This window comes from uncultured Streptococcus sp. (assembly GCF_963511325.1).
In the GTDB taxonomy this organism is placed as follows: Bacteria; Bacillota; Bacilli; order Lactobacillales; family Streptococcaceae; genus Streptococcus.
On sequence record NZ_CAUPII010000003.1, the window covers coordinates 57672 to 115342 of the forward strand.

Sequence of the window (57671 nt, forward strand, 5' to 3'; positions counted from 1 at the left end):
TTCCCAAATCTTCTGGAGAAAAGGTTGATAAAGTAATTTCGCCATTTTCAAGAAGGGCAATGCTGGTAGTTCCATTCAAACCAGCTTCATCCAACCCTTCTGGACCAGCTACTACAATGGCACGTTTGCGACCCATGTTTTTCAAAACCTGAGCAGTACTTTCCAGAAGTTCAGGACGACTGATTCCTAGAAGCTGTGTTTCCAAAATCATTGGATGGATGAGTGGTCCTGTCAAATTCATGATAGTTGGAATTCCCAACTCCAAGCGAGCTGGCATAATGTATTTCATAGCTGGGTGCATGTTTTTGGCAAAGAGAAAGACGATTCCTGTTTGGTCAAATACCTTACCCAATTGTGCTGGTTTGAGGTCAATATTGATTCCCAAAGCTTGCAAGACATCTGCTGACCCAGATTTAGAAGAAATAGAGCGATTTCCATGTTTAGCCATGTGGATGCCACCACCTGCCAAGACAAAGGCTGCAGTTGTAGAAATGTTGAAGCTAAATGACTTATCTCCACCTGTACCACAGTTATCCATAGCATCTTGAATGTTTGTTGGAATGTGTTGAGCATGTCCTCTCATAACTTGAGCGAGGGCTGTTCTTTCCTCAGGTGTTTCTCCCTTCATCTTAAGGGCTAATAGTAGTGAAGCGATTTGTGCTTCTGTCACTCGCCCTGTTACGATGCGTTCGATCACATCTGTCATTTCAACACTTGATAAATCTTCAAAGTTCGCTAATTTTTCAATAATTTCTTTCATTTTGTCTTCCTCACTTTACAACTTTCTCGATAAAATTCTGAATAGAAGATAGGCCATCTGGCGTTCCAATACTTTCTGGATGATACTGCAAGCCATAAATCGGCAAGGTTTTGTGTTGAATCCCCATAATGGCTTGGTCATCTGTCGAACGAGCTGTCACTTCAAACTCTTCTGGCATCTCTTCAATTAAAATACTGTGGTAACGCATGACTGGACGATTATCCTCGATTCCTTGATAGAGAACGGATGGAGTCTCAAATCGAATCTGACTCTGCTTGCCATGCATGACTTTTGGAGCCAAGCCCAACTTGCCACCAAAGACTTCTGCGATGGCTTGGTGCCCCAAACAAATCCCTAGAATCGGTTTCTTACCTGCAAAATCACGAATCACTTCTTCCATCTTCCCAGCATCAGCTGGCCAACCTGGACCGGGAGAAAAGACCAGCCCATCTGCCTTTGTAGCTTCTTCATAAAGGTTTGGATCATCATTTCTCAAAACCTGAACTTCTGCGAAATTCCCAATATATTGAGCCAAGTTATAGGTAAATGAATCATAATTATCAATCAATAAAATCATGGTCTTAGTTCTCCCATTCTAGTCATAGATTTAGCTTTGTTAATGGTTTCTTGGTATTCGTTTTGGGCGATAGAATCATAAACAATTCCTGCTCCAGCCTGCACATAGGCTGTTTTATTTTTTAGAATCATGGTTCGAATTGCAATGGCAAAGTCCATATCTCCAGTTGCTGAAAGGTAGCCGATAGCTCCGGCATAAACGCCTCGCTTCTCTGTTTCCAACTCATAGATGCGTTTCATGGCCCGAATCTTAGGGGCCCCCGATACTGTTCCTGCCGGAAGAGTCGCCTTCAAGGCATCCATGGCAGTGAGTTCTGGTAACAAACGTCCTTTAACTACGCTGGTCAAATGCATGACATAGCGGAAAAGTTCCACTTCCATATACTTGGTTACTTGGACACTTGCTGTTTCAGCAATTCTACCGATATCATTGCGTCCTAGGTCCACTAGCATTCGGTGTTCTGCCGTCTCCTTTTCATCAGAAAGTAGATTACTAGCTAATGCTGCATCTTCCTCGTCATTGGCACCTCTAGGTCGTGTCCCTGCGATTGGATTTGTTGTCACGATGCCATTTTTGACGGAAACCAAGCTCTCTGGACTGGCACCGATAATTTGATAATCTCCAAAGTCATAAAAGTAGAGGTAATTTGATGGATTGGTCACTCGGAGATTTCTGTAGAAGTCAAAAGGATTTCCAGTTACTTCTGCTGAGAAACGCTGACTGAGCACGCATTGGAACATGTCTCCATTGCGAATCAAGTTGCGAGCTGTTTCTACCATTTCTTCAAATTTCTGAGGTGCAATATGTGGTCTAAACTGAAGTGGAGAAAGGTCCAAGTCTTCAAATTCATTTGGAGCAGGGATTTTTAACTCCTCTAAAACTTGATCCAAAGCCGCTTCTAGTTCTTCATTGCTTCGATCACTGTAAAGAGCATCCTCGATGATATGAATTTTTTCTTTCTTATGGTCAAATACCATATAACTCTCGTAAACAAAGAAATGCATATCTGGCGTCCCAATCGTATCCTCAGGAAGCTGGCCAATTTCTTCATAGAGAGAAATCATGTCGTAACCAACAAAGCCAATCGCTCCACCACCAAAAGGTAGGTCTGAATGGTGCTGGCTCTTATGAGTTACCTCATAGAGAAAATCCAAGGGGTCACGATCAATCACTTGGCCATTTTGATATAGGACTCCATTCTCAAACTTAATCTCAAAAACTGGATTATAGGCCAAGATAGAAAATCGAGCATTTTCCTTTTCTCTTGGGATACTTTCAAGTATAACCTTGTGTTGTCCATTTAAGCGCATATACGCCAAGATTGGTGATAAAACATCTCCATGAATGATTCGTTCCATTGTAATTTCCCTTTCGATTCTTCTCTTTATAGACTTTTAGTCTTAATTTATTATCTTTCTTCTATTTTCCTTAAATAGTGCGGACGGGAGCAACTTTCTTCGAAATTTCATCCCTAATTTTTGAGCCTTAGGTCTCAAAAATTCCGTTCTAGAGAAGCATCTTTGCTTCTCTAGAATACCACTATGGCGGGAAATATCTTTTAAAAGCTCACTTCGTTCGCAAATTTTTTGTAGCAGTCTATTTAATGATGAAAAATAATTTAAAACTGAATAGCTAGACCCATAATAAATATATAAAAATCCCCACGCAAAATAACTTGCGTGAGGACGAAATTCGCGGTGCCACCTCAATTATAGGATTTCTCCTATCTCTCATTCCTGTCTCAGATAGCTCCTGTAACAGGTTGTGCGATAAAGGGCACTCCCTTGAGAATCATGTTTTCTTCTCTCAATTCAGATGGACCCAACCTTACAGCTTTCTCTGCTTGTTTTCAGCAACCACAAGCTCTCTGTGAGAGAAATCTCTGTATCTTTTCCATCTTTTATTTTTTAGCTTCAAGGTAGTCTGCAATAGCAGCTACGTCCTTGTCTCCACGACCAGAGACATTAATGATGATAATCTCATCTCTACTTAGTTTTGGTGCTCGTTTGACTGCTTCTGCGATAGCATGGGAGCTTTCAATAGCTGGGATAATTCCTTCAGTCTTGCTAAGTAGAAGCAAGGCTTGAACAGCCTCTTCATCAGTCGCTGCAACATACTCTACACGACCAGAGTCTTTAAAGAAGGCGTGTTCTGGTCCAACCCCTGGATAGTCTAAACCAGCAGAGATAGAGTAAACAGGTGCAACATTTCCATCTTCACCAAAGACTGCATAGGTTTTCATTCCATCGACAATTCCTACACTACCCTTGGTCATTGTTGCCGCGTGTTTATCGGTATCTAAACCGTGACCAGCAGCTTCTACCCCAACCAATTTAACTTCTTCATCAGCTACATACTGCGAGAAGGCACCGATGGCATTAGAACCACCACCCACACAGGCAATGACGTAGTCTGGCAAACGTCCTTCTTTTTCCAAGATTTGACGACGTGATTCTTCACTAATAACCTTTTGGAACTCATGAACAATCGTTGGATAAGGGTGAGGTCCCACAGCTGAACCTAGAACATAGAAAGCCTCAAGGTCATTCATCCATGCTCCAAAAGCTGCATCAACCGCATCCTTCAGAGTACGTGTTCCTGTTTCAACTGCGTGAACGGTTGCTCCCATCATCTCCATACGGAAGACATTGAGACGTTGACGTTCCACATCTTCTGCCCCCATGTAGACATCACATGCCATACCAAATTTAGCTGCAGCTGCAGCTGTCGCAACACCGTGCTGACCAGCTCCTGTCTCTGCAATCACACGTTTTTTACCCATGCGTTTAGCAAGAAGGATTTGTCCAAGGACATTGTTAAGTTTGTGTGACCCAAGGTGATTAAGATCTTCACGTTTGAGATAAATCTTAGCCCCACCTAGATAATCCGTCAAACTTTCTGCAAAATAGAGCGGAGTCTCACGACCTGAATAATCTTTCAAGTAATGACGATATTCTGCCAAAAATTCTGGATCGTCCTTGTATTTATCAAAAGTCACTTCCAACTCATCTAATAAAGCCTGAATTGGTTCTGGTACAAATCTACCACCAAATTGTCCAAAATATCCTTTAGTTGTCATAAATTTTTCCTCCTTCTATATGAATCCGGCTTTTTATTTGCTTTTAGTAGTAGGCAAGGTGCTGTAGATAGAACTCAAGTTCATCAAAGCGACTTAACGCCCTAATAAAAGATAAATAAAATGACGGATAGAAAAAGCCCACACACGGAATTTACTTCCATGTGAGGGCGTTTGTAACGCGGTACCACCTCAATTGTAAAGAGAATATCCCCTTTACATCTCTGCCTTGTCTAACAACAAGTTGCACTGTAAGGTGTGCCTACCGAATTTTCATTGTTTCAAATTCACTTTTTCAAATCAGCCCAATTTCACTACTTCCAACCACCTGTTCACAGTAACCACAGGCTTCCTGAAGATTAAAAATAATTACTTTTCTGATTTGTTGAGATAATTATATGTTATTGTTTTTTCTTTGTCAACCGTTTTCACTAATTTTTTACTAATTTTTTTAATTATTTTTGTGAAGCGCCTAGAACTTCTTCAGAAACTCGGATAAAAGTCTCAATGATATAATCTACTTCTTCATCCGTTAATTTGGTGTGAAGCGGTAGTGTAATCTCATTTACAAAGTAGGCATAAGCCTTAGGATAGTTTGCCATATCAAAGCCAAGATTTTTATAGGCTGTCAAAAGAGGAAGCGGTTTGTAGTGAACGTTACTTGCGATTCCAGCTTTGGCCAATTCTTGGATAATTTGATTGCGTTGCTCGAGACTAGCACCTTCTACATGGGTAACGTAAAGGTGACGACAAGATTCAACAGTATCTGTCTCATGCGCCAATGGGTGAATACGAGTTCCTGCAAATCCACGGTCATAGCGAGTCACAATTTCTTTACGACGTTGAAGCAAGCTAGGATAACGGTCCAACTGAACCAGACCAAGTGAAGCCATGATATCTGTCATGTTGCACTTGTAAGCAGGTGTTACGATATCGTATTCCCATGAACCCAGTTGCATCTTGGCAAGAGCATCTTTTGTTTGACCATGAAGGGAAAGAATTTGGAATTCCTTGTACATTTCTTCATCATCAATAGCTGGATTAGCTTTCCAAGTAGCACTTCCTCCTTCAGCAGTTGTAAAGTTCTTGACAGCGTGGAAAGAGAATGACGTAAAGTCTGCAATGGAACCAGCTGGTTGCCCTTTATAGGTTGAACCCAAAGCATGGGCGCTATCTGAGACAACAACGATACGGTTAAAGACCTTTTGCCACTTGCTAGTAGCTGTAAAGAGGTCACGTTTCTTCTCAACAACTTGGAACAAACGGTCATAGTCACAGACAATCCCTGCAAGTTCTACTGGGATGATAACCTTAGTCTTCTCAGTAATCGCTTGTTCAAGCTTGTCATAGTCCATTTCAAAGGTATCACCTTGGATATCAACCATTACTGGTGTAGCACCTACGTGAGTGATAACGCTACATGATGCTGTATAAGTCATAGCTGGAACGATAACTTCATCGCCAGGGCCCACTTCAAGCACGCGCAAGATCAATTCAAGAGCTGCTGTTGCAGAGTTGAGGCAGACTGTCTTAGGTGTCTGAGTATAGACAGATAGACGACGCTCCAATTCTTTTGTCTTTGGACCTGTTGTGATCCAACCAGAACGAAGGGTATCTGCTACCTCAGCAATTTCAGCTTCGGTAATATCGGGTGGTGAAAATGGAATATTGTAATTTGGCATTGATTTACTCCTTTTACTGTATTCACTCTTGTGATTACTTATTTTAAAACTTCAAATACAGTCTGGAACATGATTTTGATATCCCCGAAGAAATTAAAATCACGTAGATAGGCTAGATTATAGTGCATCTTTTCTGGAAGGACTCTTTCCACATAAGCCTGGTCAACAGTCATACCCTTTGCAGTCATTTGACTGATGATGGCATCCTCATCCTTATAGTTAATGCTGGCAAGCGATGTAATCCCCGCAGGTAAGAGCAAGGTAGCCATCATTTCAGGGCTATACTGCTCTGTGTAGCGTGGTACTTCTGGGCGTGTTCCTACAAAGGACATCTCCCCTTTGAGGACATTGACCAATTGCGGCAATTCATCCAAACGAACACGTCGAATGAAATTTCCAACTTTAGTGATACGACTGTCATTTGCAGAAGTTACTAGACTTCCTTTTTTATCAGCATCCGTCACCATGGTCCGGAATTTCCAAATCTTGAAATGACGGTTGTACTGGGTTACCCGCACTTGCTTGTAAATAACTGGACCCTTGCTATCTAGCTTGATCCAGATGCTTAGAATCAGAAATAAGGGGGAGGTCAAGATTAACAAGACTACGGCTAGAAACAAATCTAGACAACGCTTGAAAATCAGTGAGCCTTTTCTTCTAGACACAAGCTGGTAGTATGGTTTTACCTCGCTCAATTGCATTTCTTGAGGTAGATCATCCCATTTCAGCATGCACATTCTCCTCTGTTTTTATTATGTAATCTTTATTAACATTCTACATTATACCACAAAATGAAAGAGGCAGTGCAAGAAATCTGTGTTTTAAAGGAATTCTTCTCTAAGAAAGAGCCCCTGCCTGTAAACTATACATCTTGTGATAGGTTCCACCCAATGCTAGGAGTTCCTCGTGGGTTCCACTTTCGATGATACGTCCCTTATCAAGAACATAGATACAGTTAGCGTCTTGAATGGTAGAAAGGCGATGGGCGATAGCGATGGTTGTCCGACCTTGTCTCATCTTAGCTAGGGAATTTTGGACCAGAGCTTCTGTTTCAGAGTCGATATTGGCTGTCGCTTCATCCAAAATCAGGATTTTAGGTTGACTGGCAACAGTTCTAGCAAAGGCAAGAAGTTGACGTTGACCGGTTGAGAAACTTGAACCACGCTCAGACACAGGAGCATCATAACCTAAAGGAAGATCCTGAATGAAGGAATCTGCATCGACAAATTCTGCTGCAGCCTTGACTTGGTCATCGCTGATATCTTGGTACATGGCGATATTGGACTTGATGGTTCCATGATAGAGGAAGGGGTCCTGTAGAACCAAACCGATGTTTTTTCTCAGCTCATCCTGACTATACTTACGAATATCCACACCATCTAGGAGAACCCGACCTGACTGGAATTCATAAAAGCGCATGAGAACATTGATGATAGAAGATTTTCCCGATCCTGTATGACCGACAAAGGCAATGGTTTCACCTTTATTGACGGTAAAGGAAATATCATCTAGAATTTGGTGTTTCCCATCATAAGAGAAGGACACATGCTCGAATCGGATATTTCCTTCTTGAATCTTGGATTGGCCATTTTCTTGGAACGGTTCATAGTTGGACTCATCGATGAGTGCAAAGACACGACCTGCTGACACCATGGATGTCTGAAGAGTAGAAAAGTTTTGCGTTACCTCGATGAGCGGATCAAAGAGACGGTTGATGTACTGGATAAAGGCATACATAGTTCCTGCCGTTATTCCTAGATAAAGTCCGCGATAGCCAAAGTAAGCCATCAAAACCGCATATCCCAACAGCTTCAACAAACTCATAGCTGGACGTAAAAAGAGAGAATCCAAGGCTACTGAACGGTTAGCGTAGACTAGGTGTTCCTGATTTATCTCATCAAACTCTTCTTGCAGGCGTTTTTCTTGGTTAAAGGCTTGAATAATACGAATTCCTTCGATATTTTCTGCCAGTTTACTGTTAATATCTGACAATAGACTTCTGGTTTTTTCGATGACCTTGACAGATTTTTTACGGTAGAGATTGACCAAAAGGAAAATCAAAGGTAGAAAGAGCAAGACTAAAGCAGTCAGACGATAGTCCAGAACTAACATGGTATAAAGGGTCGTCACGAATATAAAGACTGCCGAGATAAAGCTAGATAAGATTCCCGAAAACATATCACTGATAGTCTCGGTGTCATTTGTCAAACGAGAGACAATAGAGCCTGCAGGCGTTTTATCAAAGTAAGACATGCCTAGCTTCTCCATATTGGCAAAGGCATCACGTCGGATATCTCTAACGATGCTGTAGGACACGCGCGCAAATAGGATGTTCCCCACATATTGGACAATAGTTTGAAGAATGTAGAGACCATAGTAAACCAACAAAACTGTAACAGCAAGCTGATTGAGATTGTTTAGATACTGGTCGATAAAGTGCGAAGCTACTAGGGGGATAATACTCTTAACAACAGTCGTCGCAAGGAGAAAAGCAAGGGCTAAAAAGGTGAGGAGACTATAGGGCTTAAGATAAGACAACAAACGCTTCAATACAGACCATTGTTCTTGTTTATTCCGCATCTTCTTCTCCTTTCATTTCTAACTGTTGAGACTGGTAGGTTTGGGCATACCAACCATCCAAGACTAGTAAGTCTTCATGCCTACCTCGTTCAATGATTCGACCATTTTGCATAACCAAGATCAAATCTGCATGAACAACTGCACTGAGACGATGAGCAGTGATGATGGTCGTTTTATCTTTGCGAGTTTCCTTGAGATTATCGATGATCGCGAACTCTGTCTTAGCATCCACAGCTGACAAGGAATCATCTAAAATCAAGATATCAGGATTTAAAATCATAGCCCGACTCATAGCCAGACGTTGCTTTTGCCCACCAGATAGACTAACACCTTTTTCCCCGATAACTGTATCAAATCCCTCAGGCATGGCTTGAATGTCTTGATAGACTTGAGCCAACTGAGTCGCTTCTTCTACTGCTGAGAATGGTAGGTCGGGATTTCCAAAACAAATATTCTCTATGATAGAACTAGCAAAGAGAAATTGGTCCTGTGGGACGTATCCCATCAAACTTCGTAAGTCAGCTAGTCGATAGTCACGAATGTCATGACCATTCAGATAAATAGCTCCTTGGTCAACGTCATACTCACGTAAGAGCAACTTAATCAAAGCTGTTTTCCCTGAACCAGTCTGTCCAACCAAGCCTAAGGTTTGCCCTTTTTCGAGACTAAAGTGGATATCTCTCAGCGTCTCCTCGTCTTCAAAGGCAAAACGATCAATGGCATAGTCTAAGCGCCCATTTTCAATCCCGTTAAGTGGAGATGCTGGATCTTTGACAGGTGACTCTTGGGACAAAAGACTCTCAATTCGTTGATAAGAAACCTTCCCTCTTTGAGTAATATTAAAGAGGAAACCAATCGCCATCAAAGGCCAGACCAACATATCCAAGTAAGAGATAAAGGTAACCAGATTACCAATGGTTACTTGCCCTGCTTGCACCATAAAGGCACCGACTAAGAGAGTTAAGGCATAGGAAGAACCAACAAAGAGCAGAACCATAGGGTCAAAGAGGCTATCGTATTTCATGGTTTGCAGATTCTTTTGGAAGGTCAAATCATTGACTTCCTGGAAAGAGGCTAATTCATCAGACTGATAACCGAAGGACTTGGTTACCTTGATCCCAGCTACAGATTCTTGAACCTTATTGTTGAGTTCAGAAAAGGCTGCTTGGGATTCTCCGAAAGCCTTATGGGTCTTTCTCCCCAGACGACTAGTCGCATAGGCCATAAATGGCAAGGGCAGAATGGCAACCAAGGTCATCTGCCAAGAAATGCTAAAGAGCATAGTCAAGAGAGTCACCAAGGCTGTGATAGAGGCATCCACTGCCATCATGACACCACCACCTGCTAAACGAGTCAGAGCATTGATATCATTGGTTGCGTGAGCCATCAAATCCCCAGTCCGATAACTCTGATAAAAAGCGGGAGACATCCTTGTAAAATGTTCAAATAGTCTTGAACGCATGATTTGTCCAAGTCGGTAGGAAGTCCCTAGGATATACATACGCCAAACGTAACGCAGATAATACATCCCGAAAGCTGCCAGCAAGAGATAAAAGAGATGAAGCAAGAGCTCATCTTGTGTTAATCGTCCCGAAGTGATGGCATCAATCACGCGCCCCATGACCATAGGTGGGATGAGGTTTAGTACAGAAACCAAAACCAAAGCTACGATTCCAACTAGGTAACGGCGTTTTTCTAATTTAAAAAACCACCAGAGTTTTTGGATGATGGACATAAAATTCCTTTCTAATGACAAATGGAAACCTGAGGCGACTGCCTCAGGTTTTTCCTATTCTTAGGTGATGACACTAACTTAAACTTTGTCATATTCAGCGATAAAGATACTCAAAGGAGTAACATTTCATTTATTTTCAATCCTTTACATAAATCATTCTTTATTATATAGGAATGACCTGGATTTTTCAAACCATACGCTGGGGAATTCCTTCTTTTTCTGGTATAATATTGTCTATAATCTGAATGAAAAGGTAAACATTATGAAATTGATCTCATGGAATATTGATTCCCTCAATGCAGCATTGACAAGTGATTCTGCGCGTGCGAAATTATCACAAGATGTCCTCCAAACCTTGGTAGCCGAAGACGCTGATATTATCGCCATCCAAGAAACCAAGATTTCAGCTAAAGGTCCTACTAAAAAACACCTCGAGGTGTTGGAAGAACTCTTCCCTGGATATGAAAATACTTGGCGTTCCTCTCAAGAACCTGCTCGTAAAGGTTATGCTGGAACTATGTTCCTCTATAAGAAAGAACTGACTCCAACTATCAGCTTTCCGGAAATCGGTGCCCCTTCTACCATGGACTCTGAAGGCCGTATCATCACTTTAGAATTTGATACATTTTTCGTGACTCAAGTTTACACACCAAACGCTGGTGATGGCCTCAAACGCTTGGAAGAACGTCAAGTCTGGGATGTCAAATATGCAGAGTACTTGGCTCAACTAGACAAGCAAAAACCTGTTCTAGCAACCGGAGACTACAACGTTGCCCACAAGGAAATTGACCTTGCCAACCCAGCCAGCAACCGTCGTTCACCAGGTTTCACGGACGAAGAACGTGAAGGATTTACAAACCTTTTAGCCAAAGGATTTACAGATACCTTCCGCCATATCCATGGCGATGTGCCAGAACGCTATACTTGGTGGGCACAACGTAGCAAGACTTCAAAAATCAACAACACAGGCTGGAGAATCGACTACTGGCTCACAAGTAACCGTGTAGCAGACAAGGTTACCAAGTCAGACATGATTGACTCAGGCCCACGCCAAGACCACACACCGATTGTCTTGGAGATTGATTTCTAAGGAGAAAACGAATGGACTATCAAGCTGTCATCCCTGAATTTGTCGTATCGGATATCGAGAAATCGCGTCACTTCTACTGCGACTTATTGGGATTCTCTGTCGAATACGAGCGTCCAGAGGAAAAATTTCTCTTCCTTTCGCTTGAAGACTGCCAACTTATGCTAGAGGAGGGGAGTAAGGAGGAACTAGCTGAACTAACCTACCCATTTGGTCGTGGTGTCAATATCTCCTTTGGCATAAAGGATGTCCCTAGACTCCATCAGAAAGTAATCGAGTCTAACTATCCTATTCATCGTCCTTTAACCAAAAGAGAATTTCGTGTTGGCGACCATTATATCTTTCCTCATGAATTTGCAGTTCTAGACCCAGATGGCTATTTTTTAAGATTTAGCGAGTAGAATAACACTACAGTGGAAAAAGAAATATAAAAAAGAGGCTTGAACCTCTTTTTTTATGTTTCTTATATCCTCACCTGTCTATCTTCAGATCGTTGTCCTGTGACAAACATGGTGAAGGTTGCCTTGCAAACATTTCGACCATCTTGGTTGGTGATATCAACATCGACGACACAAGTGGTGCGTCCATGATGGACACATTCTCCTTTGATAGTGAGAATGTCCCCTAGATTTCCAGCTTTCAAGTAGTTAATGGAAGACTGGAGTGTCACCCCGTCTAATCCTAGCGAAATCACCACAAGACCACTGATTTGGTCACAAAGAGTAAATAGATAGCCTCCATGGGCATTCCCATAATAGTTGAGTGAGGAGTCCACTACTTTTGTCGTCACCACAACGTGACCATCTCTCATTTTTTCAATTTCGTAGTTTTCAAAGGCAGATATAGCGTCAAAGTGAAAATCTTTCATACGTTCCTCCTGATATTTCAAACGACACTATGATACTACTTTTCAAGACTCTACGCAAGAGAGAAGCTCTTATTAGGGCAAAATACCAACCTGCTCCACAAAGCGCATAAAGGCTGCCTGTCCTTCTTCTGTTTGCTTGTAAACCCCTGCATCTTCCAATACCCGAGCAAAGATTTTACCCACAGATTCTTGGACAATTTCGAGAGCTTGGTCTTTATCAGTCAATCCAGGATGATTTTCTTTCAACTCATCTGCCCATTCTTGGTGATAAGTTGCGACTGATACTTCTTCTCCGACTAGATAAGCTGCTACTTGCTCCACTTCTTCCTTCAAGCGTGGTGGCAAGATTGCTAAGCCCATAACCTCAATCAAACCGATATTTTCCTTCTTGATATGTTGGACATCCTTATGAGGATGATAGATACCATCTGGATGCTCTGGAGATGTTTGATTATCCCGCAAGACCAAATCCAACTCAAACTGCCCATCTCTTTTACGCGCAATCGGTGTGATAGTGTGATGCGGTGTTCCATTACTTTCTGCCAAGACATGTACACTTGGATCTGAGTATTGACGCCAAGCCAGTAAGATTTTATCCGCTAGTTCTGTCAAATCTTCTTTAGAATCTGAAGATAGTCGAATCACAGACATAGGCCATTGAACAATCCCTGCTTTGACAGTTTCAAAACCTTCAAAAGTAACGTTTTTCTGAATAGGAGCCACTTCCATTGGAAAAACATGGCGCCCCCCTTGATAATGATCGTGCGTCAGGATGGAACCACCCACGATTGGCAAATCAGCATTCGAACCAGCAAAGTAGCCTGGAAACTGCTCCACAATTGCTAACAAACGTTCAAAACTTTGGCGACTAATGGCCATAGGACGATGCTTGCTATCTAGGAAAATACAGTGCTCATTAAAGTAAGCGTAAGGCGAATATTGGAAGCCCCACTCCTGCCCAGAAATATCAAAACGAATAATTCGGTGATTGCTTCTAGCTGGATGATTGACACGACCATGATAACCTTCATTCTCCATACAGAGCTGACATTTAGGATAGTTACTGGATTTAACCAACTTAGCTGCCGCAATCTCCTTTGGATCCTTTTCAGGCTTAGAGAGATTGATGGTAATCTCCAGTTCACCGTAGTCAGATGGTACACGATAAGCAATATTCTTTGCGATAGCCTTCAGTTTGATGTAGTCATTCTTCTGACTGAGTTGGTAGAAATCCGCAATTGCCTGCTCTGGTGACTGGGCATAGGTATCCCAAAAGTCACGATTAACCTGACTTGGACAAGGCGTTACCAAGTCCATGAGGTCAGCACCGAGAATCTCACGCTCAGCCTGACTATCTTCAATTGTTTCCAATCGAACGGCTTCTTCGACAAGCTGATCTTTTAGTTCAATCAAATCATCCTGGTCAGTCTCAACTTCAAGAACTCCATCTCCCACCAGCGCTAAAACACGATTGGTTAGATAGATTCGATCCAACTCTTCAAAGCTACTTTCTGCAATGACTTTGGTCACAAAATTTTCTATTAAGGTCACTTAATAACCTCCTTTTGACTATTCTAGGATGCGAGTTCCACCTGCCACTTCAGCGATATAGAAGCTTGGAGCGTAGCCAACGATTTCTTCATAGTGCTTGCCTACAGCTTCTTTAAAGGAATCAACAGCATCTTTTTGAACCAAGGCGATCGCACAACCACCAAAGCCAGCTCCTGTCATACGAGCACCAAGAACACCTTCTTGAGCCCAAGCAGTGTGAACAAGGGTATCTAATTCCAAGCCAGTCACTTCATAATCATGCTCAAGAGAAACGTGAGATGCATTCATCAAACGACCAAACTTGTCCAAATCTCCTGCTTGAAGAGCCGCTTGTGCTTTAAGTGTACGTTGGTTTTCAAGAACAGCATGGCGAGCACGTTTCAAACGATTTTCATCTTTGATGAGGTAACTGTATTCATCAAAAGCCCACTCATCCAATTCACCCAAGGTTTGAATGTCCAAAGCCACTTGGAGTTCTTCTACTGCTTTTTCACATTCAGCACGACGTTCATTGTATTTAGAGTCTGCAAGTTCACGGCGTTTGTTGGTATTCATGATAACAACGACATTGTCTTTCAAATCAAGTGGAACCAAGTCGTACTCTAAAGTATTTGTATCAAGGTAAATAGCACGTTGGTCTGCCCCCATACCGATAGCAAATTGGTCCATGATACCAGAATTAACCCCAATAAAATTATTCTCTGTCAATTTCCCGATTTTTACTAAATCTAGACGGTCCAATTTTAGGTCAAAAAGGTATTCTGCAACAACACCAGTCAACAACTCCAAAGAAGCTGAAGATGACAAACCAGCTCCATTTGGGATATTTCCAAATACATAGAAATCAAAACCTTTATCAATCACATGTCCAGCTTCTTGCAAGAAATGAAGAACACCTTTTGGATAGTTAGTCCAGTTGTGCTCTTTCTCAAATTTAAGGTCAGCTAGAGGAACTTCGATAATTCCTTTATCCTCAAAGTTTACTGAGTAGAAACGCAAAACTTGATCATCGCGCTTGCGAGCAGCCCCATAAGTTCCTAGTGAAATAGCTGCTGGGAAAACATGGCCACCGTTGTAGTCAGTATGCTCCCCGATCAAGTTGATACGGCCTGGTGAAAAGAAGGTTTGATCTGCTTCTTGACCAAAAACAGCAAGAAAGTCCTTGCGAAGTGCATCAGCAGTAAGATGTTGTGTCATATGAATTCTCCTTTGACAATTGTTAGGTAAAAAAACTTCACCTGTAATCGTTTTCTTCTATTGTACCTAAGGGTTTTGCTTTGGTCAACATTTTTACCTATATTTTACTAAACTATAGGTAAAAAGCAACAAAAATATGCTATAATAACCTAAAAAGGAGGGGAATTATGGCTACACTCAAAGATATCGCTCAGCTAGCCTCTGTCTCGATCGCAACTGTATCCCGCGTTCTCAACCGCGATCAGAGCCTATCTGTTACAGAAGAAACTCGACATCGTATCTTAACCGTCGCAGAAGAACTAGGGTATACAAAACATCTCAAAACAGGCGAAAGTCATAAACTCAAACAAAAAATTGCTATCATCCAGTGGGTGAGCGAACAAGGAGAATTAGAAGATCTCTACTACTACCAGATCCGTCTTGGAATTGAAAAGAGAGCTCAAGAGTTAGACTATGACATTTTGCGCTATTTTAACGACCAACCTTTCACGCTCAGTGAAGAAGTGATTGGAATCCTTTGTATTGGAAAATTTAGCCAAGCACAGATTGCATCATTTGAGGAATACCACAAACCCCTAGTATTTTTAGACAGTGATACGATTGCTCTTGGTCATACCTGTGTCATTACAGATTTTTATAATGCTGTTAACCAGGTTGTTGATTACTTTACAGATCATGGGCTTAAAAAGATTGGTATCTTATCCGGACTTGAAACGACCACTGACCAAGAGGAAGTCATCGCAGATAAACGCTTAGATTACTTTAAATCCTATACGCAAGAAAAAGGGATTTATAACGAGAAATTCGTTTTCCAAGGTCTATTTACTGCCCAATCTGGATATGACTTAATGAAAGAGGCTATCGAAAAATTAGGAGAGAAGCTTCCACAGGCATTTTTTGCAGCCAGTGATAGCTTGGCCATTGGTGCCCTTCGCGCCCTCCAAGAAGCCAACATCAGCATACCGGAGCGCGTCAGCATTATTTCCTTTAATGATACTATTCTGACCAAGCAAGTGTTCCCACCACTTTCCAGTATCACAGTCTACACCGAAGAAATGGGACGCACAGGAATGGATATTTTGAACAGAGAAGTCCTTCACGGCCGTAAAATTCCAAGCCTTACTATGCTAGGAACCAAACTGACTTTAAGAGAAAGCACCTTGCATTAAGCACAACACTTGAACATAAAAAAAACCTAATAGAGTTTCTCAAATCCTATTAGGTTTTTCTTTTTAATCCATCACAATCATAGATTTAATGGTCTTGCGTTCATCCATGGCCTTATATGCTTTGTCAATATCTTCTAGTTTGTAACTTGAAGTAAAGACACGACCTGGATTGATATCACCATCAAGAACAGCTTTGAGCAAGAATTGCTTATCGTATGTTGTTGCAGAAGCTGCTCCACCTGCAACAGAGATATTTTGCATAAAGGTTGAACCAAGAGCACGATTCTTATAATGTGGAACTCCTACAAATCCCATACGACCGCCATTATGAAGGACACCCAGTGCTTGCTCAACAGCCGCCTCAGTACCGACACATTCGAGAGCTGCATCTGCTCCACCACCGAGAATTTCTCGCACCTTGGTAATGCCTTCTTCACCACGCTCAGCCACAACCGCTGTCGCACCTGACTCCAAGGCCATCTTTTGACGGTCTTCGTGTCGACTCATAAGGACGATTTGTGAAGCTCCACGCATCTTAGCTGCGATAACAGCACATTGCCCAACAGCTCCATCGCCAATGACCACAACCTTATCGCCTTTTTGAACATTAGCAACACGCGCTGCATGATAGCCTGTTGGCATGACATCCGCCAGAGTCAAGAGAGACTTGAGCATCCCTTCTGTGTAGTCAGACGGTTGCTCTGGGATTTTAACAAGGGCCCAATTAGCGTAGTGGAAGCGGAGATATTCAGCCTGGAAATTCCCTCCTAGATTATTTCCAATATGATTGTCACAGGAACCATCAAATCCAGCACGACAAGCATCGCATTCGCCACAACCATGAGTGAATGGCACAATCACAAAATCACCGGGCTTGACCGTTGTAATGGCTTCTCCAATTTCTTCAACGATACCAATCGCTTCGTGTCCACTATTTTTGTGACCTGCTTTAATATCTGGATTGCGATAGCTCCATAGATCTGAACCACAAACGCAAGCACGAACTACACGGATAATGACATCATCCGATTCTTGAATGCTTGGACGCTTGATTTCCTCAATGCCGACCTGACCTGCCTTGGTATAAATTGCTGATTTCATTTAAAAATTTCCTCTCTCTATGTAACTACCTTTAGTATACACTTTTTATTTAGCTTTCGCTCACTTATACTACATCTCATTAATGATGATGTTCCTGTCCATGACTTTGACCTACTTCCAACTCCTCCATATTTCGCTTATGGGCTTGGTGTGTTTCTAGGTCTGCATCAACCTCAATGGTGATATTTTGGAAACCACAATCTTTGAGCAAGTCTCGGATAGACTCTTTACAGACCTCCATGTGGTTGACATGCTCTAGACAAACATGGACAATGGCGTTCTTTTCCAAACCATCCATAGTCCAGAGATTAAGCTGATTGATACTAGCTACATGGTCCAATTGCTCCAAATCACTCTTGACTTGCTTGATATCTACACCTTCTGGCACAGCATCAAGGAAAATCTTGAGTGTAGACCAAAAACGTGGAATAGCTTTTGACAGAATAAAGATAGAAATGACAAGAGATAAGAGCGGATCAAGAATATACCAGTCGGTAAATCGCAGAACAATGGCCATTAGGATAACAGCCACCCAACCCAGAGTATCTTCCAGAAAATGAAGACTCAGAATAGACTCATTCTTGGTTTTTCCTTTACGAACTATTAGACTTGCCAGCACATTAATGCTAACAGCAATGATTCCTAACCATAAGATTCCCTCATCGTTGACAGGTTGTGGATTAAAGAGTTTCGTTATATTTTCTAAAATAACGAGAACAGACCCTGTCATTAGAATCACAGCCGTTACCATGGCCCCCAAGAGGCTAAAGCGCTTGTAACCCAAGGTGTAATGACTATCCTCTTCACGATTGGAAATTGTTTCAAGAACGGCTGATACCCCAATTGCGATTGCATCTCCCAAATCATGGACAGAGTCCGCAAGAACAGCACTAGAACCAAATACTCCGCCTGCAATAAACTCAACAATGGCGTAACTCAAATTTAAGAAAAAAGCCAGCCAAATAGCACGTTTTGAACTCATTTTTTCACCTTCCTTTGTTATAATGGGACTAGGAAAATTTTATAAAAAGTTTTCCTAGTCCTACGCCCGTAATGCTGATTAGATGCTCTTCGAGCTAAATAGCGAAAGAAGATCCCAATCAGCTACTGCGTCAAACATATATTTCTATAAATATTCTGAGAAATGAGACTATTATCTCTTCTCTTCATTGTTATTATCCAATAAAATAAAAAGAAAGGATAGGAGCAAACTGTTCGGTTTGTAAGTTACTGAACAATTGATTCAAATTGTCTATATGAGTACTCAAGATCGTCGTATTACCAAGACTCGGAAAGCTATCTATACTGCTTTTTTACAATTACTAAATCAAAAAGATTATGAATCCATCACGGTCCAAGAGATCATCGACCTAGCCGACGTTGGTCGTTCAACCTTCTACAGTCATTATGAAAGTAAGGAATTACTCCTAGATGAGCTCTGCCGTTATCTCTTTCATCATCTTTTTGAACGCGAGGAAAATATTAGCATCGAAGCATATTTGACACATATTTTTTTGCATTTTAAGAAAAATCAAGACCATGTCACCAGCCTTCTTTTTTCAAAAAATGACTACTTCCTTCGTCAATTGCAAAAAGAATTAGAACACCATGTTTATCCCATGGTTGCAGAGGACTTGCAAGTTTCCTATCCTAAGATTCCGGCCTCCTACCTCAAACATTTTGTTGTCAGCAATTTTATTGAAACACTGACCTGGTGGTTAAAAAAAGGAAAATCTTATAAGGAAGATCAAGTAGTGAGATTTTACTTAGACGTCATGGAAATGACAACCAAACAAAAATAGATCATCATTATTCTAGCTAGAGAGGAAATCTTATGAACTTCGTTATTATTCTTGCTATTTTTTTAGCCTTCTTACTTCTTGCTTTTCCTCTTCATCATTTATTGGCTAGCCTTTCAGAATTAAGAAAAGGCAGGAATCCCCTAGGAAATCAGCTTCTCCTTATCGGAAGTATCCTTGCTACCTTATCTATCTTCCTCTACTTCTTTGCTACCTTATCTATCTTCTGCTACTTCTTTTTGCCGATTGTCGCACTATCTATTTGGCTAATTGGCTGTGGTTTGATTTGCTACGGAGCCTATTGGAATGACAAACAGAAAGGAACCTTTAAAAAGTCTCACCATATCATCAGAATTACATTTGCTATAGTATTGACACTTATACTACTTTTATTCTAATACAAAAACCCTATCTTATCTAAAAAGCAAGATGGGTTTTTTGTTAGTATAAAGTAATTTCTATATTTATTTTTGAAGTATTCCTTCTTGAAGGAGAAATTCACGCGCTACTGTTTCGGCCGACTTGCCTTCCACACCAACCTGGTAGTTGAACTGACTCATCTGGCTCTCGGTGATTTTACCAGCTAATTTATTGAGGACTGCTTCCAACTCAGGATGTTTTTCGAGTAATTTAGCTTTCATCAGTGGAGCGCCTTGGTATGGAGGGAAGAGTTGTTTATCATCCTCCAAAACCACTAAATCATAGCGAGCAATTTCAGCATCTGTTGAGTAAGCATCTGTAATTTGAATGTCCCCTGACTGGATGGCTTGGTAGCGAAGAGCTGGCTCCATGGTTGCCACATTGAGATTCAATCCATAAACAGACTGCAAGCCCTTGTTTCCATCCTCACGGTCATTAAACTCCAGAGTGAATCCCGCCTTGAGCTGTCCTTCTACTTTTTTCAAGTCTGAAATCGTCTTCAGTCCATATTCTTGCGCAATCTTTTTGGGAACTGCAATTGCATAAGTATTTTGATAAGCCATGGGTTTGAGAAAGGCTAGTTGATCCTGTTTAGCAATACCATCACGAGCAACTTCATAAACCTTTTCTGGGTCATGCCCAACTTCTGGAGATGGTTGGAGGAGACTCTCCGTCACTGTCCCAGAAAATTCTGGATAGATATCAATGTCCCCTTTTTTCAGCGCTTGGTAAAGAAAGTCTGTCTTCCCAAAGTTAGGCTTGACCGTCACCGTCATATCCGTATTTTCCTCGATGAGAAGTTTATACATATTCATGAGAATCTCAGGTTCAGGTCCTAACTTCCCAGCAATGACGAGATTGTCTTTCTCATTATGTGGAATAATGCTTGGAGTATAACTAACTCCCAAACCAAGGAACATAACAGCAAAGGCCGCAACAATTGTACGCAACTTTGCCTTTTCCAACCATTTGAGAATGACATTAAAGAGAATGGCCAAGATAGCCGATGAAATAGCCCCGATTAAAATCAGACTAGCATTCCGACGATCAATACCCAAAAGGATAAAGGATCCCAATCCTCCAGCTCCCACAAGAGCGGCTAAAGTCGCTGTCCCAATGATCATAACGGTTGCTGTACGAACCCCCGATACAATGACAGGCATGGCCAGTGGAATTTCAAACTTCTTGAGTCGCTCCCACTTGGTCATCCCAAAAGCAATCCCTGCCTCCTCAAGACTAGGATCAATGCCGTTCAGGGCTGTGATTGTATTTTCCAAAATCGGGAAAATAGCATAAATGACAAGAGCTGTGAGGGCTGGTAAGGTCCCAATCCCCATGAAAGGAATAAAGAGCCCCAAAAAAGCCATTGAAGGAATTGTCTGGAAGATACCCGCAACTTGTAGCACCCAGGTCGCTGCCTTTTTGTGACCATTTAGATAAACCGCAAGTGGGATGGTTAGAAAAATAGCGACCAATAAGGTCAAAAGCGATAATTGTAGGTGTTGTCCCAGAGCTGTTACCCATTCACTAAATCGCTCATGAAAGGTTGAAATCAAATTAGACATGAAGGCTACCTCCAAACAAGTTTGCTACAAAGTCTGTCGCAGGCGCTTGTAAAATTGTTTCAGGTTCTGCGACCTGGCGAATTTCTCCATCCTGTAAAACAGCAATTCTATCGCCCAATTTTAAAGCCTCGTCCGTATCATGGGTAACGAAGATGGTCGTCATCCCGAATTCTTTGTGCAATTCTTTGGTGAGAGCTTGCAACTGCTTGCGAGAGATAGCATCCAAGGCTGAAAAAGGTTCGTCCATCAATAAAATTTTTGGTTCCCCAATGATGGCTCGCACAATGCCAATCCGCTGTTGCTCCCCACCAGATAACTCGCTTGGTAACCGATGAGCATACTCTGCAGCAGGGAGACCAACCTTGTTCAAGAGTTCTTCTGTTTTAGAAGCAATTTGTTCTTTCGTCCAGCCCTTCATTTCAGGAATGAGAGCAATATTTTCCGCAACTGTCAAGTTAGGAAATAGGGCAATGGCTTGAAGGACATAGCCGGTACTGAGACGTAGCTCCCGTTCGTCATAGTCTTTGATGCGTTTCCCATCCATATAGATATTGCCATCTGTCGGTTCCAAAAGACGATTGACCATCTTGATCATAGTGGTCTTACCAGATCCTGAAGGACCCACTAGCACCATGAATTCTCCATTTTCAATACGGAGATTGACATCTTTTAAAATATTTTTATCCGTGTAGCGCAAGGCCACATGTTTGTATTCAATCATGTTCTTCCTCAATAAGTTTTCTATCTCTAAGAATATCCAATAGGCTGCTTGCTGGATGCCCTAAGACTTTTTCGATATCTGTTGAAACCCCAGCCTGTTCCCCAACTTTAATCGCTGTATAAGTACTGACCCAGGCATCGTACTCCCAAGTTTGTGCTGGCCATTTTTTTCGTGACTCATAGGCTTCTTCTAATGATTCATCTACATACGTGATGGTCTTACCGCTCTCTTTTGAGAGGAGCGCTACGATTTCTTGCATAGAAAGATTCTCTGGCCCTGTCAAATTCAAGCTTTGATTTTCCCACTCCTTAGGATTTAAAAGAATTTCTGCTGCAACCCTAGATGTGTCCTTACGGGCAACAGCTGATACCAGGCCACTACCAGCCGGACCGCGAATTTCTCCATTTTCAAGTGCAATATCAATCAAGAAGTCCAAATAAAAATTATCTCTCAAAAAAGTGTAGGTGAACCCTAACTCCTTGATATAGGCTTCCGTCTGGGCATGATCTCGAGACAAGGTAAAAGTTGCCTTCTCATCTGCCCCATAAAAGGAAGTATAAACGATATGTTGCACCTCCGCTAGCTTTGCAGCATTTAAAAACTCCTTGTGCTCCTTGACACGCTCTGGATTTTCCCTAGCAGAAACCATCAACAAGATATCGATACCCTTTAAGGCCTCAACCACCTCTGGAGTATTGGTATAGGACATTCTACGGATTTCCGCTGACTCATAGATCTTTGCACGTTCTGGGCTTCGTGCTAGATGGACTGAGGCGATTCCTTTTTTATCGACAAGATCAGCCACATAGGAGCCTAAGTTCCCTGTTACACCTGTAATTCCGATCATAACTGTTACTTCCTTTCCCTAGATGTCATTTTCTTTAGCTTTTAGATTTGAGATAATACGCTCTTGATAAGCTTCAAATTCTTGGATTTCTTGATCCGAAAAGCCTTGGTAGAAAATTTCACCCAATTCTTTGCTGACACGGTCTCCAATTTCTTTTTGTTCCCAACCTAATTCTGTCAAAGAGATATATTTTTTCCTTTTATCTTGTGTGCAAGGTTGAATCGTGACCAAGCCTTGTTCTTCCAATTTCTTAACCATACTGGTCAATGTATTATTGGCTAGACCCGTCGCAAGAGCGATATCGGTCGCTGTAGCGCACCCCAACTCTTGCTTCCACAAAATCGTTAAAATTTTTCCCTGTTCACTTCTGTATTGAGCATCTGGTTGCTTGCTCAATAGTTTTTGAAAGATACGCCCGTTTAACAATCGAATCTGTAGAGCTTGGTATCCCCCTAACATCTTGTCCATTTTGTCTCCTTTTTTATTCTATATCGAACTTTTTAATTATTGTAACACCCTAAATTACATCTGTCAACTATTTCGATATGGAAATAATAAAAAACTTCCTACCAAAAAGTAGAAAGTCAGCATTTTTATAAAATTAAACATGCATCACATATGAAGCATTCCTCTTAAAGAAATTACTATGTACCAGATAAGGATCATACTTAGAATTTTGACTATAAACCAGCCATAAGGGAATGATAAAAATTTTTATATAGTAGAGTAAGCAAAAAAGTAAAAAAGAACTAAAACTAAGAGTTTTTAACTCAAGAAAGTAAAGATAACAGACAATTGATGTATTCAATAGAATATTAAATCCCTTAGCAAAACTAGCTGATAAGATATTCGTCTTGATCTGAGGATTAAAAAGTTTGACAAGAAACAAGGCTAATAAAGAGATATTATAGATACAAATTGGCTTGAAATCATGACGATAGAAAACTAAAAACAAGAACAAAGAATGCTACAGTGGATTGAACTTAGAGTAGTACAATATAGATTCTAAAACATTTTTAGCAGTCTTTGTGTACTGTTCTAGATTCATTCTACTATATTTTCCGTATAAAAGCAGACAAATGTCTACTAGGAATGTTGAGTTTTGGCAAACGACTAGTAATGATGATGCTATAGATTCCTTATCTCAAATACTGCCGTATGAATCCACTCGTTATGCATTTGAAAGTCATTTTCTATGATTTTACTAAAGGTGAAACCATTTTTTAAAAGCACTATCTGAGAGGCCTGATTGTCCCTTGCCGTCCCTGCGATAATCTTATGTAAACCATAAGTAGTAAAGGCCTTTTCTAAAACGAGTTTAACTGCTTCGCTTGCATAACCTAAATTGGTAACATTTTCTCCAATCCTATATCCAAGTTCTGCTATTTTTTTATCCTTCCCTAAAACACTTAAATTGATTCTTCCAACCATAATGCCTTGTGCGTCTCTAATAAGATGCATGTAGACATCATGATTCTCTTGTTCCCTTAACAATTCCCTTGTAATTTCTTTAAAACCTTCTAAGTCAAAATAGTGAGCTGGTCTAGGAGGTAAACTTCGCTCAAAATACTCCCGATTTTCTTTTTCAAAAGAATAGATATCTATACTATTGTCTTCAGACATCAGCTCTAAACTTATCATTGTAAACCATCTCCTATCATTCTCTAAACTCAAATTTACTCATGTTCACACAAAGTGACATTTACAAAATTTAAAGAGATATCTTTATTTTTTTCATATCGTATCTACATTGTAACACAAGATACTATGAAGAAAAATAATATCCATCAAGGTCCTCATAAATTCCAACATCTTACTAAACAGGCTGGAACGCCTATGGAAGCTATTTTTGAAGCATACTTGACTAACCTTCATAAAATGATATTGGCTTACAAATAAAGAAGAAAACCATCTCAAATTTGATGAGATGGTTAATCATTTAGTCTACTTTATAAAAAACTTGTTCTGAACTAGTTGGAGCAGCTTGACCAGCAATCAGCCTATTTTTAGTTAAATCAGTATCTAACCCAGGCATAATAAGTCCAGCAGGATAAATACTCATTCCATAGCCCGAGATACCATCTCTAATGCTGAATTCAATCGTTCCATGGCTACCCATGCTCTTTTTTTCAATGTTTCCACTGTTTACTAGTCCATTTTTATCGAATGTAAACTCTTGCCCAAGTCCATTTCTCCAAGTTCCAACTAGAGTCGAGAAATCTCCATTTAGAATGGCTTGCTCATCTATTTTTTGTGATCTAGCATTCGTTTGCTCTTCTTGTGTCGAGAGTTTTTCCTCAGTAGTCGTAACACTATCTTGAGTAGTCGTTGAACTAGTGGTTGTTGTACTAGTCGCTGTCGTACTAGTAGTAGAAACCTGTTCTGTTGTAGCATTTACTGCTTCTACATCTTGCTTCTTATGATTAAAGAAGAACATAAAACTTATCAGTACTATAGCAATTAAGCAACTTAACAGAATCAAAATCCAATTGATGCCTTTTCCTATTTTCATTTATAACTCCTTTATATTATTCGTATTTAATTATATCATACTAAACTGATACTAGGAAGAAATTGTATAAGACAAAGACTAGTGGTGAGAATTTTGGGGTGAACTCTCTATTGAGGATTAAAAAAGAACACCCCAAAAAGGTGCTCTTTGTAAGTATAGTCATTCTTTCGAAGAACGTTTACTAATTTGAAATGCTTTACGAGCTTTCTTAAGACCTGGTTTGACACAGTTGGATTTCAGGTACTTTCAGTTTAGCTTTATATCAACCATCATCAAAATCCAACTATTTTCTTATTTTAAAAAATATGAATAAGTTTGATTGAATGAGGGAATTTCTTTAAATTTTTTCTTAGCACCTATAAGTTAATAATACTATTCTTTAAATTATAGTTTATAATTATCTGATGTTTCAATGACCACAAAACAAAGTACAGCGAATCACTTCCTTTAGTCAAACATATAACTGAACAACATTGTTTATCTTCCTGCACTTTCATATTTTTTCAATCCTTTTCTAAAAATTGTACGACTGATAATAATCAAAAAAACTGTAAAAACTATTTGATAGAAAAATAGGTTCAATGTATCTTTCCCTAAAAATATTAATACTGCAGGATTGGCAATTAATAAATTGGGAACAAATAACATAGTGATCAATCTGTTAATACCTGTAAAAATATTATATGGATACTTAGAAATTCCAATATAATTCAAAAATACATCTACTTTTGAAAATTTAGTTGGGAACCAAAATGAACTAATCGTTATTAGAAACCAAATTGAATAATATATAATACAACCACACATTAAAGAAAGGATATAAAATAATATTTTTAATGAATTTAAATGTACATTTAAATTTCCATAACTTATAAAAATGATCGCAAGACCAAAAAAAGTATTCACGAATTGAACTAAATTAAATGATCTAAAAATATAGAACAACTGAGTATCAAACGGCCTCAATAAAATTTGATCCAAGTTACCACTCAAAATATCTGATTCTAAAATTCCCATACTTCTAATTAACAATCCCATCATAACTCCATCTACAATAGTGTAGGAACCTACCAAAAATAAAATTTGATAATAGTCCCAACCATTAAAAGAGTCTATGTTTAAGAAAATCAATCTAAAAAATACAATAGGTAAACCAATCCACAGTATCGACGAAAATAGACCACAAAAGAAGTCAAAATGAAAATTCATATCAGATTTAAAACCAAAATGAAGTAGCCTAAAAATTACTTTTATTCTAAACATTTTATCCTCCCACATTTGAGAAGTGCTCCACTCCTTTTCTCAATATGAATCTTGATATAATATAAAAAATGATGCACCAAATCAATTGAATACAAATAATTCTCAAATAGTCTATTAATTTATATGTATCATTACTAAACATCTGAAGCGGTTCATATACTAAGTATTTAAAAGGTAATACATCTAAAAACAGACGAAAATTATTTGAAAAAAAACTTAAAGGCAATAATATTCCTGATAAAAACTGAATTACTATTTCTTTAACAGTAAGGACAAAAAATATATTTTCTAACCAAAAAGAAAGCATACCTACACAACATGATATTAAAAACCATAGAACCATAGATAGAATAATTGCAATACTTCCTAAAATAAGAATTTCAATGGTTAATAACTCATTCTTGTAATAAACACTGGAGAATAAAATGACAGGAATGATGATAAATAATAAATGAGCAAGCCTATCTCCAAGCATTTTACAAAAATAATACTTATAAAAAGTAACAGGTTTTATTAATATGCTAAAAAAATTTCCTGAATGAACATCGTCATTGATTTCCCAATCAACTGGATAAAAAACAAAATATGAAAAAATTATAGTCCCCAAATAGTATTGAACCATTGAGGTAAAATCATATCCTGCTATATTTATCTGGTTACTCTGATATATATACGTCCATAAAAATACTGATATCATAATTTGTATACTTGCCTGTAACATTAACAATAGTACACTTGATTTATAGTTCAAAATAGATCGAAATGATATCAGAATAATAGACATTTCTTTTTTCAATTGTGCTCCTTTTTTGTAAAATAGTTTTGTAAAATAATTTCTTCTAAAGAAAGATTTGATATTTCAAAATCTTCTATATCTACAAGCTTATTGATTGATTCTAATGTCTCAAAGACAAAATCTCTAGGTATTTTTAGTATACATTCCGATTTTGTTTGAGAAATGACTACTACTCCTTTAACAGAGCATAACTCTGGTACCAAATCTAATGTCATTTTTATCTTTAAATATTTAAAATCAGAAAATTTAGATAAAATAACATCCATTGACTCCTGCAAAATAATTTTTCCTTTGTCAATGACGATTAATTCGTCACAAACAGACGAAATATCATCCATATCATGACTCGTTAAAATAATAGTAGTATGACATTCTTCATTCATTTTCTTTAAAAATGTTCTGATATCTTTTTTAGACTGTATATCTAACCCTATAGTAGGCTCGTCTAAAAATAATATTTCCGGACTTGTTAAAGATGCCGCGATAAACTCCATTTTCATTTTTTGTCCAAGAGAGAGGGTCCGGACCTGCTGGTAAAGCTGATCTTTTACATTCAACAAATTGCTTAATTCCTGAATTCGTTCTTGTAAAATCGCCGGTTCTACCTCATATAAAGTACCAATCATTTGAAAATAATCCATAGCCGAAACATCTTGAAATAACTGTAATTTATTTCCTACTACTATTGAAATTTTTTTTCTAAAATTTATACTTCTTTTAAATGGAATTTCTCCATTCACTTCTAATTTTCCGGAACTAGGATAAAGAGTCCCAGTCAACATTTTAATCGTTGTGGATTTACCAGCTCCATTACTCCCAATAAAGCCAACTATACTCCCTCTCTTAATCGTAAAACTAATATCTTGAACAGCTCGAATCGTTATTTGATTACGTTTCAAAAATCTCTTGATAAATGGGAGTCTTGAATCAAAATTATAAAAATTTTTAGATAAATTCTGAGCATTAATAACTATTTCACTCATATATCTCTCCTTTCGATAAAATATATTTACTTGTACTTTTTCCATACTTTACCAAAATGCTAAAGATTGAGCTAAAATCTTCGGGATGGGTAAAATAATATTTGTCTTTAAAAAGTTTCTCAAAACCTTCAAGGCGATTATTGAAATCATTAAATTTTGTATTGTCTAGCTGGTTGAATGTCTCTTTAATATCCATAAACTTTCTCCGTGATTCTTTATTTCACTTTATAAATAGAAGAGTGTCTATATATTTATAGATCCTCAAGAACTTGCATTTTATCAAGTATAAGTAGAATAGTATGTAAGGGTTTACATATTCATATTATATGATTATTTAAGGAATCCGTCAATTTTCCACATTATTATATGACAAAATGTATTTTTTAAAAATGCAAAAATCTATGAGCAAGATGTTTGACTTCCTTTTTTAAAGTATATATACTTATATTAACCTTAGAAAAGAAAAAATGTTTGAACAGATATTCAATAATAATTACTTTTTTTAAAATTAAAATTCGAACTTTAAATTTTTATCTTTTTTATATTATTGAGTAACCTAAATTGCCCAATTTGTAAAATTTAGCTAGACAAAAAAAGACATCCAAGAGAAATTTCTTAAATGTCTGTAAACGTTGATATAAGCGTGTTGATTAACGTTTTGATAATTGTGATGCTTTACAAGCTTTTTTCAATCCTAATTTGAAAAGTCTGGCTTTTAGGACAGCTCAAAAGCGCTTGATAGGAAACGTCCTAAGAGTTTCTGTCGATTTCTATTTCAAGAAATAGGAATAGATGTATCTATAATAGTGCAATTTCTTAACGTAAAACTTTCAATCCTATCCTCTTCCTTCTTATCCTAATAAAGTTTGTAATATTGGAATAACAACGATAAATAGAACCGTACTTAGAGTCACCACATTCGTAGAGAATTCCACATCTCCTTTTCCCTGATTAGCAAGGATCGGAAGAACAGCTAAAGCTGGTGTAGCGGACTGAATCATAAAGGTCTTAAATTCTACTGTCGCCATATTTGGTGCAAAGAACTTCAATACAAGAAGCATAATCAGAGGAGCTAGGATAAAGCGTCCAACTAAAGTGACAATCGTATCTTTATCAAAAGTAATAGTATTCAAGCCTGCCTTTGCAAGAACGATACCAATATAAATCAGAGATAGGGGAGTAACGATATTTCCAACATAGGTTAAGGTATTCGTTGCGAAATCTGGAATAGAGATTCGAAGAATCAAAAATAGCAGAGCCACAAGAAAACCTACAAGCGGAGCTGGTAGCAATTTCTTCCAGTCAAATTTACTTGTCTCCTTGCTTTGACCCGATTTACTGTCACTCGTCATCAAATACACGCCCAATGTCCAGGTGGAAATCGTGTTGGTGATATAGTAAATTAAGAAATAAGGAAGAGCCTGATCCCCAAAAAGAGCAACGTTTAAAGGTAAACCAATAAAAATAGTATTGGCATTCACAAAGGTATTAATCATGGTTCCTCGCCGTCCTGGACGAACCTTGAAAACCACAACTGCAATATAAGCTACGATATAGCCCAATTTAAATGCTACAAAAGTATAAAGAAGACCTCCAGAAAGACTGATTAGTTTATCTAGTGTTAGGTATTTCATCACCGACACAAAGATTGACGCTGGCAAGGCTACATTCATGATCAAACGAGATAGGTTAGGTCCAAAGGCATCTCCAAACCATCCCTTCACCTGAAGAATATACCCCAAAACAATAATAGCGATAATCGGAATGATACTCGTAATCGAGGTTAAAAAGAGTGACATAGGCATCCTTTCTAAATTACTTAAGTCCACAGCCCATACAAATCTGTCGCTATAGAAGTATAGACAGCAGAAATGAATTATTTATACTCTGGATACCACTTCAAATCACGAACTGCTTTGGCCATATCTGTTTCCTTAGCGCGTGCAAGACCTTGCTCTTGTGCTTTTTTAGCAACCGCTTCTGCTACTTTAATGGAAACATCGGCTACATACTTGAATGGAGGCAAGACAGGAGCTCCTGGTTGGCCTGGATTGACAATACCACTCAATGAATGAGCTGCTGCTCCAATCATTTCATCAGTCAAAAGACTTGCTTCAGAAGCCAGCATACCTAGACCAAGACCTGGGTAAATCAAGGCATTATTGGCTTGACCAATCACATAGTCGACACCTTTATAAGAAACCGTATCAGCAGGAATTCCTGTTGCGACAAAAGCCTTGCCATCTGACCATTCAATCAAATCTTTGGCACTAGCTTCTGCTAGTTTGGTTGGATTTGACAAAGGGAAGATCATCGGACGCTCTGTATTTTCACACATAGCTTCTACTATTTCTTTAGTGAAGGTATTAGGCTGAGTCGAAGTTCCTACAAGAATGGTTGGCTTCACAGTCTTCACTACTTCAAGCAGATCAGTCAACTTGTCTGCGTTACTAAAGTCAGCACGTTTCTTAGCAAACGGTTTTTGTTCAGGAGTTAGGTCATCCATGTCATCAAAGAGAAGACCTTGTTTATCAACCATAAAGAAACGTTTATAGGCTTCTTCTTCAGAAAGACCTTCACTTACCATTTCACGAAGAACACGAGCGGCAATTCCTGCACCCGCAGTACCACCACCATAGCAGAGATAAACTTGATCTGTTAATTTTTCACCACTAATATCCAGCGAACCAAAGATACCACCTAAGGTAACGATTCCTGTACCTTGAATATCATCATTAAAAGTTGGAATTTGTTTCCGGTATTTTTCAAGAATATTGGCAGCATTCGAGCGGCCGAAGTCTTCCCAGTGAAGGTAGAGTTTAGGAAAGAGACGTTCTGCTGTTTGAACAAATTGGTCAATGAAGTCGTAGTAACGATCTCCGCGAACCCGTTCGTGACGATTTCCTAAGTAATTAGGATTGTTACGAAGTTCTTCACGGTTAGTCCCTGCATCAATAACTAAAGGAAGAACCATAGAAGGATCGATTCCAGCAGCACCCGTGTAGACCATCAATTTCCCAACAGAAATATCGACACCATTTGTTCCCCAGTCACCGATTCCAAGAATTCCTTCTGCATCTGTTACAACAATGAGACGAATCTCGCGATCCCCAGCAGCATTTTTCAAAGTGGCTTCAATATTTTCAGGATGATTGATATCAAGATACCCCGCATATTGGGGATCTACAAAGAGGTCACTATAGCCTTCAATGGTATCTGCAATGGTTGGATCGTATACAATTGGATTGAATTCCTCCAAATGTTGAGAAAAGAGGTAATAGAAAAGAGTCCGGTTGGTATTAAAAATTTCCATTAGGAAAAGACGTTTTTCCAAATCATTGGCTTTTGTTTGCATTTGTGCATAAGTTTGCGCCGCTTGCTCTTCAATCGTTTGAACATACGGTGGCAGTAAACCAATAAGACCTAGTTCCTTTCGCTCCTCTAAGGTAAAGGCAGTACCTTTATTGAGGAAAGGGTTGTTTAAAATATCATGTGCAGTCATAGTGCAACCTCCTTTTTACTTCTATTATACCACTTAAAACGAATTGTTTGGAAAACTTTGTTGTTTAAAAAATACTATTGTGTACGCATATGTTATAATGAGTCTACAAAGACATTTTCTAATAAGCTCTTTATACTTAAAACACTATTGTTAATGGCACTTTAAGTTGTTATATTTTATAAAGTTCTGAACTCATAAAACTCTCGATGATCACTCTTTACTAAAAGTTTCGAGTAAAAGAAACTAATCATACAAATTGGCAATCCGAATTAAAATAAATATTATATAAGTTTGTTATACAATACTTTGTATTTTTTAAGATGTTTTTTTGTCATGCAAAACTTGTATTCTATTTATATGACGAATAAAAACTATTTACAACAATATATTTCCCAAAAAGTGAAATATTTTCGAACACAGAAAAAAATGAGCCAGGAAGAACTTTCGGAACAAGCAGGACTCGGGCTTAAGTATATCAATCAACTTGAAAACCAAAATGTGAATCTGACCATTCACAGTCTTGAAAAAGTGATTGTCGCCCTAAAGATGACCCCAGAGGAATTTTTCAATTTTGATAGCCTTGAATCAACCTCTGATAAGACCGATAATCTTTCACTCAAAAGAATCAACATGAAGGTTAAACAACTCCCTATTGATAAACGAGAAAAGATGTTGGTCATTTTCGAAAGTATCTTAGATAACCTTTGATATCCCTGACTCACTTACATTTTAACCGGCGAATACTCGTATAGTCAAATTGTAGGATACGGATAAAAATTATTTATCTGGTGATTTCCACTTATTTTCCTTCTCCAAATAATGAAAGTGAGCCCCTATGAATTTAAAAGATCTACAATATTTTTATGACCTCTGCCAGCTTCAATCCTATACGGAAGTAGCAAAACAACACAAAGTCAGCCAACCATCTATTTCTTACGCCATCAAGCGCTTAGAGGAATCCTTTAACTGCAAATTGATTCACCACGATCCCTCGCATCGTTCCTTCAAACTAACTCCTCAAGGGCAAATCCTTCTAAAGCATACAGAAAAGATCTTACCTGAGGTTATTTCTACTCGCAAAGAAATCAATCGTTCCTTGGCCCAATACTCTACTGTAGGATTTCCTCCTATTATCATTCAGTATCTCTTTGCTGCCTTAAACGAAAAAGATAAATTCGATTTTTTAAAAAAAGTACGCCCTATCCGCGGTGGCTCCGTAGAGTTATTGAATCTTCTCCTCAAAGGAGACCTTGATGCAAGCCTACTCGGCTTGGTTGAACCACTCAATCATCCTTCAATAGAGACACATGAACTCTTTCATAAAGAACTGTATGTCGTTTTATCTAAGAACCATCCTCTTGCTACTGCTCCTTCCCTCGCTTTTGAAGAATTAGTAGATCAATCCTTTATACTTTTAGACGAACACTTTGTTCACCTGAAAGCTTTTGAACTACTTAATCAAAAGCATCAAAACAAGTCAGAAATATTCTTTAAGACTGACGACATTGTCATTCTTAAAGAACTTTTAAAGAAAGGGATTGGCCTTAGTTTACTGGCTGATATCGCGCTTTCTGATGAAGATGATGACTTAATAAAAATCCCTCTAATACCGGAGGACCAGATAACATTTACAGTTTATTACGCTTATCTCAAATCAGCTACACTGTCATCAGAAGTAGAAGCCTTATTTAATCTCATTAAATCATATGAATAGAAAAAAACTCTAACTATCAACTATCTGATAGCTAGAGTTTTTTACATTATAGGTATTAGACTAAAGCACGAAGAAATAGGATATGATCGCCGAATCTTTTCATTTACCCGATACCCTTTAAGGAGATTTCTAAGTATAAATCTACAAGATATTAATAAAAAAGAACACCCCGAAAGGTGCTCTTTGTAAGTACAGTAATTCTTTCGAAGAACGTTTTGAGTGCAGTGGTTGCCATCCAATCAAACATCGCTTCGCTTGTTTTCTTGGGGCAACTGTGCATAGCATATCTCTATGCGACTAAAGTCGCTAGAGCTATCCTAATTGCGCACCGCCAGTTCTCATAGAAAAAAACACCTTGCAATATGCAAAGTGTTTTCGTTTGTATTCTGCTGTCCAGCAACGAATTAACGTTTTGAGAACTGGCTAGCTTTACGAGCTTTCTTAAGACCTGGCTTGGAAAGCATGAGTTTCAGTTGGACTAAAAACAGCGCAATATCAAGGCTTTTCAGAACTAAAACTACTTATTCATTTCATAAAATTTGAATCAATATTTTTTAAATAGGGTAATAGCTCAGTTCTGTATGCTGATAATATACAAAAGGAACACTTCAGTCTTTGAAGCGTTCCTTTTGCATTCTTGCAAAAAAATTATATCGTTAAAATTTAAACTCTAGAAAATGACTTATCTTTTTTTCAAATCTGTCGCTACCTATGCCATGTTTAAAACCGTAAGTCTCATACATAGAATTTTTCATTACATATTGAATAGATTTCATAACACTTTTTTTATCATTTGATAATGTGAGATATAGTTGTTGCAACTTTTCTAACGAATTCCCTTCTAACATTGCCATCCACATTCTTAATATACTTACAACAACATCCGATAATTGAATAAAAACATCATTATCAGACTTTACAAATTTGTAATTCGCTTTTTTCCCAGAAAATTCTACAGGAGATTCTTCTAGTTTTTCTTGAATAGTATATTCTTCATCAAATATGTGCTCTGAATTGTAGTAACTAACTATGGAATTTGCATACACAGAATAGTAATTTTCAATCATAACACCAGCTTTATTCGATGTTGGCAATATTAATTCTTCTTTTTTATGAGCTTTAAGTGACTGCCTTATATATTCCATATTAAAATCCACAACAGTTGGATTAAATCTCTCAATCCAACTTAACAATTCATTAATAAATTGCTCCTGATTGGTAACATTAGGGTATTCAAAATACTTCATGAAATTTACAAACCAATCTTTATCTTTTTTTATATAATAATACAGTGAATTTTTTAAGTCTCTACTAAAATATAACCCTCCAATAGCCGATTCTGGCAACGTATCAATTATATCAACTATACTAAAATAAAAATTATCTAAATATGTGTAATGTATCCAACAGTTATTTTTTTCCAACCACTCAACAAAGATTTTAAACTTCGGTTTAGAAAGTAATTCTATGAAATTTTTAGACTTTTGCTGAATATGCTTAAATTTTATCTCTCTCATATTGGACTGCAATTTTAAATTATCAACCAGTTCATCTGTAATGCTTTGCTGTAAGATTTTTCCTTTTTCAAAAGCTAGACCACCCAAAATAAAATATGCATGTTCGTCAAAATTAAAGCCTTCTTCTGTCAACTTAAAAACTCTAGCATTATTGGTTTCATCATAGTATAAGACATACTCTTTATCCATATTTGGAATATTATGCAAACTAGCAATATTCTCTATCATTCCTGTATAATCCATTCCACTTACCTCAGAATTCTAAAATTTCCATTCTTCTTGTATTTCTAAAAATGCAGCCCTCAGCTCCTCTATTGCTTTGTACCTCAAATTATGATTAGAATTCAAGCCTTTTTCCATAAATTCTTTTAGTTTTGGAAAATCAAATTTATTCATATTTTTATATCTTCCAGTTAAAACAAAATAAATTAATTTCGAGAGTGCGTAATATTCGTATTGCTTGTTGTAATTTTTAAACCCTTCTGTACTTAAACTAGATACATCATTAAAATATCCACGAACTTCTGTTTCTAATGATGTCAGCTGGCTATCAACTGTTTTAACTAATCCAAAGTCAGCAATTTTTACGACAACCTCATCTTGATATTTTTTGAGTAAAACATTTTTGGGACTAATATCTCTATGCAAAACCCCAATTCTGTCAAACACTTCAAAAGCCCTAATTATTTGTAAACAGAGCTTTCTACGTATCATAAAATTGAGCTTCTGATTATTCTTCAAAATAAAATCATATAATGAAAAATCTGCGAACTCCATGAAGTATTCATTTTTATTTTTATCTAAACGATAAACTTCTAATACATAAGGAGAATTTATGGATTTCATAACTTCATACTCTTTATAAAATCTCTCCAACTCTTTAGCATCTAAATCAGTCCTAGCTCTTTTCACAACAAAATATTTATCATAGAAATCATCAAAGTATTTAAAAACCTGAGCATACGACCCTTCACCAATAGGAAACAATTTAAAACCAGATTCAACTCCACCACTTTTTTTATTAATAGTATCTCCAATAAAAAATATAGGTAGTTCGTATTTAATTTCATTTTGCTCCATATCTGTAGGAATAGAACTTCCATTATACTCCATAAGGAATTGATTACATTTTTGAAATATTTCACCATATTCTTTATCAACTGTAAAACCAATATTCTTTAATTCCGAAATCTTTGATAACCTATCCACAATGTTGATACAAGCCAGCAATTTCCTACTTGAATCCGCCAAATAGTAAAAATTTTCCTGCTTCATTCTAGAGTTCATTTCACGCAAAAGTAGATTTACATGGTAATGAATACTTGATAATAGCAAAGAAAGACGTTCTCCAAAATCTTCTTGATATAGATACTGATTGTCTGATTGAAATCCATTTGAAAATGTCTCAATAAAATCAACTTCTATTGATTTTATTTTATTAGATAACTCTGCAGTCATATTTCCATCAATTATGCTCATGATACACCATTTCCTTACTACATGTTACTAAAACCAAGCACCTTAATATTGCTTACATAAGGTGATAGTTCTTTGTCATAAACCTATTATAATATTTTTCTTTTTTATATTCTACTTATCCATATCTCTCAGCGCATACTCGCATGCTTGAATGACAAAGCTTGAAAAAGTTACACCCTTGTCTTGTATTGCTTTCTCAATTTCTTCAATCAGTAGAATTAAAGCTAATAAAAAACTAGCTCTCAAAGAAAGTAAAAAGTTTGAAGAATTAGCATTAAATGAGGAGTAACTTAAACAATGGCTACAAGCATTTGATGAAGATCTAAAAAATGATCGAATGGAATTAAAAGATTATGCTTTGTTCTATACGACATTCTTTTTATCATATAGAAAATCAGAAACCTATGCTCTCCAATGGAAACATATCAATTATAAAAAAAATGAAATTCTCATTGAACAAACATTAGACAAATTCGGGAATCTGAAATCAACCAAAGGAAATAAGAAAACTATTTTCTCTATTTCTAATGACTTACTTCAACTTCTTACCTCTTGGAAAGAACAACAAAAATATGAACTAGCAAAGTTTGGTATCATCAGTAATCCAGAACAGTTTGTCTTTACTTATATAGACACTAGAGGAAACATCAACAAGCCTTTACATGCTGACTATCTAAACAATAAAATGAAAAGCATCAGAAAGCGACATAAAGAGCTGGCATATGCTACACCTCATAAACTGCGACATACAGGAGCCAAGCTTGCTAAACAAGCAGGAATGAGCTTAGAAGCTATCTCTGAGGCTCTAACACACAGTGACACAGGAACAACTCAGATTTATGTCAATACTTCTAATGTAGTTCCTATGACAGTAGGTGAATTTGCTTTAAAGTCTCTAAAACAATAAGGTGAAAATAAGGTAAACTTTGAGGTGAACTTTTCAAAAAAACACGAAAAAAGCACCCATAAGGTGAACTTTTGAGTGCTTTGAAACGTTGATATAATCGTATTGATTAACGTTTTGAGAATTGTGATGCTTTACGAGCTTTCTTAAGACCTGGTTTTTTCTACATCATGATATTTATGGTAAATTATCACTAAAATCAAGTAATTTCAAGAGATAAATCTTCAATCTTTACATATATAACCCTTTTAAAAATCAAGAGGTTATCAAAGGGTTATCACTTTTTTAGTTTTCGGAGCTTATGTAGTTGAGAAACAACGATTTATTTTTCTTCGTTTTTCTTCGTTTCGTTACTTGTTGTGAAATGATGTATAATAAAAATCACATTCCCATACAAACAATTGAATTGCAAAATTATAAAGCGAATGAACTTCATGAATTTAAAAGTAAGATTACTTTATAAATTCACTAATTAGTAACTATGTTTTCTTCGTTTTTCTTCGTTTTTCTTCGTTTTTATTTCATTTCTAATTTATAGTATTGACTGCGATCTTTCGTACTTGTCCCATACCATGTTAAAATGCCTTTTGCTCTCAACGTTTTCAATAATTTCGACGAGTAAGAAACACTCCTACCTAAGAATTCTGCTACTTTTTTAGTTGTCATAGGTTCTGCTGTATTGTACATATACTGTATCAATAGTTTTTCATCAACACTTAAATCACTATAATCTCTAAGTTTACTTTCCAAAGAATCACGTGTTCTCAATGTTCTACTTGTAATACTGTTTTCTAATGTTAAAACTACTTTGTTACCTGGTTCAGAGTAACACGGTTCATGGAGAAAAGCAGATTCCATTTCAGAATAGATTCGTTTTACTCCCTCATTCATTTCTCGGACCCATCCAAATTCAGTTAAGGTACGAGCTATACGCGGATTTCTAGAAAAACGTTCATGTCTTATATTCTCAACAGTTACAATATTCGGTAGTTTTCCTGGGCTATGAATCTCTAGACGATTATCAAACATCAATACCCTGATATGATCTCCGTATACTGAATAATTCCTGTGGGTTACTGCATTTACAATTCCTTCAAACCAAGCAAATTCAGGATATTCTGGAAGTATCTGAAATCTACCATCACTATCTAAATACTGAAACTCTCGTAGCTGGGTTCGAACAAAATCTCTAACTTTAACAATTAATTTAGGCAATGCATCATCAAATGTTACTTCCTTAATAACATTAAATTCACTTCCTGTACCTACATCTACCCCATCAAATCGTTGAAAACGAACACGTGCTTGAGGGAAAAATGCTGAAGGATACTTACCAAAGATAAGAATAGCTGCCTTTGTTAATTTACCATTGATAAGAAACCGTCTTGCCTTTAATATCTCCTCAGTTGAACGTTCTGAAATATCAAAATGGTCCTTAAAATCCTGAACCAATAGTTCATCAATATCATCTAATGTGGCATCTTCAATGATTTCATCTTCAAAGAAACGCTGTCCCTTATCATAACTAAGTTGTATACGTTGCTCATAACTCAACTTGACTGATTCATCTCCCTGTCGTAGATAAACTTCATCATTTGGAGCAGCAATCACTCGGTTCGATGATAATTCAACTGAGATAACCAAAATCAGGTCGTCTTCTCCCTTATAATTAACCACAGGTATTTCCTCAAAAGATAAGTCCAACGGTGTATCCCGCATCTCTCGGTCTATCTTTTTGAAATCATCAATTGGATAGGCTTTCCCATCCTTAAAACCAGTGATAATATTATCCTGCTTTTCATCTTCAATCCCGATAATCAACTGACCTCCATCAGCATTAGCAAAGGCAATCAGATGTTTTAACAATTCCGATGGTTTTTTCCTAGCTGATTTCCTATCCAAATATTGATTTTCTGGCGAAAATTGCCAGTAATTAAAATCATATTTCATTTATTTTCTCCTAATTTTTGGTTAAATAATGATGATTATTCTGTATTACTTACTAAATCTGTTTTTCTTAAGATAATAGGCTAGGTGTTTCATTATGATGAGGGCGATTACACTTTTCAACTTGTATATATAAATTTTTAAGCAAATTAATACTAGTCAGAACTGCTTCACCAGTATTTAATTTTTTAATTTGATTGATTTGATTCTCCATCAGATGATTTTGAATAGCTTTTATTTCATCTGGTGAAGTTAGCCTATGAACTAATAAAGTGCCAACTTGCCCTAACAATATTTTATCAACATCATTTGGATTCTGAGTTGTCAAAAACAGAAATATACCTTTCTTTCTACCCTCACGAGCAATGCTATTTAATCCTGTATAAAATGTAAATCCGTCATTATTAATACCTTTTGTATATCTATGAACTTCATCAATAAACATAACAAATGGTTTTATTGATGTCGAACTTAAATTTACTAAATGATTTGAAACGAGATCAATAATCATCCCACCAATGCCATCAGTTGTTCCAATTTGAGAAACATCTATATATAATGATTTTTTTGTTTCTCCCGCTGAAAATGAATCGATAATATCAATAAGACTTTGACCATCAGAAGTGAAAAAATTTACAAGCGATGTGTTATTCAACTTATAATTGACCTTTTGAATGAGGTACTGATTCACATTGAAGTTGAATAAATCCGACTCAAATTCTCCCTTTTTATTTTGTTTAGTTGTTTCAACAGCTATTTGTGCAGATAAAAGATTAATATTAAAATTCTTATCTTCATCCGTAAGACTAGAAAGATCTACTTCTACAGCACTAACAGATCTTCCTATCTTATGATATATTCCATCATTATCCTTCTTATATTGGTATCGTAAAGAACGTATAGCTTCGGCCAATACTGCTGGTTGTGTTCCATCATTTGTCTCAAATAGAATTGACCATTGATTAATTGACATTTGTGATAAAGGTAAGAAAGCAGTTTGTCCAAGTATGTATTTATCTACTTCATCGTCTGTAAATGAGTCTGAATACTCCCCTGTTGGATCTATTATTAAAGTTCTTATACCATCATTGATTAGTTTATCCAAAATGCTCAAAGCTGATGTAGATTTGCCACTATTAGTAGTTCCAATAGTCATTAAATGTCTATTAAACAAAGTTTTAGGTTGCAATCTTATGGGGTAATTCTGTGAGCTGAACGCTAAATTAGCAAATGTTGATAGTTGATTTTCGCTATCTGGATTAACTTCTATTGATTTTATAAAAATATCTACAACTTTTTCATTAGCCATATATACCTTATCAGTGATACCAACCGTGTTTGTCCCATTCAGTTTAAAATACTTTTCACCTAGTGGTATATACCCAAGAATATCTATACTGATTTCAGGAAATATTTTCTCTTGTAACCCACTAGTTAACATTTCGTGAACACTATCTGAATTTGGAAGCTTAGACTGAAATATTTCTCCAAAGAATAACCCATTATTTGAATCAATCAAAACATAGTAATTAATCGTATTAGGTGAAAGTATATCTTTCTTTAACTTCCTATATGAGAATAAAGATAAGTTCTCAATTTGAATTGTTGAGTATGAACGATTGACCTGAGAAATCATTCCAAGATAGTAATTACTTTTATCAGCTACCGTATAAAAACTATCAATTTTCATCTGTAAAGTACCTTCCATTCAAATAATCAACTAAATTATCATTCATCGTTGCCTTTAAAAATGAAATTGGATAACCTTGATCCATTAAATGTACAAGTTCTGCCCAGTTATAATTGTATCTAGAATCCGATTCTTTAATCACATCATAACTATTATTTTCCTTGTTCCACTCTCTATTAGGGTCTATATTAAAGTCAGTAACCAATATCTTAAGACTATTGTTATTTTTTAATGCTTGTGTAATCATTTTGGAAATATGGACGTCTGCGAAACTGAATCCAGATGAAATCAACAAAGTGTTTGGACGCTTTATAAGATCTTGGAATTTTGTAAAGAGTTCAAAATATGGTTCTTGGTAACTTTGAGCATATTTATCAGAACTTGGAAAAACCATTACCATTTTGTCTGTATCTATGATACTATCTTTATTTTTTCTCAAAATAGTTCCATCATCTTGCTTTTCCCAGGTAAGTGAACCATGTATCTTTAAAAGATTGAATATCTTATCCTTATATTCAACCTCTCTGGTGTTGATATTCTGAACCTCCTTTATAAGATTCCATTCAAACATACTGCTATCAAACTTCGGTATTGGAGTGAAATTAAAACCATCAAAAATAACAAAATTATTTTCCGCCGCAGCTTCTTCGATTAAAACATCATAATTTGTCGTAATAACCGAAAACTTATTTCCATCCTTACCTGATATACTTGACAAAAAGTTTAATAACTTACCGTGTTTCAATTCCTTACTGTCATATGAATAGTTTGTATTTTCTTTAATTAGCTGTAAAATCTTTTTGATACTATTATTAAATTTATCTTTATCTGTATCCGGTACATATGGTCGATAATGGAATAGTGTTGATAAGAAATCCTCTAGGTTAAAACTGTCTGCCAATTTATATGTCTCGGTTTCCTCAGATTCTTTATCTAATATATTCCCATCTTTGTATCTACATTGACTAGCCAATTCCTTTAGTGTATATAATCCATCTGATTTATCTAGCTTTGAAAAGACATCATCAGCAATCATTTTTACTGTCTTTCCAAAATTTGGATTTAAATCTTGTGTCACTGATGCTCCTGCGCCTGCTAGAAAAACAATGTTTGAATATTTTTCACCGTAAACTATTCTGTGAATTTTTCCACTAATCATACGTTGAAAGTCAATTTTGGTAAAGACTTTTTGCTGTTCCTCTTGAGAGTCAGGATGTTCCAGTTTTCCATTAGAATCATAGAAAAAAGAATTTCCATCTTTATTTTTCTCTATACCGTAGGAAATTGTATTAGATAGATAATGCAATTCGATTTTCTCATAATCTTTTTCTTTGTCGTAAAAGAAATCCATGTTCTTAGTCCTCCACTTCAAATTTAGGTAAGCTATTAATTAAGTCAACCGTTTGTACAGATACATTGATAATTCTCAACAGCAAATTGAAGATATACTTTTCATCATCACTATAATCATTTGGATCATCTGTAATTCCAGATTTTCTATCAGTTTTAACTTGATACTGATCTATTATCCATTCAATAGCTGATCGTCCATTCACAACATACTCATATGCCTTTTCAGGAATATTACTAATGGTGATGTCACTGTTAAATATGATTGCCGATAAATCATTCACCGATTTACCATTTTCATCACGTTTCTTATCGAATCTCATCTTGGTTACTTTGTAGCTCGGATTAACAAGAGGTGTTACGTCTACTTCATTATAAACAGGAATCTCTTCATAGTTAAGATGTAGGTCCATCAAGGCTTTACCAACTTCAACATATCTTTCTTTATTTTTTACAATCGGAATTCTTGCGAGGTCTTTCTTCAAATCGTTAGCATACTTTTCTTGATATTCTTTAGAGTTAAGCACCCCATAGACATAAGCAAAGGTGTCATCCAAGCTTAATCCCAGCTTATCAGCAAACGCTTGATTCATATTATCATTGTTACGGAAGAGTAAAGTTTCATCTACTTCATTATCGTATCTCATTAATCCTTTACCATTACCTAGAGTCTGCTTGTCAAGAATTATATTACTCACTAACACAGAGAATGGTTTTTGAGTACCTCCTCCTGTAATATAAATAGCTAAATTCGATTCTCCCCATTTTGAATAAAATTTCCCAGGATTTTCAACGATATTTCTATCATACATTAACCATTTTTTAGTGAAAGGTCTATACAATTCTTGGGTAATTCTACTTGGATTAAATTCTAGTAACTCTCCATTCGAATATAATCGTAGTAATTTTCTTGACCAATTAGTTTCCATAGGGTTAAAATTTGTAGGTTTGTTATTATTTCCCCCATTGATTTTTACTTCCTCGTTATATTTATCAATAAGTTTTTTTGAATTTTCCAAAATTTTTTCTTTGGAAAAACCAATTACCCAAGTATCTCTATCACTATTTACACCAATTGTACTCAGAATAAATGGAGAATCACTTTGACCAGATATTGATACGTATTTTAGATAATGAGGATCACGTCTATTTATCCAGTCATTATTCTCATCCGGTATAATTTCTTGCCAATCCAATTGTGAAATATCCTCAAAGTCGGTAATAAGAGCTAGTTTCTCTTTTTGAGTCAAATAATCACCAATATCATAATAATGAAGTTCATGGATATCGGAATTATCTTTAACAAGTAAGGAAACTGCAACTGTAGTTCTAGTACCACTACCAAAGACATTTCCACCTTCCTTTTTACGAACATCGCCTTGTCCTAGCGCATTTCCTCTCAAATTAAAAATGAATAGATGATTAAATTCATTATAGAGACTTGCTCTTAGGCCATCAGCACTTTGAGAGTCTATAAAACTTCCGTTGGTAACAAATGCAACTACACCATCTTGTTTTAATCGATTAGTTGCCCATCTTAATGCTTTTACATAGGTGTCATACATACCACCTACCATACTTGCTTTACTTCTTTTTACATAAGAAGATAGAATTGTCCGTTCCAGTTTGGGATAGTTTATATTTTGATTATCATCATTTCCATCTTTTTGTCCAAATGAATATGGTGGGTTCCCAATAATCGCTGTAATTGGTTTTTCTTGCTGGCGTTTTAAGCGTTTGTCATTAGTACCAAAGAAGGAGTCATCCAGTGTATCTTCTGTTTCTGTTGATTCAAAAGTGTCCGTTAAAACAATACCTTCAAATGGTGTATACGGCTCATCACCATTTATTTCATCAAACACAGCTTCAATATTAATGGCAGCAATGTAATAGCTTAGAAGAACAATTTCATTAGCATGCAGTTCTTGTGTGTATTTTCTTAAAATATCATCAAAGGTAATTTCACCACTATCCATCAATGATTTCAAGTAATGCAATGTTCTAGTGATAAATGTTCCAGTTCCAGTAAATGGATCCAAAATATGAACATTTTCACTCGCTAAAGTCTTACCAAAGTGCTTTCTCAAGACTACATCAACTGATTTTATAATAAAATCTACTACTTCTACGGGAGTAAAGACAATACCTAATCTTTCCGTGGTTGATTTGAAACCGGTAGAAAAGAACTTATCGTATAAAGTAATAATGATTTTCTGCTTAGCCTGAGCGTTGTCAATTCCCTCTGCACGTAGACGAACCGAATCATAAAATGGTTGCAACTCTTTCTGCTCTTTTTCAAAACCAAATTGTGATAGTTCTTCTACAATTTGTTCCATGGCAGAACTGACTGGATTATTCTTAACAAAACTGTATTCTCCAAAAAGTGCATCAAAAATTGGTAAAGTAATTAAGTGTTGCGCCAACATCTCAATCGCTTGACTTTGGTCAATTGATTCATTGATATTATGTTGTAAGCTATGAAGGAATTTATCAAAAGCAGATTTACTATCAGGATTTTGTTCTAAGATGAACTCAATTCCTTGAATGTGTCGTCTAGCAATATCAGCTACATCTTTCGACCAGTCTTCTAAGTAACGTCTATCCCCCACTTTTTGAACAATTTTACCATAAATTGCCCCTTCAACAGCTTCCCATTCAAGTTCAAGTTCTGTTTGATAAGCAACTATTGGCTCTTTCACATAACTATCATTGAAATTAGGATCGTCTGGTGCACCACCAACCCCAATAACTTGGATATTTTTGGGTTTTTGTTTGTTTAATTCTAGTTTATTAACTGTAGCTTCAAAACGTTCATCTACTGAACGCAGAGCGTTTAACACCTGCCAAATAACATCGTATGTTTTATTGTTATCGAGAATTGTTTCTGGTGTCTCACCTGCTGGAACTACAATTGGTAGAATAATGTAGCCATATTCTTTTCCTTCAAATTTACGGATGATTCGTCCGACAGCCTGAACAATATCTACCTGTGATTTTCGAGGAGACAGGAAGATAATAGCATCAAGATTAGGAACATCAATTCCTTCTGTTAGGAAGCGAACATTTGACAAAATACGAGCTGAATCTTCAGGAATATCATCACTAGCTAACCAATCTAATGCTTCATTTTTTTCAAGGGCGTTCATACTGCCATCTACGTGACGAACATTTACGGAGTAGCCTTCATCACTATTAAGGTATTCATTAACAACATTTTCAAACTGAGTTGATAGCCTTTTACTATCTTCAATAGTCCGAGAAAAGGCTATCGCTCTTTGCATTGGTTCGCCAGAAACTTTATCTGCAAAACTTTCTCGTTTAATCATTCCATTCCAAACACCAATGATACGCCCCACATCATCAATATTCAGACCATTCTCTGAATCAGCAAGAGCTTTTTGCATATCTTTCTGAACCACTGTTTCGTCAACAGCCAAAACCATTAATTTATAATCAGTTAGGATATCTTGACTAATAGCATCTCCAAAACCTAAACGATAGAATACACTACCATATAGATTTTCATCATCCATACTAGAAATAACGCTTGAATTTTCTTCTGCTTTTTTCTTAGCCTCAATTCCATATAATTTTGGTGTTGCTGTTTGATAAAGACGTTTTATCCCCTTAACATTTAGATCACTATGTACCTTCGTAAACGATGATGCTTCATCTCCAAAAGCTTTTGCACCAGTGGTACGGTGTGCCTCATCTGCGATAATTAAATCAAACTCTGGAAAACCCTCTTTTTGTGCTTCACCAAGAACATCTATTGACTGATAAGTTCCAAAAACCACTAACAGTTCTTTTTTGGGTCTTGTCATTAATTCTAAGTAGTTTTCAACAACTTTTTTTGACGAAGTTGTTGCTGGATAACCAATATCACTAGCTTTAATTGTTAGATTGGACTCATCTTGCTTGACACTGCCACGACTAGCATTTCTATCACTAGTAACTGCCATAGAAGACATTGTCATTTCTGTATCATTGTTCCACCCTCTCAAGGTTTGCGTAAGTAGTTGAATACTAGGTACTAGATAAAGAATAGTGTATTGTTCCTTAGAGGCATCTCTTGCCATTGCTTCAGCAATTTTTAAACTCGTAAAAGTCTTACCAGTTCCAGGCGCCATTATAAGTTGTCCACGATCATTTTCTGTAAAATGATTCAATGCAGACTGAATTGCACTTTCTTGATAATATCTTAACTTCTTTTTAGCTTTTACAGCTACTACTTCTGGTGATTCAAAAGAAAATTTTGACCAATCAATCTGAGAATTTCTTAAATCTGAAAGCCCAATACGAATAACATCGCTACGATCTGCTAAAGCTTTTTCAGCATTCTTGCCCCATTTATCGGTTGAAGCAACAATAATACCTGATTCGTAATAATCTTTTCCAAGCTCCCCTAAAAAAGAATCAATATTAGATTTTTGAATACTATGATTATAGAATTTTGCCTGAATCGCTACTAATTCACCAGTAAATTTTTCAGCAACTAAGTCTACTCCGAGATCAACTTTAGGTATTCCAAATTCCTCTGGAACATCTGCTAGCATCCATACATTCTTAAACTCATTCTGGTATGTTGGTTCATTTTGAAAATAGGCACGTGCTAAATACTCAAAGTATGTGCCTCTATCACGTTGCGTTTCAGCAAGTCCATTAATCTGATGTACTAAATTATCAAAAGTCATTTTATTCCCTTCTTTTCAAAATTAAAATTTAGATATAATTCATTTATTTGAACAGAACATATTACAGTTACTATCGTATGTTTATTATACCACTTTCTTTTCCTATCTCGTATAATTCCATCAGGGGTTTGGGGATTCCCCCAAATTCAAATCATCCCAAAAGTACATACACTGTGTGTATACAAATTTTGGGGGTGATTTTAGGAGAGTGTGTATACAGACTCTGAGCTCGCAAAGTCATATTATGAGAAATTTTTCCTTCTCTATAAAATAATCCAAAAAATCAATTTGACTGTCATTTGTGTGTACAAATATTTTAAGAAGATATATAAAAAACGCTGCGAATTTTTAACAGCGTTTCCTTATTTTAAAATCCTCATATGTCTTTCTTTTTTATGGTTAGCATCGTAGTATTCCAACATCGCATGATACAAACGAGCCTTCGTTTTGTCTTGTTGTTTAATTCCATGAAGAAATAATTCTGCTCGCTTTAATTTCAATATGTATTCGCATATCTGATCAAAATCCTTATCCATATTACTTTTGAAAATAAACATCTTTTTCCTCCATCACATCCACTATTTTTTGCATCAAAATAGACATATCCATTTTGTTTTCATAGCTTATTCTCCCAACTACAGTTGCAAGACGGGCTATAGAATTGATATTCTTTCCGACTTGTTCTAACTCTTCTGTTAAAGGAACTAAACCTTCAAAAGAGACTTTTTGGATGTTCAAATCTGTTCGTATTAATTTTTGTCTAGCAAACTCGGAAAAATTACGAATATTTTCCTTTCTCATACAATCATTTAATTTTTTATTTTCTTCTTCCGTCAAAAACACCTGTTTCAACACAGATTTTATTCTCATGATCCTATCACCTCGTTTTCTTATTTAGTCGTTTTACAAGTTCTTTCACTTGTTTACTTGTCTTCTTTTCATATTCTATCATCAGCTCAACGCAGTAGTGAAATATCCTTACATTATCCAAATCTTCACTTTGTTCTGCTATTCTTTCTAACTGACGTAAGTTATTGATAATTCTTCTAACTTGAAATATAAAGTTATGATAAGATTCAAAATCAAATTGAAGATAAATAGGCGAACTCTTAAACAACATTTTCCTAGCATAAGAGGAAAAATTTAGATGGTTTGTCATTTCAATCAAGTTATTCACTATTTCATTCTGCTCTTCAGTGATATAACATTTCTTTAGAACAGTCCTATATCTACTCATTTATCATATACTTCTTTCGGGCATTTTCATGGGCAATAGCTTTGCACTCCAGCATACGTTCCTGCTTTAAATTCTCCATAGACTTAAATAAATACGCTAAAGGAGAAGTCGCATCCTCAGGAATCCGTTCAATCATGCTAATAACTTCATCACTAGTTACATACCCACTAGCCAAATACTCGCCTATCTTCATCTTCTGAGCATGTGTTAAAGTGTAATTGTTAGGATACAAAAATCTATCATTGTACTTATAAGAAATGGATTCTAACAAAGAATAATATTTGGGTGGAATATAAGTTTCAGGCTTTCTAGAACTATTATCCAGTATATTCTCAATCTCTTTCTTATTCTTACTCTCGTTCTTAATCTCTTGCGTTACATTATCATTTTCATCCGTTACTGTAACGTTACAATCTAAAACGAGTTGTGGCTCGCCTGTAATTAGTGCTTTTTGTTTTTGTCTATGACGAGCAACACGTTCCCTAGTTTGTTTCCTAATCTTTTCTAGTCCATCTATATTCTGGTGTTTCTCCCATTTTGGAATGGTAATAGCGCCATCTATGATTTCTATCATGCCAAATTCTTCAAACATACTGAGAGCTAATTTTACAGATGTAGCCTTTCGTCTAAACACTGTTGAAAGCATCTCTTCTGTATAATAAACCTTGTTCCCTAGACTTAATATGCCACTATTATTTTGCTTTCCTGCAAGCACCAGAATTTTAAACCATATTACAATAAGAGTATCTCCTTCTGGCATTGATTCTATTAGCTGAATTTTTTCATCATCAAATATATCTGTTGTTATCTTGATCCACTGAACACCATTCATACTAGTACCTATCTTTCATATTGCTTCAACCATCGTGTTACTGCTCTTTTATCGTATAAAGTCACTCCATCAATCACCATGGTTGGCATTCCTTCTTTCGTCCATTTTTGGATTGTTGTCGTAGATACATCTAACCACCTAGACAAACCTGACATACGAACCATGGGTTTGTAAAGTTCTTTATCTTCAAATACTCTTGCTACAGCATTTGAAATCATCTCATCATAGTGAGCACGTAATTGCTTCTCTAATTCTTTAGGAAGCTGGACAACTAAAGTAGTTTCCGACATAAATTCACACCTCTTTTCTAAACTAAATAAGCTCCGAAACCATTTAATTTGTTATTCATTTTGAATTATATATCCTTTTTGAATTTTTGTCAAGATTTTTTATTCAAAAAGAATAAAATGTGTTATAATGATAAAAAGGAGGTTCTCATGAGCAATCATATTACTAAACTAATAGAAGATAGTGGAAAAAAATTGACAGAAATTAGTGAAGCTACAGATATAGCCTATCCTACACTTTCTGGATACAATCAGGGAATCCGCAAACCTAAAAAAGATAATGCGGAAAAATTAGCAAAATACTTTAATGTTTCCGTCGCTTACATTATGGGACTTGATAGCAACCCACACGCTCCATCAAATCTTAAAATTGTTACAGATAGTTTCAAAACATCTAAAATTGGTTCTGTGACACCTTTTAAAAGCGATATGGAGAAATTAAAGAAAAGCATCGAATTTGGAGAAAGGTCATTAACACTACCACTTGATGATAGTTTTTCAGATGAATTTCGTCACATATTCTCAGAATACCTAGCTGAGAAAAACAAACATTTTATGTCTGAGTTTATAGACTATATGAATCACCAAAATAAAGACTCTAAAGTTTGGCATAGCTGGATTAAAACAGACGAATACGCTATCCGCCAAGAAGATAGAAAAAATAGATAGACACTCATTTCTCAATTACATAAGCTCCGAAAACTTAGATACGGAGAAAAAATGTCTATACACAAATACAAAACCAAAAAAGGAATCCTATACTATGTTAGCTTCTACATTGGCTTAGATGCCTATGGAAAGAAAAAAAGACACTTAAAAAGAGGATTCAAAACTAAAAAAGAGGCAAAATTGTACGAAGCTCGTTTAGAAGCTGGTGTCGTCGCCCCCACAGTAAATACCGACAAATCTAACCCCAAAGTCACTTATAAAGAACTTTATCAAGAATGGTTTAAGGCCTATGTGGGTACTGTCGAAGAAACAACTTCTTCCCAAACTAAGAATATCTATCGAATACATATTCTACCAATATTTGGCGATAAATTTATTGACCAAATCAGTCCTTTAGACTGTCAAAACTTTATTACTCAAAAATCTCAGACTTTCAAAAATATCAAACAGATAAAATCCTATACCTCAAAAATTTTTGATTTTGCAATCAATATGAACTACATTGATCGAAATCCAATGAAGAATGTTATCATGCCTAAAATCAAAAAGACAAGATCAAATAATTTTTGGTCACTGGAGGAATTACATCATTTCCTAGATATCGTGAAAGAAACTGAGCCATTTAAACATTTTGCTTTATTTAGACTGCTTGCATTTAGTGGGCTACGAAAAGGAGAGTTATACGCTTTAAAATGGGCTGATATTGACTTTGATAGCAATCTCTTGAACATAGACAAAAGTCTAGGAAGAATTGACGGTAAAGCGATTGAAAAGAGCACAAAGAATGAATCTTCAGTTCGAACAATCTATCTTGATGATGAGACAATCGATATAATTAAGCAATGGAGAAATTTCTATCTGAAAGAACAATCTCAGTTGCCTCTTACAAAGCTGAATATTAGTAACGAATATATGTTCTCTTACATATCAAGCAATGACAAAATTGAACCCCTGCATGCTGACTACATTAACAATATACTGAATCGAATTATTAAAAAGCATAAATTAAAACCAATTAGCCCACATGGGTTCAGACACACACATGCAACACTTATGTCTGAAATTGGAATCGATCCTTCTAATACATCAAAACGACTCGGTCACGCAAGCAGTCAGATGACATTAGATGTCTATACTCACACCACAAAAACTGGTGAGAAAAACTCTATTGACAAATTTGCAGATTATCTCAATAAAGCAAAATAAAATTATGATTTTTAAAATTTTGAAGAGGTTATCAGAAGGTTATCACAAAGCTATTCTAGCTCAAAAATCGACAAAAAAGCACTTTGCAAAATCTTTGCAAAGTGCTTTGAAACGTTGATATAATCGTATTGATTAACGTTTTGAGGCAACTGACTTCGTCATGTTGCAGCCACATTTGTAAGCGACTAAAGTCGCAACAACTGTGTCAATTGCACCAATTTAGTAAGAAAGTACAAAAAGAACACCCCGAAAGGTGCTCTTTGTAAGTATAGTAATTCTTTCGAATTAACGTTTACTAAATTGTGATGCTTTACGAGCTTTCTTAAGACCTGGTTGGAAAAACTATTATTTGAATAACCTTCAGTAAGTGATTAAAATCAATGTTTTCCCACTTTTTCAGAAAATAGAATTTCATTAAATTTTAATAACTTTCATTTGAATGGTGTGAATTTTACCCTGAAAATACACGAATTGAGCTAGATTTTACCAAAAAGTTCACACCATATAAAATTTATATATAACTAAACTGTAATAGAGAAAAGAGAGCCACCACTCTCTTTCTTTTTATCTATTATATTTTCGTTTTCCAGCTAAAGCAAGTAGTCCAACACTTGCTCCAAGCAATGCTAAAAGTCCTGACTCTTTCGTTCCTGTATTTGGAAGCTGTTTCTTAGGTTCTGCTTTTGCATTTGTAGCTTGTGCAGGCGCTTGATAGGTTTTATCGTCTTTAGTTCCTACAGTAACTTGATCTACTGTGTAATCAACAATATTACCCTTTTCATCCAAAACTGGGACTGGTTGGTAGCCAGCTTTTTCAAGCTCTTTACGTTTTGCTTCTGCAAGTTCAGCCAAGCGTTTTGTTTCAGCTTCTTCAAACTTCGCTTTAGCAGTTTCGTAAGCAGTTTGAGCTTGGTCTGCTGCAAGGCTCTTAGCTTCGTAATCTAGTTTAGCTTTGTTTTGCGCCTTATACACATCTTTAAGCTCAGTTTCAGCTTTTTCAAGCTCTGCTTTCGCTTCGTTCAAACGAGTATGCGCACCTTTAAGGTCTGCAAGCTCTTTTTCAGCTTGTTTAACTTCGTTTTCAGCATCTTGAAGTGCTTTCTTAGCAGTAGATACCGCTTGAGCTTTGCTTGTTGCAATCGCTTCAAGCTCTTTCATCTTATCTTCTTCTGCTTTAAGCGCTTCTTGTGCAGTTTTAAGAGCTTTCTCAGCATCTTTCAAGTTTGCTTGCGCATTTGTAAGAGCTTCTTCTTTTGCAGACTGTGTAATAGTCAAATTATTGACAAGAGCGTTAGCATTAGAAAGTGTGACTACTGCTTTATCATGACGGTCTTTTGCTTCATCAAAAGCCTTTTGTGCATTCGCAAGTGGACTTTCCCCATTCTTCAAAGCAGTCAGATTAGCTTCTGCATTTGTAAGAGCAAGTTTAGCATCTGACTCTGCTTTTTCTTTCGCTTCAAACGTAGCTTGTGTATTATCACGAGCAGTCATAGCATCAGCAAGCGTTTGACGAGCTTCACTCAATTTGCGCTCAATGACTCCATCGCTAAGTGGGTTTGCAATAGGTGTTTTATCCCATTTAGAGTCCTTTACTTCTTCATTACGAATAGCAGTCAAGAAGTGAGTAGTGTAAAAGTCGTCTGTTTTACTTTGTGCTACACCACCGAAGTAGATAGTTTCATTTGCGTGAGTAAATTGGAGGATACCATTAGTGTGAGCATAGTCTCCTTTAGTGGAAACTAGCATGATAAGGTCGTTATACAACTGCTCTTTCATTTCACCGAGAGTTTTACGATAAACCCCGTCAGCATCGTCAAAATCATGGAAAACATAAGTAGTTACAGTATTTTCATAATATTGTTCACCCTTGCTTTCTTCCTCGGCATCTGTTGTAGGCAAACCATATTCTTTGGCAACCTTGTTGACCCCAATAGCGTAGTGTCCGACACCACCTTTAGCACGATAGTCATCTTTCATGGCTTTAGAGAAGTTTGCTTTCACATACTCTTTAGCAACTTTATCAGCAAATTCAAGAGAAGTTTTTGAAAGAACAACATCTGGAAGTCCAAGTTGACGGCGCATTTGGTTGATAAGGTCTACTACATAGTAGTTCAACTCATCTTTAATCTCTTGTGGGAGATTGTTAATGTCGTAGCGAGTTTCATCTGCTTGGTCTGCTTTGCTTGGAACGTATTTATTGAGTTTCTTGTGTTCTACTTGTGAACCAACGATACGGTCATAAATATCATCGCTCTTAGCATTACGTTCTTCCTCAGTCATTTCGACACCCTCATCAATCTGACGAAGGAACGCAATCTTATCTTTTACCGCTTGAATGAAAGCTGGTGAAAGAGTAATGGTTTGTTTCTTAGAGCTATCTTGAAGTGTGTCAAGAACAGATACCGCTTGGTTGTAAGTAGCAAGAGCATTGTCACGATTCGTTTTCGCTTCTTTAGCTTCTGTTTCTTTCGCTTCTACATCTTGTGTAGCAGTTTTAACAGTGGTTTCTGCTTTTTTGAGTTGGTCAGCAAGCTCACCATCCAATTTCTTAGCTTCATCAAGAGCTGCTTGTGCATCTTCTTGTGCTTGTTTGCTTGTAGCTTCTTCTTTAATTGCTGCGTCTTGTTTCTCTTTAGCGTCAGCAAGACCAACACCCTTCAAAGCGTCCTCTGCATTTTGAACGGTAGTTTTCGCATCAGTAACTCCAGTTTGCGCTTGAGTCACTTCTGCTTGTTTAGTTCCAACAGTTTTGCCTTGAATAGCTACATTACGGTCTGCATCATCTTGTTCAGTTTGTGCAGTAGATACCCCTTGTTCAGCAGTTGGAACTTTTGCTTTAGCAGTTTCTACTTTCTTTTCTGCGTTTTGAATCGCTTCTGGTGTTGCTTTGTCAGCAATCTTTTGAGCATCGTCTTTAGCTTGTTTCAAGTCAGCGACTTTCTTTTCTGCCTTATCAGAATTTTCATTCGCTTGATCCAAGACTTCTTTTGCCTTATCTGCATCTTCTTGAGTTTGTTTAGCAGTAGCACCAAGTTCAGCGACTTCTTCCTTTGTAGGAGTTTTCACTTCTACTGGTTTTGGTGTTTCTTTCTCTACCAAAGCTGGTTCGGTTTGAGCAGTTGTAGGCAATGGAACCTCTACCGTATCTGCGTGAGCAGTTCCGATTGTGCCGACAAGTCCAGTTGCGATGGCAGAAATAACTGTACCCGTATACAATTTTTTAGCAGTACCATGACTATTTTTCGTAGTTTTTGACATTTATAAACTCCTTTGTACAATGCCCTATGCATTTTATTTAATATAGTACTATTCTACCATACTTTTCTCGTTTTTGGATAGTTTATTATACTTATTTTTAGAGAAAACAGATAGTAAAATGGTATATAACATGGAATATAATAAATTACAAAAACATATCTCATTTCGAATACGTGAATGCAGAAAAGAGCAGGGATTAAGTCAAGAAAAATTATCTGAAATCGCTGGATTAGGTGTTAAAGCAATTCAAAACATAGAAAACATGAAGTATGATTTCAAGATAAAGACACTTGAATCGGTAATAAAAGCCCTAAATATAACAGTAGAAGAGTTCTTTGATTTACAATCATATGAATCAGAACGAGAAGATTCTGCAGAAGTACTTTTTGAAAACTTAACAAAATTACCCAAAGATAAGCAAGGAAAAATTATATCCTCATTTAATGAGATTGTAAAAAATATAAAGTAGAAAATTATTTTATAAATATCAACAAAAATTCCTCCACGAGATAATATTGTGGAGGAATTTTTATCGAAACACTAATAGATACTTCTTATTTATATAAAATTAGCATTATTTATTAAACAAGTCCAAAATAATAATCGGATAATCATTTATATTTGAGTAGTTAGCTTTTTATCAATCATAAATAGATATTACCATAATGATTAGCTTCTTTAATTCTATCAAAAAAATTTTCACTATTTTGATTTACTAACTTCTCATAAGTTCCTAAAACTTTAAAATGATTATAATCTTTTTGAAGTTTTGATAGAGATTTAACCTTAATTTTAATAGTTCTATCCTTAATAGTTACATTTACATTATAAAAGTAATTAATTATATGAAACCATTGATTATATTCAACATCCACCAATGCTTTACGATCCTTCGATATACTTTTACCTTTTCTTATAGTATTATTACTAAACTTGGGTAACTGACGAAATTCTAAATCTATATTTTTATTTGACTTATAAATTAAATTTATACAAAATTTTTGTTTAACAATAGCAACATTACTAGATATGCTAGTTTTTTTAATTGTTTGTATCACTTCTTTAGATACTTTTTTCTTGCCCTTTCCATCTAAAACAAGCTTTTTATCTTTAAATATATTCTTTCTAGGCAGTTCAGTTTTCAAATACTTACTATTACTATTTGGAGATTTGCAATAAAATCTATGATTCGTTAATCCCTTGAATTTATTCTTATGAATAATATAACCTGATGCTTTATTTGGTTTTAAATCATCCCATTCCATTGAAAATTCCTGTTCTTTCGTAACATTAAGAAATTTATCAATAAGTTCAACTTCAGAAGGATAATTTAGATCGAAAACATACCCCTTTGAACTTAATAAGGATAAAAATTTCTCGAATTGTTTTCTACTCAATCTTAAATTATCACCCGATACTTCTTTAAGAATATTCTTAATTATACTCATTTCTTTTTTATAAGAATTTTTATTCAACCTAGTTCCTAAGTTTCTTTCCACCTCTCTCTTTATTTGTTGATTTAAATCACTATCTACACTGTTAGCCAATATCTTTAAAGAAGGTAATAAGAAATGAGTTAAATTATAAATATCGCATAGCATAGCTACTTCAAGTGAGTCTTCTTTACTATTTTTGTCCTTCATTAAGTACTTTGAAAACTGTTCTTCTAAAACTGTTTTTAAAAAATAATCATTGAACATCTCATGAGCAACAGGCATTTTATCAAATGCAAATAATAATTTTAATCTACTTGATTCTTTTTTAGGCTCATCTTTACACCATTTTGCTAAGGTATCTTCTGATTCTGGGGCTAATTCTTCAAAATATTTATCTAAAAAAGCTCTTCTCGAATAAGATTTACTTTTTTTATCTCTCTTTCGCTGAGCATCTATAATTCTGTTAAAATTTTCTAATAAAAAATCTTTTTTAACATCTGGAAATCTTTTTTTATTTATAAACTTCGCCAATTCATTCATAGAAATTTCTTTTTCAGAAATGTCATTATATTGTATTTTTTGTAATAACTCATCAGAAGATATTTCTTGATCTGGGCTAATCTGATTTTTTAAAAAATCTACTATATCACTAACACTAATTCTTCTAGGATAAAATTCGGAATTAAAATAATCATATTGATTCATAACATACCTACTATCTAAAATAAAAATGAAATGTACGTTGCTTTTCAAGCTCACATACTTAAGTTTTAAATATTAAACAACCTTATCTCCCTATAATAGTATATCATTTTTAAAAGATTTTGTATTTTAACCTAGTCAAGATTTTATAAAACTAAAACTGCGGATTTTATATCAAACCCGCATCTAAAGGAGAGTTGAAAAGAGATATACTATAGACATAATCAAAGTTATAACTTTTTACTCGTCAGCATTCTAGAAAGTCTGACCATGCACTTTTTGTCAGAAAGGATAAACTATGGCAAAAACAACTAAATCAACATTAGGAAACTACGATAGCGCAAGAGCATTCTTAGATGCTTTATCAACTTCTGTTGATATTCCATCAGCTATTAAAGTCGTTGATACAAACAATGGCATCATAAACGAAGGTCAAGAAAATCAACGACCTTGGGCATCTCTAACATGCGTAGATAAAAAACTCTACGATCAGTTCGCTAGTATTGCTCAAGAAGCTTACTGTCCAACTTTCAAAGTCAAGTTGAAAAACTATCAAAACGAGAATTTAGATAGTTTAATCAACGTTGACATCGTAGTTAACAAGTATGACTTGTCATTTGTACTTGATAAACTCAAACAACCAGTCGGCCTGGCTCTAGTTACTGAGCTTGGTGACATTTCATTGAAATAAGTGATAAGCATAGTGAGTTATCATCTACATCATTTAGATGATAACTACTCACTATGTACGAGGTAAACATATGTTATTTAAATTATTCTTCTATCTCATTCTTACGTTGCTTATTTGGCAATGTTTGAATGTTACGTACATTTATCTAAAGAGGCAGTTTCTTCTACTATCAAATGAAGTTGTTGATAACAACGGAAATATATGGGAGCAATGTCTCTTGTTATCGGGAAATCAAATTAGGATTTTAAAAAATTTGATTCAGAAGTT

49 protein-coding genes, 2 pseudogenes and 2 other annotated features (2 of these 53 cut by a window edge) are annotated in these 57671 nt (G+C 36.2%); of the genes and pseudogenes, 13 read left to right on the forward strand and 38 right to left on the reverse strand.

All coding sequences use genetic code 11. The features are described from left to right. From trpD to RQ973_RS01710, 8 genes are all read right to left on the reverse strand, one after another. On the reverse strand, positions 1 to 760 hold the 5' portion of the coding sequence (gene trpD / locus RQ973_RS01675; RefSeq protein WP_311522540.1) for an anthranilate phosphoribosyltransferase. It extends 245 nt beyond the left edge of the window; 760 of the gene's 1005 nt are visible here — the first part of the coding sequence; it begins with the start codon at positions 758 to 760; its stop codon lies off the left edge, out of view. A 10-nt stretch (positions 761 to 770) separates the two neighbouring features. Further along, positions 771 to 1337, reverse strand: a complete 567-nt coding sequence (locus tag RQ973_RS01680) for an aminodeoxychorismate/anthranilate synthase component II (protein WP_248035972.1) — start codon at positions 1335 to 1337, stop codon at positions 771 to 773. Beyond that, complete coding sequence (trpE, locus tag RQ973_RS01685) at positions 1334 to 2695, reverse strand: anthranilate synthase component I (RefSeq protein WP_311522541.1); 1362 nt, start codon at positions 2693 to 2695, stop codon at positions 1334 to 1336. The genes RQ973_RS01680 and trpE overlap by 4 nt, the downstream gene beginning before the upstream one ends. Positions 2696 to 3015: 320 nt before the next feature. Further along, positions 3016 to 3247: a binding site (T-box leader), on the reverse strand. Further along, entirely contained in the window at positions 3238 to 4416 is a 1179-nt protein-coding gene (gene trpB, locus RQ973_RS01690; protein ID WP_311522542.1) for a tryptophan synthase subunit beta, read from the reverse strand. It overlaps the preceding feature by 10 nt. A 160-nt stretch (positions 4417 to 4576) precedes the next feature. Further along, positions 4577 to 4808 (reverse strand) — a binding site (T-box leader). A gap of 60 nt (positions 4809 to 4868) precedes the next feature. Beyond that, a complete protein-coding gene (locus RQ973_RS01695) occupies positions 4869 to 6095 on the reverse strand; it encodes a DegT/DnrJ/EryC1/StrS family aminotransferase (protein ID WP_311522543.1) in 1227 nt (408 codons plus the stop codon). Between the two features lie 38 nt (positions 6096 to 6133). Next, positions 6134 to 6826: a sugar transferase gene (locus RQ973_RS01700; RefSeq protein ID WP_311522544.1), complete on the reverse strand. Its 693-nt coding sequence runs from the start codon at positions 6824 to 6826 to the stop codon at positions 6134 to 6136. 106 nt (positions 6827 to 6932) lie between these two features. Next, a complete protein-coding gene (locus RQ973_RS01705; RefSeq protein WP_311522545.1) occupies positions 6933 to 8675 on the reverse strand; it encodes an ABC transporter ATP-binding protein in 1743 nt (580 codons plus the stop codon). Continuing rightward, the gene (locus RQ973_RS01710; protein WP_311522546.1) at positions 8665 to 10410 is read right to left on the reverse strand and encodes an ABC transporter transmembrane domain-containing protein; all 1746 of its coding nucleotides are present in this window, start codon (positions 10408 to 10410) and stop codon (positions 8665 to 8667) included. Before RQ973_RS01710 ends, RQ973_RS01705 begins: the two co-directional genes overlap by 11 nt. A gap of 262 nt (positions 10411 to 10672) precedes the next feature. Between RQ973_RS01710 and RQ973_RS01715 the strand changes: the two genes are divergently transcribed. Further along, positions 10673 to 11500: an exodeoxyribonuclease III gene (locus RQ973_RS01715; RefSeq protein ID WP_311522547.1), complete on the forward strand. Its 828-nt coding sequence runs from the start codon at positions 10673 to 10675 to the stop codon at positions 11498 to 11500. Positions 11501 to 11511: 11 nt separating this feature from the next. Further along, complete coding sequence (locus RQ973_RS01720) at positions 11512 to 11898, forward strand: VOC family protein (RefSeq protein ID WP_311522548.1); 387 nt, start codon at positions 11512 to 11514, stop codon at positions 11896 to 11898. Positions 11899 to 11960: 62 nt separating this feature from the next. Here RQ973_RS01720 and RQ973_RS01725 read toward each other — a convergent pair whose 3' ends face one another. The 3 genes from RQ973_RS01725 to RQ973_RS01735 all read right to left on the reverse strand — a co-directional run bounded on the left by RQ973_RS01725 (position 11961) and on the right by RQ973_RS01735 (position 15113). Beyond that, positions 11961 to 12365: a PaaI family thioesterase gene (locus RQ973_RS01725; RefSeq protein WP_045763132.1), complete on the reverse strand. Its 405-nt coding sequence runs from the start codon at positions 12363 to 12365 to the stop codon at positions 11961 to 11963. A gap of 72 nt (positions 12366 to 12437) precedes the next feature. Then, complete coding sequence (locus RQ973_RS01730) at positions 12438 to 13916, reverse strand: UDP-glucose--hexose-1-phosphate uridylyltransferase (RefSeq protein WP_311522549.1); 1479 nt, start codon at positions 13914 to 13916, stop codon at positions 12438 to 12440. A gap of 18 nt (positions 13917 to 13934) precedes the next feature. Further along, positions 13935 to 15113, reverse strand: coding sequence for a galactokinase (locus RQ973_RS01735; protein ID WP_153225474.1), 1179 nt, complete (start codon positions 15111 to 15113; stop codon positions 13935 to 13937). Positions 15114 to 15280: 167 nt separating this feature from the next. Between RQ973_RS01735 and RQ973_RS01740 the strand changes: the two genes are divergently transcribed. Next, the gene (locus tag RQ973_RS01740; RefSeq protein WP_153225473.1) at positions 15281 to 16282 is read left to right on the forward strand and encodes a LacI family DNA-binding transcriptional regulator; all 1002 of its coding nucleotides are present in this window, start codon (positions 15281 to 15283) and stop codon (positions 16280 to 16282) included. A gap of 63 nt (positions 16283 to 16345) precedes the next feature. On the opposite strand, the gene RQ973_RS01745 is transcribed toward RQ973_RS01740, so the two are convergent. Together RQ973_RS01745 and RQ973_RS01750 are read right to left on the reverse strand one after the other, a co-directional pair. Further along, positions 16346 to 17383, reverse strand: a complete 1038-nt coding sequence (locus RQ973_RS01745; RefSeq protein ID WP_311522550.1) for a zinc-binding dehydrogenase — start codon at positions 17381 to 17383, stop codon at positions 16346 to 16348. Between the two features lie 79 nt (positions 17384 to 17462). After that, positions 17463 to 18365 (reverse strand): cation diffusion facilitator family transporter, encoded by a 903-nt coding sequence (locus RQ973_RS01750; RefSeq protein ID WP_311522551.1) that lies wholly within the window; start codon positions 18363 to 18365, stop codon positions 17463 to 17465. 274 nt (positions 18366 to 18639) lie between these two features. On the opposite strand from RQ973_RS01750, the gene RQ973_RS01755 reads away from it, so the two are divergent. Beyond that, the gene (locus RQ973_RS01755) at positions 18640 to 19185 is read left to right on the forward strand and encodes a TetR/AcrR family transcriptional regulator (protein WP_311522552.1); all 546 of its coding nucleotides are present in this window, start codon (positions 18640 to 18642) and stop codon (positions 19183 to 19185) included. A gap of 32 nt (positions 19186 to 19217) precedes the next feature. Then, positions 19218 to 19580 carry a glucuronide permease gene (locus tag RQ973_RS01760; protein WP_281335690.1) on the forward strand — a complete coding sequence of 121 codons (363 nt, stop codon included), beginning with the start codon at positions 19218 to 19220 and terminating at the stop codon, positions 19578 to 19580. A 66-nt stretch (positions 19581 to 19646) separates the two neighbouring features. Here the strand turns inward: RQ973_RS01760 and RQ973_RS01765 are convergent, their stop codons facing one another. From RQ973_RS01765 to RQ973_RS01820, 12 genes are all read right to left on the reverse strand, one after another. Beyond that, positions 19647 to 21167 (reverse strand): ABC transporter permease/substrate-binding protein, encoded by a 1521-nt coding sequence (locus tag RQ973_RS01765; protein ID WP_311522553.1) that lies wholly within the window; start codon positions 21165 to 21167, stop codon positions 19647 to 19649. Continuing rightward, positions 21160 to 21888, reverse strand: a complete 729-nt coding sequence (locus RQ973_RS01770) for an ABC transporter ATP-binding protein (RefSeq protein ID WP_311522554.1) — start codon at positions 21886 to 21888, stop codon at positions 21160 to 21162. Before RQ973_RS01770 ends, RQ973_RS01765 begins: the two co-directional genes overlap by 8 nt. Then, positions 21881 to 22735, reverse strand: coding sequence for an SDR family oxidoreductase (locus RQ973_RS01775; RefSeq protein WP_311522555.1), 855 nt, complete (start codon positions 22733 to 22735; stop codon positions 21881 to 21883). The genes RQ973_RS01770 and RQ973_RS01775 overlap by 8 nt, the downstream gene beginning before the upstream one ends. An 18-nt stretch (positions 22736 to 22753) precedes the next feature. After that, positions 22754 to 23203 carry a MarR family transcriptional regulator gene (locus tag RQ973_RS01780; RefSeq protein ID WP_311522556.1) on the reverse strand — a complete coding sequence of 150 codons (450 nt, stop codon included), beginning with the start codon at positions 23201 to 23203 and terminating at the stop codon, positions 22754 to 22756. A 660-nt stretch (positions 23204 to 23863) separates the two neighbouring features. After that, a complete protein-coding gene (locus tag RQ973_RS01785) occupies positions 23864 to 24376 on the reverse strand; it encodes a GNAT family N-acetyltransferase (RefSeq protein ID WP_311522557.1) in 513 nt (170 codons plus the stop codon). Between the two features lie 298 nt (positions 24377 to 24674). Beyond that, on the reverse strand, positions 24675 to 25247 hold the full coding sequence (locus RQ973_RS01790; RefSeq protein WP_311522558.1) for a DUF6287 domain-containing protein: 573 nt from the start codon (positions 25245 to 25247) through the stop codon (positions 24675 to 24677). A 477-nt stretch (positions 25248 to 25724) separates the two neighbouring features. Further along, positions 25725 to 26510 (reverse strand): ABC transporter permease, encoded by a 786-nt coding sequence (locus RQ973_RS01795; RefSeq protein ID WP_003013947.1) that lies wholly within the window; start codon positions 26508 to 26510, stop codon positions 25725 to 25727. A 1-nt stretch (position 26511) separates the two neighbouring features. Continuing rightward, positions 26512 to 27306, reverse strand: a complete 795-nt coding sequence (locus tag RQ973_RS01800; RefSeq protein ID WP_003013825.1) for an ABC-2 family transporter protein — start codon at positions 27304 to 27306, stop codon at positions 26512 to 26514. Next, complete coding sequence (locus RQ973_RS01805) at positions 27303 to 28289, reverse strand: ATP-binding cassette domain-containing protein (protein WP_248034124.1); 987 nt, start codon at positions 28287 to 28289, stop codon at positions 27303 to 27305. Before RQ973_RS01805 ends, RQ973_RS01800 begins: the two co-directional genes overlap by 4 nt. Next, complete coding sequence (locus tag RQ973_RS01810; protein ID WP_003010127.1) at positions 28282 to 28485, reverse strand: hypothetical protein; 204 nt, start codon at positions 28483 to 28485, stop codon at positions 28282 to 28284. The genes RQ973_RS01805 and RQ973_RS01810 overlap by 8 nt, the downstream gene beginning before the upstream one ends. A gap of 655 nt (positions 28486 to 29140) precedes the next feature. Then, positions 29141 to 30088, reverse strand: a complete 948-nt coding sequence (locus tag RQ973_RS01815) for an AEC family transporter (RefSeq protein WP_311522559.1) — start codon at positions 30086 to 30088, stop codon at positions 29141 to 29143. Positions 30089 to 30165: 77 nt separating this feature from the next. Beyond that, the gene (locus RQ973_RS01820) at positions 30166 to 31791 is read right to left on the reverse strand and encodes a malolactic enzyme (protein WP_075231519.1); all 1626 of its coding nucleotides are present in this window, start codon (positions 31789 to 31791) and stop codon (positions 30166 to 30168) included. A gap of 357 nt (positions 31792 to 32148) precedes the next feature. Between RQ973_RS01820 and RQ973_RS01825 the strand changes: the two genes are divergently transcribed. Together RQ973_RS01825 and RQ973_RS01830 are read left to right on the forward strand one after the other, a co-directional pair. After that, positions 32149 to 32499: a helix-turn-helix transcriptional regulator gene (locus tag RQ973_RS01825; protein ID WP_311522560.1), complete on the forward strand. Its 351-nt coding sequence runs from the start codon at positions 32149 to 32151 to the stop codon at positions 32497 to 32499. A 127-nt stretch (positions 32500 to 32626) separates the two neighbouring features. Beyond that, positions 32627 to 33505 (forward strand): LysR family transcriptional regulator, encoded by an 879-nt coding sequence (locus RQ973_RS01830; RefSeq protein ID WP_311522561.1) that lies wholly within the window; start codon positions 32627 to 32629, stop codon positions 33503 to 33505. Positions 33506 to 34161: 656 nt separating this feature from the next. Here RQ973_RS01830 and RQ973_RS01835 read toward each other — a convergent pair. From RQ973_RS01835 to RQ973_RS09465, 3 genes and pseudogenes are all read right to left on the reverse strand, one after another. Further along, positions 34162 to 35265 (reverse strand): DUF3800 domain-containing protein, encoded by a 1104-nt coding sequence (locus tag RQ973_RS01835; protein ID WP_311522562.1) that lies wholly within the window; start codon positions 35263 to 35265, stop codon positions 34162 to 34164. 18 nt (positions 35266 to 35283) lie between these two features. Further along, a complete protein-coding gene (locus RQ973_RS01840; RefSeq protein ID WP_311522563.1) occupies positions 35284 to 36501 on the reverse strand; it encodes a protein kinase family protein in 1218 nt (405 codons plus the stop codon). A gap of 111 nt (positions 36502 to 36612) precedes the next feature. Beyond that, positions 36613 to 36714, reverse strand: a pseudogene (locus tag RQ973_RS09465) (YlcI/YnfO family protein); the annotation flags it as partial. Here RQ973_RS09465 and xerC point away from each other — a divergent pair. After that, positions 36707 to 37408 (forward strand): annotated as a pseudogene (xerC, locus tag RQ973_RS01845) (tyrosine recombinase XerC); the annotation flags it as partial. The pseudogenes RQ973_RS09465 and xerC overlap by 8 nt on opposite strands. Before the next feature lie 513 nt (positions 37409 to 37921). On the opposite strand, the gene RQ973_RS01850 reads toward xerC, so the two are convergent. The 8 genes from RQ973_RS01850 to RQ973_RS01890 all read right to left on the reverse strand — a co-directional run bounded on the left by RQ973_RS01850 (position 37922) and on the right by RQ973_RS01890 (position 49445). Beyond that, positions 37922 to 39355, reverse strand: a complete 1434-nt coding sequence (locus tag RQ973_RS01850) for an ATP-binding protein (protein WP_311522564.1) — start codon at positions 39353 to 39355, stop codon at positions 37922 to 37924. A 67-nt stretch (positions 39356 to 39422) separates the two neighbouring features. Continuing rightward, positions 39423 to 41042, reverse strand: a complete 1620-nt coding sequence (locus RQ973_RS01855) for an ATP-binding protein (RefSeq protein ID WP_000687284.1) — start codon at positions 41040 to 41042, stop codon at positions 39423 to 39425. Beyond that, positions 41032 to 42393: an SIR2 family protein gene (locus RQ973_RS01860; protein WP_000345451.1), complete on the reverse strand. Its 1362-nt coding sequence runs from the start codon at positions 42391 to 42393 to the stop codon at positions 41032 to 41034. The genes RQ973_RS01855 and RQ973_RS01860 overlap by 11 nt, the downstream gene beginning before the upstream one ends. 4 nt (positions 42394 to 42397) lie before the next feature. Then, the gene (locus RQ973_RS01865; protein WP_311522565.1) at positions 42398 to 47086 is read right to left on the reverse strand and encodes a type ISP restriction/modification enzyme; all 4689 of its coding nucleotides are present in this window, start codon (positions 47084 to 47086) and stop codon (positions 42398 to 42400) included. A 362-nt stretch (positions 47087 to 47448) separates the two neighbouring features. Further along, a complete protein-coding gene (locus RQ973_RS01870) occupies positions 47449 to 47643 on the reverse strand; it encodes a hypothetical protein (RefSeq protein WP_000469564.1) in 195 nt (64 codons plus the stop codon). Further along, entirely contained in the window at positions 47624 to 47956 is a 333-nt protein-coding gene (locus RQ973_RS01875) for a hypothetical protein (RefSeq protein ID WP_001220782.1), read from the reverse strand. Before RQ973_RS01875 ends, RQ973_RS01870 begins: the two co-directional genes overlap by 20 nt. A 359-nt stretch (positions 47957 to 48315) precedes the next feature. Beyond that, positions 48316 to 49155, reverse strand: coding sequence for a phage replisome organizer N-terminal domain-containing protein (locus tag RQ973_RS01885; protein ID WP_117644785.1), 840 nt, complete (start codon positions 49153 to 49155; stop codon positions 48316 to 48318). 8 nt (positions 49156 to 49163) lie between these two features. Continuing rightward, a complete protein-coding gene (locus RQ973_RS01890) occupies positions 49164 to 49445 on the reverse strand; it encodes a hypothetical protein (RefSeq protein ID WP_000005472.1) in 282 nt (93 codons plus the stop codon). Between the two features lie 147 nt (positions 49446 to 49592). Between RQ973_RS01890 and RQ973_RS01895 the strand changes: the two genes are divergently transcribed. Further along, entirely contained in the window at positions 49593 to 50111 is a 519-nt protein-coding gene (locus RQ973_RS01895; protein ID WP_311522567.1) for a helix-turn-helix transcriptional regulator, read from the forward strand. Positions 50112 to 50162: 51 nt separating this feature from the next. Further along, positions 50163 to 51317: a site-specific integrase gene (locus tag RQ973_RS01900; RefSeq protein ID WP_311522568.1), complete on the forward strand. Its 1155-nt coding sequence runs from the start codon at positions 50163 to 50165 to the stop codon at positions 51315 to 51317. Between the two features lie 564 nt (positions 51318 to 51881). On the opposite strand, the gene RQ973_RS01905 is transcribed toward RQ973_RS01900, so the two are convergent. Next, the gene (locus RQ973_RS01905) at positions 51882 to 54575 is read right to left on the reverse strand and encodes an SEC10/PgrA surface exclusion domain-containing protein (protein ID WP_311522569.1); all 2694 of its coding nucleotides are present in this window, start codon (positions 54573 to 54575) and stop codon (positions 51882 to 51884) included. Positions 54576 to 54705: 130 nt separating this feature from the next. Between RQ973_RS01905 and RQ973_RS01910 the strand changes: the two genes are divergently transcribed. After that, a complete protein-coding gene (locus RQ973_RS01910) occupies positions 54706 to 55044 on the forward strand; it encodes a helix-turn-helix transcriptional regulator (RefSeq protein WP_311522570.1) in 339 nt (112 codons plus the stop codon). Between the two features lie 175 nt (positions 55045 to 55219). On the opposite strand, the gene RQ973_RS01915 is transcribed toward RQ973_RS01910, so the two are convergent. Next, positions 55220 to 56716: a hypothetical protein gene (locus RQ973_RS01915; protein ID WP_311522571.1), complete on the reverse strand. Its 1497-nt coding sequence runs from the start codon at positions 56714 to 56716 to the stop codon at positions 55220 to 55222. Between the two features lie 295 nt (positions 56717 to 57011). Between RQ973_RS01915 and RQ973_RS01920 the strand changes: the two genes are divergently transcribed. Together RQ973_RS01920 and RQ973_RS01925 are read left to right on the forward strand one after the other, a co-directional pair. Then, the gene (locus tag RQ973_RS01920) at positions 57012 to 57404 is read left to right on the forward strand and encodes a hypothetical protein (RefSeq protein WP_311522572.1); all 393 of its coding nucleotides are present in this window, start codon (positions 57012 to 57014) and stop codon (positions 57402 to 57404) included. A gap of 253 nt (positions 57405 to 57657) precedes the next feature. Continuing rightward, positions 57658 to 57671 carry the 5' end (the start) of a hypothetical protein gene (locus RQ973_RS01925; protein WP_311522573.1) on the forward strand. Its footprint extends 382 nt past the window's final position, so only the first 14 of its 396 coding nucleotides appear in the window; the start codon lies at positions 57658 to 57660; its stop codon lies beyond the right edge, outside the window.

Coding starts and splice junctions, on each gene's coding strand:
- RQ973_RS01695 (WP_311522543.1), bottom strand. CDS start 6,095: ATGCCAAATTACAATATTCCATTTTCACCACCCGATATTACCGAAGCT.
- trpE (WP_311522541.1), bottom strand. CDS start 2,695: ATGGAACGAATCATTCATGGAGATGTTTTATCACCAATCTTGGCGTAT.
- RQ973_RS01825 (WP_311522560.1), top strand. CDS start 32,149: ATGACGAATAAAAACTATTTACAACAATATATTTCCCAAAAAGTGAAA.
- RQ973_RS01915 (WP_311522571.1), bottom strand. CDS start 56,716: ATGAATCAATATGATTATTTTAATTCCGAATTTTATCCTAGAAGAATT.
- RQ973_RS01850 (WP_311522564.1), bottom strand. CDS start 39,355: ATGAAATATGATTTTAATTACTGGCAATTTTCGCCAGAAAATCAATAT.
- RQ973_RS01865 (WP_311522565.1), bottom strand. CDS start 47,086: ATGACTTTTGATAATTTAGTACATCAGATTAATGGACTTGCTGAAACG.
- RQ973_RS01900 (WP_311522568.1), top strand. CDS start 50,163: ATGTCTATACACAAATACAAAACCAAAAAAGGAATCCTATACTATGTT.
- RQ973_RS01765 (WP_311522553.1), bottom strand. CDS start 21,167: ATGTCTAATTTGATTTCAACCTTTCATGAGCGATTTAGTGAATGGGTA.
- RQ973_RS01840 (WP_311522563.1), bottom strand. CDS start 36,501: ATGAGCATAATTGATGGAAATATGACTGCAGAGTTATCTAATAAAATA.
- RQ973_RS01790 (WP_311522558.1), bottom strand. CDS start 25,247: ATGAAAATAGGAAAAGGCATCAATTGGATTTTGATTCTGTTAAGTTGC.
- RQ973_RS01705 (WP_311522545.1), bottom strand. CDS start 8,675: ATGCGGAATAAACAAGAACAATGGTCTGTATTGAAGCGTTTGTTGTCT.
- RQ973_RS01740 (WP_153225473.1), top strand. CDS start 15,281: ATGGCTACACTCAAAGATATCGCTCAGCTAGCCTCTGTCTCGATCGCA.
- RQ973_RS01725 (WP_045763132.1), bottom strand. CDS start 12,365: ATGAAAGATTTTCACTTTGACGCTATATCTGCCTTTGAAAACTACGAA.
- RQ973_RS01745 (WP_311522550.1), bottom strand. CDS start 17,383: ATGAAATCAGCAATTTATACCAAGGCAGGTCAGGTCGGCATTGAGGAA.
- RQ973_RS01890 (WP_000005472.1), bottom strand. CDS start 49,445: ATGTCGGAAACTACTTTAGTTGTCCAGCTTCCTAAAGAATTAGAGAAG.
- RQ973_RS01715 (WP_311522547.1), top strand. CDS start 10,673: ATGAAATTGATCTCATGGAATATTGATTCCCTCAATGCAGCATTGACA.
- RQ973_RS01910 (WP_311522570.1), top strand. CDS start 54,706: ATGGAATATAATAAATTACAAAAACATATCTCATTTCGAATACGTGAA.
- trpB (WP_311522542.1), bottom strand. CDS start 4,416: ATGACAACTAAAGGATATTTTGGACAATTTGGTGGTAGATTTGTACCA.
- RQ973_RS01875 (WP_001220782.1), bottom strand. CDS start 47,956: ATGAGAATAAAATCTGTGTTGAAACAGGTGTTTTTGACGGAAGAAGAA.
- RQ973_RS01755 (WP_311522552.1), top strand. CDS start 18,640: ATGAGTACTCAAGATCGTCGTATTACCAAGACTCGGAAAGCTATCTAT.
- RQ973_RS01680 (WP_248035972.1), bottom strand. CDS start 1,337: ATGATTTTATTGATTGATAATTATGATTCATTTACCTATAACTTGGCT.
- RQ973_RS01785 (WP_311522557.1), bottom strand. CDS start 24,376: ATGATAAGTTTAGAGCTGATGTCTGAAGACAATAGTATAGATATCTAT.
- RQ973_RS01710 (WP_311522546.1), bottom strand. CDS start 10,410: ATGTCCATCATCCAAAAACTCTGGTGGTTTTTTAAATTAGAAAAACGC.
- RQ973_RS01780 (WP_311522556.1), bottom strand. CDS start 23,203: ATGGACAAGATGTTAGGGGGATACCAAGCTCTACAGATTCGATTGTTA.
- RQ973_RS01720 (WP_311522548.1), top strand. CDS start 11,512: ATGGACTATCAAGCTGTCATCCCTGAATTTGTCGTATCGGATATCGAG.
- RQ973_RS01855 (WP_000687284.1), bottom strand. CDS start 41,042: ATGAAAATTGATAGTTTTTATACGGTAGCTGATAAAAGTAATTACTAT.
- RQ973_RS01735 (WP_153225474.1), bottom strand. CDS start 15,113: ATGACACAACATCTTACTGCTGATGCACTTCGCAAGGACTTTCTTGCT.
- RQ973_RS01805 (WP_248034124.1), bottom strand. CDS start 28,289: ATGAGTGAAATAGTTATTAATGCTCAGAATTTATCTAAAAATTTTTAT.
- RQ973_RS01895 (WP_311522567.1), top strand. CDS start 49,593: ATGAGCAATCATATTACTAAACTAATAGAAGATAGTGGAAAAAAATTG.
- RQ973_RS01815 (WP_311522559.1), bottom strand. CDS start 30,088: ATGTCACTCTTTTTAACCTCGATTACGAGTATCATTCCGATTATCGCT.
- RQ973_RS01830 (WP_311522561.1), top strand. CDS start 32,627: ATGAATTTAAAAGATCTACAATATTTTTATGACCTCTGCCAGCTTCAA.
- RQ973_RS01750 (WP_311522551.1), bottom strand. CDS start 18,365: ATGAGTTCAAAACGTGCTATTTGGCTGGCTTTTTTCTTAAATTTGAGT.
- RQ973_RS01810 (WP_003010127.1), bottom strand. CDS start 28,485: ATGGATATTAAAGAGACATTCAACCAGCTAGACAATACAAAATTTAAT.
- RQ973_RS01885 (WP_117644785.1), bottom strand. CDS start 49,155: ATGAATGGTGTTCAGTGGATCAAGATAACAACAGATATATTTGATGAT.
- RQ973_RS01700 (WP_311522544.1), bottom strand. CDS start 6,826: ATGCTGAAATGGGATGATCTACCTCAAGAAATGCAATTGAGCGAGGTA.
- RQ973_RS01835 (WP_311522562.1), bottom strand. CDS start 35,265: ATGGATTATACAGGAATGATAGAGAATATTGCTAGTTTGCATAATATT.
- RQ973_RS01795 (WP_003013947.1), bottom strand. CDS start 26,510: ATGTTTAGAATAAAAGTAATTTTTAGGCTACTTCATTTTGGTTTTAAA.
- RQ973_RS01870 (WP_000469564.1), bottom strand. CDS start 47,643: ATGTTTATTTTCAAAAGTAATATGGATAAGGATTTTGATCAGATATGC.
- RQ973_RS01920 (WP_311522572.1), top strand. CDS start 57,012: ATGGCAAAAACAACTAAATCAACATTAGGAAACTACGATAGCGCAAGA.
- RQ973_RS01905 (WP_311522569.1), bottom strand. CDS start 54,575: ATGTCAAAAACTACGAAAAATAGTCATGGTACTGCTAAAAAATTGTAT.
- RQ973_RS01770 (WP_311522554.1), bottom strand. CDS start 21,888: ATGATTGAATACAAACATGTGGCCTTGCGCTACACGGATAAAAATATT.
- RQ973_RS01820 (WP_075231519.1), bottom strand. CDS start 31,791: ATGACTGCACATGATATTTTAAACAACCCTTTCCTCAATAAAGGTACT.
- RQ973_RS01775 (WP_311522555.1), bottom strand. CDS start 22,735: ATGATCGGAATTACAGGTGTAACAGGGAACTTAGGCTCCTATGTGGCT.
- RQ973_RS01860 (WP_000345451.1), bottom strand. CDS start 42,393: ATGGATTTCTTTTACGACAAAGAAAAAGATTATGAGAAAATCGAATTG.
- RQ973_RS01760 (WP_281335690.1), top strand. CDS start 19,218: ATGAACTTCGTTATTATTCTTGCTATTTTTTTAGCCTTCTTACTTCTT.